This window comes from Sphingomonas pseudosanguinis (assembly GCF_014196255.1).
GTDB classification, from domain to species: domain Bacteria; phylum Pseudomonadota; class Alphaproteobacteria; order Sphingomonadales; family Sphingomonadaceae; genus Sphingomonas; species Sphingomonas pseudosanguinis.
On sequence record NZ_JACIDH010000003.1, the window covers coordinates 1 to 56,145 of the forward strand.

The following is a 56,145-nucleotide window of genomic DNA, read 5'->3' on the forward strand; positions in this document are numbered from 1 at the left end:
ACCGGCAGAGAACGCTTCGCGCTGGTTGCGCCTCCGGTCGGGCTACGCCCGCCCTACGCCGCAACCAGCGCGAACGGTGCACCCGTCATACCCGTCACGCTGCTCGACGAAGGGGGTCCCTTTTGGACGCCGATAGGGGGTCCTTTTTGGACGCCGATTGACACGCGACAGGATGCGCGCCAAGGGCAAGGCGCCAAAGACCATCCTTATCGCCGTCGCACGGCAGCTCCTCGTCATCCTCAACGCCATGATCCGAAAGCGACAGCCTATCGCTCTCGCATGAGCATCACAGTTGCCCCCAGGGGAGGAAAGAGTGCAAAAAGGGCGGGAACGGCATCTGTGCCATTCCCGCCCGTGAAGGGACCCCAAGACCCGTAAGGGATCAGAAGCGGAAGCGGACGCCCACGCCGTAATAGCGGCCCTCGTCGCGCACGTCGCGCGGGTAGGACAGGCCGTTGCCATAGCTGCGGTAATTGTTGAACGGCTTGGCCAGCAGGTTCGCCGCGTCGAACGCGATCGTGATTTCCTTGGTCAGGTTGTAGTTGAACGCGAAGTCCAGACGCTGGACGCGGGTCGTGCCCTCGCCATTGTAGAAGCCGTCGCCGTTGATGAAGTTGCCGTTCAGGAACGCGTCGCGATTGTTGAACGACAAACGGGTCGAAACGTCACCCTTTTCGTAGAACAGCGCGACGTTGTAGGTCCATTTCGACAGACCGGTGATCGGCACGAACGGCGCTTCCGTGGTGCCGCCGGCCGAGGCGAACAGATTGGCGGGGTAACGCTGCTTGCCTTCCAGATAGGTGACGTTCGCCTGGATGCCGAAGCCGCTCCACAGACCCGGCAGGAAGTCGAAGAAGGTCTGGCCGCCGACTTCCACGCCCTTGATCCGACCCTTGCCGGCGTTTTCGGGCCGGCTGATTTCGATCAGGCCATAGACGGGGTCGATCGTACGGTTGACGTAGCGGTCGATGAACCCGTTCAGATCGCGGTAGAATACCGCCGCCGTGATCGAGGCGGTGGGCGAGAAGTAATATTCGACCGTCGCGTCGTAGTTGGTCGAGGTCAGCGGCTCGAGATCCGGGTTGCCGCCGCTGCCAAAGGCGTTGGGCCGGGTGTTGAGGCCAGCGGGGAAGCGTGGATCGAGCGGCTGGTCGGGGATCACCGCCTGCGTATTCTGAGCGATATTGAGCGCGGGGTTGAGCTGGCCGAACTCGGGCTTGGTCCGCGTCTTCGTCACGCCAAAACGCACCTGCAGCTTGTCGTCGGGCCGGATGCGCAGCGAAAAGTTGGGCAGTACGTCGACATAGTTGGCACGGGTCGTACGGAGCTCGCTACGCCGCACGCCATCGAACTCCACGGTCGAGATACCCTGATAGGTGCCCACGGTATTGACGACACGCGTACCGATCAGGCCATCGAAGCGGACCTTGCCCAAATAGAATTCATACTTCGCCTGGCCGTAAAAGGCATAGGTCTGCTCATCGGCGAGGAACGCTTCGAGCGGGTTGAGCTGGACGTTCTGCGTCGCGAACCGGCCCAGCGCCTCGCGATAGCCGGTATCGCCCGGATTGGCCGCGACCAGTCGTGCCAGCGCGTCGTACGAGAATTGGCGAAGCTGCGCGGCATTGCCCGCGATGCCGTCGCGGCTGGGCATCAGCCAGCTGCGGAAGCCCTGGTTGGTACGGAACGCATCCTGCGTCAGCCCCAGATCGCCGGTCGGCGTCTGTGCCAGTCCGATCCCCAACGGCTCGGTATAGGCATAGCGGTTGCCGCGCTTGAGCGAGGCGTCACGATCGGTCCAGCGTACACCCACTTGCAGGCGTGGGAACAGCGACGAGTCGGTTTCCAGGTCCAGATCGGTGCGCCACTGCCACCCCTTGCCCTGCACGCGGTAGGTCGCCTCGAAATAGCCGCGCCAGATGTAATTGGCCGGATTGCTGGCCTCGAAGCCCGGCAGGTCGAACGACACGCCATTGTCGACGAAGAAACGGACATCAGCGGTCGGCGCCCGGGAGAAGGCGGTGTCGAAGCTCCACTCGTCCGAACCGTACATCGAGTTGGTATAGGCCAGATCGGTCGACAGATGCGCGCGGCCGATATCCCATTTGGCGCCGCCGGCGGCCTGATAGGTGTTGGTATAGCCCTTGACCGTGCTGCGATACGCTTCGGGGCGGAAGCCGCCGATCTTGGTCAGGCTGTCGACCTGCTCGGGCTGGCCGGGGCGCAGCACGACGTTGCTGAGCGTCGGATTGTTGTCGAGCAACGGCACGCGGAACCAGTCATTGGCGATCTCGCCGCGATAGCCCTGATAGAGGAAGTCGTAATAAAGTTCGAGGTTGTGGGCCGGGCGCCACTGGACGCTGGCATTGACCGCCGGGCGCCAGCGCTTGCCGCTGTCGTTATAGACGCCGACCGCCGTCGGAATCTGGAAGTTGCGGCCGACCGAGGCGGGCAGGATCGTCGTGCCGGCGGTCGGCGAGGCGGTGTTGCCCTCGCCCCAGCGCACCGCGTTGCGATATTGCGCCTGGGTATAGGCGGCGTTGATCAGCCAGCCGATCTCACCGATCGCGGTGTCAGCACGCTGGCTGACCAGCAGATTGCCGAGCGGGTCGAACTTCTTGCTCTGGTCGTTATAGGTGCCCCGCACGCCGCCCGCGACGGTGAAGCCCTTTTCGAAATCGAAGGGACGGCGCGAGCGCACGTTGATCAGGCCCGCTAGGCCCGGTTCGAGCAGGTCGGCGGTGCCGGACTTGTAGACTTCCAGACCGGCGAGCGCGCCGGCGGGGAAGTCCTGAAGCGCGGCGCGGCGATTCTCGGCGGTGAAGATGTCGCGGCCGTTGAAGGTGGTCGCCACGTCGGGCAGACCGCGCACCAACACCTGGGTCACTTCGTCGCTGTAGCGGTTGACCTGGATACCGGTCACACGGGCCAGCGATTCGGCCGCCGTGTTGTCGGGCAATTTGCCGATGTCCTGCGCCACGATCGCGTCGAGGATCGCGTCCGAATTGCGCTTGATCGCCTGCGCGCTGCCCAGGCTGGCGCGGTAGCCGGTGACGACGATGTCGCGCGGATCGACCTCGCTATCCAGATTTTCGGTCGCCTGGGTGCCGGGGCTGCGACCGGCGGCGCTGGCCGTCGCCTGCTCCTGCGCGACGGGCGCCTGCGCCTCGATCGGCGCATTGGGATCGGCGGCGCGCGCCGCCTCGGCCGGGGTGGCCTGCTGCGCGGCGGCGGGGGCCGCGATCAATGCCAGCGGCGCCGCCGACAGCAACAAGACGTGGTGCTTCATACCCAGATCCCCTCCTATGGCCCGAACTTTCGGTGCCTGTGTCGGGATCATTTGTCTGACTATCTTATACCGCCGTCAAGGCTTTATGAACAATCTATGAAACGACTGTAACAGCGTGGATTTTGGGTCACACCTGCGCAAAACCGGGCAAAACGCATGTTAGCGCAATCAGTGCTGATATTATTCAAGAAAATCGGCCATCCAACAATTGTGTCCGCCATGCCGACATTTCGGGACTTTGTCTGTGTTAATTACGATGGCGTCGGCATGACGGGATTCCTCAGATCAGCGTCGGCCCGTTGGCCAGCGGCTTGCCGAAATCGGGCGTGCCATCGGCACGATAGCCAAAGCGCTGCACCCGCGTATCGCGATTGGGGTCATAGAGCGGATCGCCGGTGATCTTCTCATAATCGCGGGCATGATAGACCAGCACGTCGCGCCCGGCGCGGTCGACCGTGAAGCTGTTATGGCCGGGGCCATAGATGCGACGCTCGGGCGCGCTTTGGAAGACCGGCTCGGGCGACTTGGTCCAGGCGGCCGGGTCCATCAGATCGGCGTCGTCGCGCGCGGTCAGCATGCCCATGCAATAGCGCGCATCGGTGGCGCTGGCCGAATAGGTCATGAAGACGCGCCCGTTGCGGATCAGGGGTGCCGGCCCCTCGGCGACCTTGAACCCCCGAATTTCCCAGGGCAGCGTCGGTACGGTCAATCGGGTGGGCTTGGCGGCCAGCGTCGTCGGGCTGGCAAGCGGTGCAAGATAGAGGTTGGAGTTGGTCTCGATCCCCGGCTCCTGCTGCGCCCAGGCGAGATAGCGGGTGCCGCGATGGACGAAGGTCGTCGAATCGAGCGTGAACGTGTCCCACGGCGTCTCGAGCTGGCCGCGCACCGACCAGCGACCCTTGACCGGATCGGGTCCGTCGCACTCCAGCACATAGGTGCGGATGTGGAACACGTCGCCGCCATCGCCGGCTGCGACATAGACATACCAGCGGCCATCGATCTGATGGATTTCGGGCGCCCAGATATGCCCGGCCATCTTGCCCGATGCCGGCCGCCGCCACAGCACCGTCTCGGGCGCGGTCGCCAGCCCGGCGATGGTCTTCGCCCGGCGCAGCACCACCCGGTCATATTCGGGGACCGAGGCCATGAAGGTATAAAGCCCATCGGCCTGCAGTGCGATCTGCGCATCGGCGCGCTGGCGGATCAGCGGATTGGTCACGCGCTCGCCCCCGGTCGTACGCCCCGCCTTCGCCAGCAGCGGCGCGGCGGCCAGCGCCGCACCCCCCGCGACCCCGCCCGCGATCAGCGCGCGCCGGGTCATCTCGATCTTGGTCATGGATTTTCCTTTCCGACAAAGGGCCAGCCGGCCGCGTCCCAACGCAATCGGACGATGCGCAGCGTCGGCGTGCCACTGGCCGCTGCGTCATAAGCATGGTGGATCAGGTAATCGCGGCCGTCGCGATCCTGCAGGACGCCGGCATGGCCCGGCCCGCGAAACCGGTCGCGCCCCGCCGCATCGGCCTGCAACAGCACCGTGCCGCCACCGTCCAGCATCGGACGGCCCGCGCGATCGACATAAGGCCCCACGATTGATCGCGCCCGCCCGACCGTCAGATGATAGCTGCTCTTCGTGCCCCGACAGCACAGGTCGAACGACACGATCAACCAGTACCAGCCGCCATGGTCGATGATGAAGGGCGCCTCGATCGGGTTCGCGCCGCCATCCCCCTCCCCGGGCCCGCGTCGCGCGATCGGCTGGGGAACCGCACCCGGCGCGGGCTTGCCGGTGCGCGGGTCGAGCCGGACCAGCTGGATACCACCCCAGAAACTGCCGAACGCCAGCCATTCGCCGCCCTGCCGATCACGGGCGAAGGCGGGATCGATCGCATTATAGGGATCGCCCGCCTGGGAGGCGACGACCAACCCCTCGTCGCGCCAGCCATAGGCCGGGCTGGCGGGGTCGAGCGTCGCGGCGGTGGCCAGCCCGATCACCGAGCGCTGCTGCCCGAAGCGCGACACCGAGTAATAGAGGCGATAGCGATCCCCGACCCGGGCAATATCGGGCGCCCACATCTCACGCGCGCCCGGCACCGCCACCAGCGCCCAGTCGGGAATGGCACCCAGCGGCGATGGCAGCGCGGTCCAGTGTCGCAGATCGCGCGACCGCCGCGCGACCAGCGGCACCCGCCCCCGCTGTCCGGTCGAATAGGCGTAATAGTCCTGGCCTTCGCGGATCAGGACCGGATCATGCGCAGGGGCCATATCGCCCGAGAGCGCCAAATGCTGTCCGGCAGCCCCCACCGCGACCGACGACAGGGCCGCCCCGAGGAACAGGGAACATGCGCCGCGCGGGCTCCAAAATCGGCGCAAACCGCGCATGGTCGCTGACGTCCCTCCCCTCACAAGGCCATGATTTGTCTGGCCATTGGGAGCAGCGATATAGTCCGACATATGGCATGGCAAGCGCCATTCGCTTACATGCATGACAAGGTGGTCATCCTCACCCGCATCGCCGTCCGATCGCCCCCCTTGTCGGCGCTCGACGGACACGGCACTAAGCCGCCATGCGGATCGCGATCATCGATACCAGCAGCACGCGCGCGGCGATCATCTCGGATGGCCTGCGCGAGGCGGGGCTGACCGATCTGGTGGTGATCGACCCCGGCGGCCCGCTCGCCGCGCAGGTGGAGCGCGCCGCGCCCGAGGTGGTCCTGATCAATCTCGAAAATCCCAGCCGCGACGTGCTGGAGGATTTCTTCGCCATGTCGCGCGCGCTCGACCGGCCGATTGCGATGTTCGTCGACCAGTCGGAGCCCGAGGCGACGATGGCGGCGGTCGATGCGGGCGTGTCCGCCTATGTCGTCGATGGCCTGGCCAAGCAGCGGATCAAGCCGATCCTCGATCTGGCGGTGCGCCGTTTCCAGGCCTTTTCGCGGCTCCAGACCGAATTGGCCGAGGCGAAGACCGCGCTGGCCGACCGGCAGGTGATCGACCGGGCCAAGGCGATCCTGATGCGGCGGCGCGGGCTGGACGAACCCGCCGCCTATGCCTTGCTGCGCAGCCACGCCATGACCACCAACCGCCGCATCGCCGACGTGGCCGAGGCGATCGTGACCAGCGAGCAGTTGATGGGAGACGTGCCATGAGCGCCGAGATTTTCCGCATCGGCTTCCTCCCGCTGGTCGATGCCGCGCTGCCCATCCTGGCGCACGAACTGGGCTTTGCCGAGGCGGCGGGGGTCGGGATCGAGCTGGTTCGCGACGTGACCTGGGCGGCGGTGCGCGATCGGTTGCTCTATGGCCATACCGATGCCGCGCATCTGGTCGCGCCGCTCGCCATCGCCACCGCTTTGGGCCGCGACCGGCCGGCGGTGCCGATGGCGGTGCCCTTCGTGCTGGGGCTGAACGGCAACGCGATCACCGTCTCGACCGTGCTCGGAGACGCCATCGGTCTCGGCGAAACGCTGGGCGATCCGGTGGCGATCGGGGCTGCCCTGAAGGCAGAAGCGGCGCAGCGGCGTGCGGCGGGCAAACCGCTGCGCTTCGGCGTGGTGCATCGCCATTCCAGCCATAATTACATGCTGCGCTACTGGCTGGCCGGGGTCGGCATCCGCCCCGATCACGATGTCGAGATCGTCGTGACCAGCCCGCCCTTCGCCGCCGACGCGCTGGCGGCGGGCGAAGTCGATGGCATCTGCGTCGGCGAGCCGTGGAACTCGATCGCGGTCGATCGCGGTGTCGGCCGGATCGCGCTGGCCACCGCGCAGATTTGGCGACGCGGGGTCGAGAAGGTGCTGGCGATGCGCGCCGACCGGGCCGAGGAGCGGCGCGACGGCGTGCTGCGCCTGATCCGCGCGCTCCATGCCGCCGCCGCCCATTTCGTCGATCCCGCGACGGTGGAACAGAGCGCCGCCATCTTGGCACGGCCGCATTATCTCGACGCCCCCGTCGATGCGATCCTGCGCGCCATCACCGACCGCATTCGCGTGGTGCCGGGCGGCAACCCCGTCCATTATCCCGACTTCATGTTCCAGTATCGCGAGGCCGCCAACTTCCCATGGCGCAGCCAGGCGGGCTGGCTCTATGCGCAGATGGTCCGCTGGGAGGGCCTGCCCTTCTCGAACGCGGATGCCGCGACCGCGCAAGGCGTGTTCCGCCCCGACCTGTACCGCGCCGCGCTCGCGGGCTCGGGCGCACCGCTGCCCGGCGCCAGTTCCAAGCTGGAAGGCGCGCTGGCCGAGCCGATCGGCGCGGGCTCGACGCAAGGACGACTGGTGCTGGGCAGCGACCGCTTCTTCGACGGGCGGGCCTTCGACCCGGACGATATTCCGGGGTATCTCGCCGGCCTGCCCTGAACCCGAAAATCCGCGCTTGCCGTCGAAGGGCCGGGACTTGCAGGATGCATCCCGGTCATGATCTCCAGCAGGGGCCGGCGATGGACAAGCTCGATCTGAAAAAGCAGCTTCGCGACCTGTTCAATCCTCCGAAGCACGATTTCGTGGAAATCATTGTCCCGACCTTGTCGTTCGTGAAGATCGACGGCGCCGGCGATCCCAATACGGCACCCGCCTATCGGACCGCGGTCGAATGGCTGTACGGCGTCAGCTATGCGATGAAGTTTGCCGCGAAGGACGGATTGGCGCGCGACTATGTCGTGCCGCCGCTGGAGGCGCTATGGTGGGCCGACGATCCGGGCAGTTTCGTGCGGCGCGAAAAGGACCGCTGGCAATGGACCGTCATGATCATGGTCCCCGACTTCGTCACACCCGCCATGTTCGAGGACGCGGTCGCCAAGACATTGGCCAAGAGGGACGACCGCCCCGCCTCGCTGCGCTTCGAACCCTATGCGGAGGGCCGGTCGCTCCAGATTCTGCACATCGGCAGCTATGACGACGAAGGCCCGGTCCTGAAGCGCCTGCACGAAGCGGTGATGCCGGGACGAGGCGTCACCTTCGACGGCCCGCATCACGAGGTGTATCTGAGTGATCCCCGCAAGACGGACGCGGCCAGGCTCAAGACCATTCTGCGTCAGCCGGTCCGCGCTGTCACGTAACGCCGCTGGCAAGAGACAATCGGGCATGGGTTTGCTGCGATTGCGAAAGGGACTTGCGCCCGCATCGCGATTGAGGCAATTTTCGATTCGCCCGGCAATGGCGTCGGGCACGAGATAGCAGCGGATGCCGCTCCAATGACGGGGTAGCGCGCTGGCGGACGCGGGATTATTCCCGCAATCCGTTTGGAGGCAACGAAGCCGCCAGGATGTGACCCACGGGTCCCACGTCCTGGCGGCTTTTTCTGTTTGGGCCTTATGGCCCCCGGAGACGGCACGATGGCGACGGCATTCTGGGACGACACCGAAAAGGCGAAAGCGGCCGATGACGGCGGCTTCTGGTCGAGCGGGCATACGCCGACCCTGATCGCGGCATTCCTCTACTTCGACCTGGCCTTCATGGTCTGGGTGCTGCTCGGCCCGCTGGCGCCGCAGATCTCCGCCAGCCTGGGGCTGACCCCGGCGCAGAAGGGCGTGATGGTCGCGGTGCCGACGCTGGCGGGCGCGGTGCTGCGGGTCGTCAACGGGCTGCTGGTCGACCGGATCGGGCCGAAGCGCGCGGGCGCGATCAGCCAGTTGATCGTCATCGGCGGGCTGTTCGCGGCCTGGGCGCTGGGGGTGAACAGCTTTGGCGGAACGCTGGCACTGGGTGTCATTCTGGGCTTTGCCGGGGCGAGCTTCGCCATCGCACTGCCGCTCGCCAGCCGCTGGTATCCGCCCGAGCATCAGGGCAAGGCGATGGGTCTGGCCGGCATGGGCAATTCGGGCACGGTGCTCGCCGCCCTCTTCGCGCCCGCGCTCGCCAAGCTGTTCGGCTGGAACGCCGTGCTGGGTCTGGCCTGCCTGCCGCTAACCCTCGTCTTCCTCGCCTATATGGTGATGGCCAAGGATGCGCCGGGCGCACCGCCGCCCCGCCGTCTGGTCGAATATCTGTCGCCGCTTCGCCAGGCCGATGCCTGGTGGCTGATGGGCTTCTATGCCGTCACCTTTGGCGGGTTCGTCGGGCTCGCCGCCAGCCTGCCCATCTATTTCACGGACCGGTTCGGGCTGACGCCGGTGCAGGCGGGGTACGCGACGGCGGCCTGCGTCTTCGCCGGGTCGCTGGTGCGGCCGATGGGCGGGGCGCTCGCCGATGCGATCGGCGGCGTGAAGGCGCTGCTCGCCGTGTTCGCCGCCGCCGCCGTCACGCTGACCGGCGTGGCGATGGTCGACGGGTTCGCGGCCTCGCTGGCGCTGTTCGTCCTCTCCATGCTGGCGCTGGGGGTCGGCAACGGCTCGGTGTTCCAGCTGGTGCCGCAGCGTTTCGCCGCCGAGATCGGCGTGATGACCGGGCTCGTCGGCATGGCGGGCGGGATCGGCGGCTTCTACCTCGCCTCGTCGCTGGGGTTCGCCAAGCAGTGGACGGGCAGCTTTTCGGGCGGGTTCCTGATCTTCGCCGCGCTGGCCCTGGTCGCACTGGCGGGCCTGATGCTGGTCAAGACCCGCTGGCGCCGCAGCTGGGGCGCGGCCGAGGGCGTGCGGATCTGATGCTTTTCCTCTTCCACGGATCGAACCGATGAAACACGAAGTCGTCACCCCTGCGAAGGTCGATACCCGCGAGCACCTGATCGTCATCGGCAACGGCATGGCCGGATGCCGCGCGGTCGAGGAATTGCTGGCCCGCGATCCCGCCCGCTATCGCATCACCATCTTCGGCGCCGAGCCGCTGGTGAACTACAACCGGATCATGCTGTCGCCGGTGCTGGCGGGTGAGAAGACCTTCGACGAGATCGTCATCAACGGCCATGACTGGTATGCCGATAATGGCATCACCCTGGTCAGCGGCGATCCCGTCACCGCGATCGACCGGGAAGCGCGGACCGTCACCGCCAAGAGCGGCATGGTGCTCGACTATGACCGGCTGCTGATCGCGACCGGCTCCGATCCGTTCATCATCCCGGTCCCCGGCCACGACCTGCCCGGCGTCATCAGCTTCCGCGACATGAAGGATGTCGAGCATATGCTCGCCGCCGCCGAGCGGGGCGGCAGCGCGGTGGTGATCGGCGGCGGCCTGCTGGGGCTCGAGGCGGCGCATGGGCTGAGCTTGCGGGGCATGACCGTCACCGTGCTCCATCTGATGCCGACGCTGATGGAGCGGCAGCTGGACGAAGCGGCGGGCTGGCTGCTGAAACAGGCGCTGGAGGCGCGCGGCCAGACCGTGCTGACCGGCGCCGACACCGCCGCGATCCTGGGCGACGGCAAGGTGGAGGCGATCCGCCTGAAGGACGGACGCGAAATCCCCGCCGATCTGGTCGTGATGGCGGTCGGCATCCGTCCTTCGGTCGCGCTCGCCCGTGCGGCGGGCCTGGAGGTCGGGCGCGGGATCAAGGTGGACGACCATATGGTCACCTCCGACCCGCGCATCCTGGCGGTCGGCGAGTGTGTCGAGCATGACGGACAAGTCTACGGGCTGGTCGCGCCGCTCTGGGACATGTGCCGCAGCCTCGCCGATGCGCTGACCGGCAGCCCCAGCGGCTATCGCCCCACCGCCACCGCGACCAAGTTGAAGGTCGCCGGGCTCGACGTGTTCTCGGCGGGCGATTTCGGCGGCGGTGACGGCGCGGAGGACATCGTGCTGCGCGACGCGAGCCGTGGCATCTACAAGCGCGTCGTGGTCAAGGACGACCGGATCGTCGGTGCGGTGCTCTACGGCGATACCGCCGACGGCAACTGGTATTTCGACCTGCTCAAAAAGGGCGAGAGCGTCGGCGATATTCGCGACGCGCTGATCTTCGGACAGGCCTTTGCCCAGGGGGGCGCCCTCGCGGACCCTAAGGCGGCCGTTGCGGCGCTTTCCGACGATGCGGAAATCTGCGGCTGCAACGGCGTGACCAAGGGCAAGGTCTTCGCCTGCATCGACGGCGGCGCGCACAGCCTGGATGCGGTGCGGAGCGGCTGCAAGGCGTCGGCAAGCTGCGGCTCGTGCACCAACATCGTCGAGAGCCTGTTGTCGATCCGGTTGGGCGGAGAAGTCGAGGCCGGGCCGAAAACCATGTGCAAATGCACCAGCTTCGGCCATGACGATGTACGTCGCGAGATCGTCGCACAAGGAATGAAGTCGATCCCCGAGGTGATGCAGAAGCTGCACTGGTCGACGCCTGACGGTTGTTCGTCCTGCCGCCCCGCGCTCAATTACTATCTGCTCTGCGCGCTGCCCGGCGAATATCAGGACGACCAGCAGAGCCGTTTCGTCAACGAACGCATGCACGCCAATATCCAGAAGGACGGCACCTATTCGGTCGTGCCGCGCATGTGGGGCGGGATCACGTCCCCGAAGGAACTGCGCGCGATCGCCGATGTGGTCGAGAAGTTCAACGCGCCGATGGTCAAGGTGACGGGCGGCCAGCGGCTCGACATCTTCGGCATCAGGAAGGAGGACCTGCCCGCCGTCTGGGCCGATCTGAACGCGGCGGGGATGGTCTCGGGCCATGCCTATGGCAAGTCGCTTCGCACCGTGAAGACCTGTGTCGGCTCCGAATGGTGCCGCTTCGGCACGCAGGATTCGACCGGGCTGGGCGTCAAGCTGGAGCGCGCGACCTGGGGCTCTTGGATGCCGCACAAGTTCAAGATCGCGGTGTCGGGCTGCCCGCGCAACTGTGCCGAGGCGACGATCAAGGACTTCGGCGTGGTCTGCGTCGACTCAGGCTACGAACTCCATGTCGGCGGCAATGGCGGGATCAAGGTCCGCGCCACCGACCTGCTCTGCAAGGTCGCGACCGAGGCCGAGGCGATGGAGATGTGCGCCGCCTTCGTCCAGCTCTACCGCGAAGAGGCGCGCTATCTGGAGCGGACCGCGCCGTGGATCGAGCGGGTGGGCCTGGCCTACATCCAGTCGCGGCTGTTGCCCGATGAGGAGGCGCGCGCCGAACTCGCCCGCCGCTTCTTCTATTCGCAGAGCTTCTCGCAGGATGATCCCTGGGCCGCGCGCGTCGCGGGCGAGGAACGCGAAATCCATGCGCCGATGGCGCGCTTCACGCCGCAGGAGGAAATGGCATGACCTCTGGTTCTTTGGCAGGCGACTGGCTCGATATCGGCTGGGTCAACGAAATCCCGGTGCGCGGTGCCCGCACCGTGCAGGTCGAGGGCGGCCATGACATCGCCGTCTTCCGCACCGGCGAGAACAAGGTCTTCGCGCTGCTCGACCGATGTCCGCACAAACATGGGCGGTTGAGCCAGGGCATCGTTCATGGCGGCGCGGTGGCCTGTCCGCTGCACAATTGGCGGATCAGCCTGTCGACCGGCGAAGCGCTGGGCGAGGACAAGGGTTGCACGCCGGTGGTGCCGGTGAAGATCAGCGGCGGCCGCGTCCTGATCTGCCGTGCCAGCACCCTGAAGGCGGCGGCGTGAGGGGCTGTCATTCCTCCCCTGTAAGGGGAGGGGGACCATGCGCAGCATGGTGGAGGGGTGTAACCCTATCGAGAGGGCGACACCCCTCCGTCAGCGCTGCGCGCTGCCACCTCCCCTTACAGGGGAGGAATAAGTGACAGCCATCAAAACCACCTGCGCCTATTGCGGCGTCGGCTGCGGCATCCGCGCGACCGTGACCGGCGACCGCCAAGTCCGGATCGAGGGCGATCCCGACCACCCCGCCAATCGCGGCAAGCTCTGTTCCAAGGGCACGCATCTGGGCGAAACGGTCGGCCTCGAAGGCCGTCTGCTCACGCCCATGATCGGCAAGCGCCGCGCGTCGTGGGACAAGGCGCTCGACCTCGTCGCCAAGCGCTTCCGCGACACGATCGCGCAGCACGGCCCCGACAGCGTCGCCTTCTACGTCTCCGGCCAGTTGCTGACCGAGGATTACTACCTCGCCAACAAGCTGATGAAGGGCTTTATCGGCTCGGCGAATATCGACACCAATTCGCGGCTCTGCATGTCGAGCGCGGTGGCGGGCCATACCCGCGCGTTCGGCGAGGACATCGTTCCCGCCACCTATGAGGACATCGACGCCGCCGACCTAATCGTGCTGGTCGGCAGCAATACCGCCTGGTGCCACCCGATCATCTATCAGCGTATCCGCGCCCGGTGCGACGCCGGCGCCAAGCTGGTGGTCATCGATCCCCGCCGGACCGAGACGGCCGAGCAGGCCGACCTGCATCTCGCGCTGCGCCCGGGCAGCGACGTCGCGCTGATGAACGGCGCGCTCGCCTGGGCTCGCGCGGCGGGCGTGGTGGACGCCGATTTCCTTACCGCCTCGGTCACGACGCCGGAGGATTTCTGGACCACGCTGGACGAAGGCAGCGACCTGTGGTCGGTCGCCAAGACCTGCGACGTCGCGCCGGCCGATCTCCGCCGCTTCTACGAACTGTTCGCCGCCACGCCGCGCACCGTCACGCTGTTCAGCCAGGGCATCAACCAGTCGACCACCGGCACCGATCAGGTGAACGCGATCCTCAACCTCCACCTCGCGACCGGGCGAATCGGCAAGCCGGGCGCGGCCCCCTTCTCGATCACCGGACAGCCCAATGCGATGGGCGGCCGCGAGGTCGGCGGGCTGGCCTCGACACTAGCCGCGCATATGGACTTCGCGCCCGAGAACCGCGCGCGCGTCCAGCGCTTCTGGGCCGCCCCCACCATCGCGCCCAAGCCGGGATTGAAGGCGGTCGACCTGTTTCGCGAACTGGGTCAGGGGCGGATCAAGGCGCTGTGGATCATGGCCACCAATCCCGCCGTCTCGATGCCCGATGCGGGCGCGGTGCGCGAGGCGCTGGCCGCCTGCCCCTTCGTCGTGGTCAGCGACGTGATCGCCGAGACCGACAGCTCCGCCCACGCCCATGTCCGCCTGCCCGCCGCCGCCTGGGGCGAGAAGGACGGCACCGTCACCAATTCCGACCGGACGATCAGCCGCCAGCGCGCGCTCTTTCCTCCGCCCGGTGACGCGAAACCCGATTGGTGGATCATCAAGGAGGTCGGTCGCCGCATGGGCTGGAAGACCGCCTTCGCCTATGACCGCCCGGCCGAGATCTGGCGCGAACATTGCCGTCTATCCCATTATGAAAATGACGGTTCGCGCCTGTTCGCGCTGCCCGGCCAGTCGAGCGCCGGCAATGCGGACTATGACGCGATGCAGCCGTTCCGCTGGGGCGGCACGCCCTTTGCCGATGGCCATTTCCCGACGGCCGATGGCCGTGCCCGGCTGGTTACGGTCACGCAGAAGCCGCTTCCCGCACCGCTGCGCGACTGGCCGCTGACGCTCAACACCGGCCGCTATCGCGATCACTGGCATACGATGACCCGCACCGGCCTCGCCCCCAAGCTGGCCCGCCACCGCGAGGAGCCGCTGGTCGAGGTGCATCCCGACGATGCCACGCGCCTGAACCTGACCGATGGCGGGCTGGCACGGGTCGGCACGCCGCAGGGGACCAGCCTCTATCGCGTGTCGGTCAGCACCGGACAGCGGCCGGGCGAGCTGTTCGTACCCATCCACTGGACCGACCGGACCGCGACCGGCGGCCGCACCGGCCTGCTCCCTCGCCCGCTGACCGATCCCTATTCGGGCCAGCCCGGCTTCAAGCGCACCCCCGCCAGCATCGCCGCCGTCGCGACCCGCTGGCGCGGCTTCGTCATCCTGTCGGGCGAGGCGAATGCGACGCCCGATTGCCTGTGGGCAACCCGCGTCGCGGTGCCCGGCGGCTGGCTATGGGAAGTGGCGGGGGATGGCGACCCGGCGGCGCTCGACGCGCTGCTCCCCCGGGGTCAGCGGATCGAGGCGACCGACCCCGCACGCGGGTCGCGGCGCGTCGCGGTGATCGCCGACGACCAGCTCGCCGCCGTGCTGTTCGTGACCGAGCGTGGCGAATTGCCGTCGCGCGACTGGCTGATCGCGCAACTCAGCGCGCCACAGGTCGCGCCCACCATCCTCGCGGGTCGTGCCCCCGGCGCGCAGGTCGATCGGGGCGCGATCGTCTGCGCCTGTTTCGACATCGGCGTCCGCACCATCGTCGCGGCGATCCGCGACCAGCAACTGGCCGATGTCGCCGCGATCGGCGCCGCACTGGGGGCTGGCACCAATTGCGGATCGTGCCGCCCCGCCCTCGCCCGCCTGCTCACCGAAGCCCAGGAGCCTGCCCATGCGCATGGATGATTTTCCCGCCGGTTCGGTCTGGCTGGTCGGTGCCGGGCCCGGCGATCCCGAACTGCTGACGCGCAAGGCCGAACGGCTGATCGCCGCCGCCGACATCGTCTTCTACGACGCGCTGGTCGGACCGGCGATATTGGCGATGGTCCCCGTATCGACCGAGCTGACCAGCGTCGGCAAGCGCTCGGGCCGCCATTCGAAGGACCAGGGCACGATCGACAGCCTGATCGTCGCCGCCGCGCGCAGCGGAAAACGCGTCGTCCGACTGAAGGGCGGCGATCCGTCGATCTTCGGCCGCTCGACGGAGGAGATCGATGCCTGCCGCGCAGCCGGGATCGCGGTCCATATCTGTCCGGGCATCACGGCCGCGAGCGCGGCGGCGGCGTCGGGCCTGATCTCACTGACCCTGCGCGGCCTGTCGCGTCGCCTGACCCTGGTCACCGCGCATCTGCGCGCGGGCGAGCCGCTGTCGCTCGACTGGCCGGCGCTGGCCGCACCCGATGCGACGCTCGCCGTCTATATGGGCCGCGCCGCCGCGCCCGAAATCGCGCGCCAGCTGATCGCGGCGGGGATGCCGGCGGACACGCCGGTGATGATCGCGGTCAACGTCTCGCTGCCGACCGAGCGGCTGATCACCGGCCGCCTCGACGCGCTGGGTTTCCTGACCCGCACCATCGGCGACAAGGACCCTGCGCTCCTGCTGATCGGCGAAGCGGTGGGCGCACGCCGGCTCCCGGCGGAACGCCGATCCTGCGACATGGCGGAGATGGATACCCGGTTGTGACCGGAAGTGGTGCCCCTGGCCGGACTCGAACCAGCATGCCTTGCGGCGTTCGATTTTGAGTCGAATGCGTCTACCAATTTCGCCACAGGGGCAGCGAAGAGGCGCTGCTAGACGAGGGTGACGTACGGTGCAAGCGCCGATTGTCGCCAAGGACGAATCAGCCGCACTCGCCCAGCAGGATACAGCCCGACACACCGAGCGTCGCCACCAGGACGATCGCCATCGCGACGACATAGAGCGGCAGGATCAGCAGCATCGTCCGCCGCCGCAGATCGAGCATGCCCAACCCGATCAGGCCGGGCAGAATCGCCAAGGCCGCCAGACCATAGCCCAGGACCGGCGCCGGCAGGCCGGTCCTGGCCGGCTCCGACCATAGGAAAGCCAGCCACAACAGCGGCGGCGCCAGCAGCATGAGGCCGGCTCCAGCGATCCGGCGCGCGCGTGGCGTTCTTCGCATGGCCATGGCTTAGCGTGTCAGGATCGGGTGCGATCGACAAGCATCGAATCTCCGACCCTAATTGGTCGGCGGCCGCTGGCGATAGCTGAGCGCCTCGGCGACATGAATGCGGCCGATCTGATCGGCCCCCGCCAGATCGGCGATCGTGCGCGCCACCCGTAGCACGCGGGTATAGCCGCGCGCGGTCAGCCGCATCCGCTCCGCCGCCTCGACCAGCAGGGCGCGCCCCGCATCGTCAGGCGTCGCGAACCGTTCGAGCCAGAGGCCGTCCGCCTCGGCATTGGTGCGGATCGTGACCGGCGCATCCCGGTAGCGCGCGGTCTGCAGCGCCCGTGCCGCCGCGACCCGCGCGGCGACGACCGCCGACGATTCGGCGGCGGCGGGGGCGAACAGATCGACCGCGCGGACCGGCTGCACCTCGACCGACAGGTCGATCCGGTCGAGCAAAGGCCCGGAAATCTTCGCCTGATAATCCGCCGCACAGCGTGGTGCCCGCGCGCAGGCCAGTGCTGCGTCGCCCAGATGGCCGCAGCGGCACGGGTTCATCGCGGCGACCAGTTGCACCCGCGCAGGGAAGGTCACATGCGCATTGGCGCGCGCGATGCTGACCGTGCCCGTCTCCAGCGGCTGGCGCAGCGAATCGAGCACCGCGCGCTGGAATTCGGGCAGTTCGTCGAGGAACAGCACGCCCAGATGCGCCAGACTCACCTCGCCCGGCTTGGCCTTCAACCCGCCGCCGGTCAGCGCCGCCATCGACGCGGAGTGATGCGGCGCACGGAAGGGTCGTGTGCGGGTCAGCCGCCCCCCGGCCAAAGTGCCGGCGACGGACTGGACCATCGACACCTCCAGCGCCTCCGCCGCGTCCAGCGGGGGAAGGATACCCGGAAGGCACGCCGCCATCAGCGATTTGCCGGAACCGGGCGGGCCGCTCATCAGCAGGTTATGTCCGCCTGCCGCCGCGATCTCCAGCGCGCGGCGGGCGTTTTCCTGTCCCTTGACCTGCGACAGGTCGGGGCCGGACACGCCCTCCTCGACCAGCCCCGCCTCGGGCAGGGGCAGCGCCGAGTGGCTCTTCAGATGGTTGATCAACGACAACAGGTCGGGCGCGGCGATCACCGAACCGCCACCGGCCCAGCTCGCCTCCGCGCCTTGTGCCGCGGGACAGATCAGCCCCTTGTCGACCGACCCGGCATGGATCGCCGCCAGCAACACGCCCGGCGACGGCCCGATCCGGCCGTCGAGCGCCAATTCGCCGACCACGACATGGTCGGCCAGCAATTCGGCATCGACCACCCCCATCGCGGCCAGCAGGGCGAGCGCGATGGGCAGGTCGAAATGCGATCCCTCCTTGGGCAGGTCGGCGGGCGACAGGTTCACCGCGATCCGCTTGGGGGGCAGGGCGAGGCCCATGGCGGCGATGGCGGCGCGCACGCGTTCGCGGCTTTCGCCCACCGCCTTGTCGGCCAATCCGACCAGATTGAAGGCGGGCAGGCCGGCGATCAGCTGCACCTGCACCTCCACGGCGCGCGCCTCCAGCCCCAGATAGGCCACCGTGGACACGATCGTCGCCATAGAATACCCCCCGCGCGGGCTCTCCCCTGCCCGCCCGCTTTCCCTGCAAAGGAAGCGGCGCGACCGCAAGGGGAAGATGGGTGGGCACCAACCGTGCACAGCCGATTGACTTGAAAGCCCGCTTTGCGTAAGCGGCTTGCCACCAAGGCCGTCCTCGTGGCGGCCGTTTTTATTCAGACGTATCCAAGGAATGAACGATGAAGCGGACCTTTCAGCCGAGCAATCTGGTGCGCGCTCGCCGTCACGGCTTCCGTGCGCGGATGGCGACGCCCGGCGGCCGTGCGGTGATCCGGGCGCGTCGCGCGCGCGGTCGCAAGAAGCTGTCGGCGTAATCACGACGCTGACCCGCCGCCGCGATTTCCTCGCGGCCAATGGCGGGCGACGCGTGGCGATGCCCGGCTTCGTGCTGCAGGTTCGCCCGCGTGATGACGGTGATGCCACCATTCGGGTCGGCTTCACCGTCACCAAGAAGATCGGCAACGCGGTCGTTCGCAACCGGATGAAACGCCGGATGCGGGCGCTCGCGCGCGATCTGTTGCCGACCAAGGGCATCGCCGGCGCGGACCATGTCCTGATCGGCCGACAGGGCGGGATCGAGCGCGATTATCAGGCGCTCACCGCCGAGCTGGCCAAGGCGCTGACCCGTGCCGCCTCGCCCGATACCGGTGGCCATGACCGCCCACGCGAACCGTGCGTGCATCATGGCCGTGGCAAGGGGCGTGGCCCCCGTGGCGGCGCGCATCGCCAGCCCGTGACCCCGGCCGTGACCCAGGCCGCAACATCGACTCAAGAGCCCGCGTGACCCTGTTCGCGCGGGCCTTGATTCTGATCGCGCGGGGCTGGCAACTCGGCCCCTCGCTCATTTTGCCGCCCACGTGCCGCTATCAACCGTCCTGTTCGGCCTATGCAATACAGGCCATTGCCCGCTATGGCGCGGTCAAAGGGGGCTGGTTGGCGCTCAAGCGCATCGCGCGGTGCCATCCCTGGGGCGGGCACGGACCCGACCCGGTCCCCTGACACTAACGGGGTTTCCACGTGAACCAAGACCGCAAGAATTTCGTCGTGTTCGCGGTGATCGCGGCGCTGATCCTGTTCGGATGGCCGCTCATCCAGAACAAGTTCTTCCCGAGCAACCCGCCCGCGACGAAGATCGTCGACGGCAAGCAGGTGCCGCTGCCCAAGCCCGAGGCCGATCCGACCGCCGACACCCCCGCCGCGATTCGCGATCGCCGGGTCGTGCTGGCGGAAACCCCGCGCGTCGCGATCGATACGCCGCGCCTGAAGGGATCGATCAACCTGAAGGGCGCGCGGATCGATGACCTCGTCCTGCTCGACTATAAGGAAACGGTCGCCAAGGATTCGGCTCCGATCCGTCTGTTGTCGCCGGCCGGCGCGACGGGTGCCTATTTCGCGGGCTTCGGCTGGCGCACCAACGGGCTGAACCCGCCCGCCGCCGACACCGTCTGGACCGCGAGCGCGCCCGTGCTGCGCCCCGACCAACCGGTCACGCTGTCGTCGAGCAACGGCCAGGGCCAGCAGTTCCGCATCACCCTGTCGGTCGACAAGGATTACATGTTCACCGTCCAGCAGACGGTGGCCAATGGCGGCACCGCGCCGGTGCCGGTCGCGGCCTATGGCTATATCAATCGCGGCATCTCGGCCGATCCGGACAGCTGGACGATCCATGTCGGCCCGATGTCGGTCAATAACGGCTCGGCCAATTACGGCCCGAACTGGAAGGATCTGGACAAGGCCCCCACCCGCTTCACCACCACCGGCGGCTGGCTGGGCTTCACCGACAAATACTGGCTGGCCACGATGATCCCCGATCAGGCCAAGACGTTCGACGGCCAGTTCCGCGCCGGCGCGGGCCAGACCTATCAGGCGGACTATACGCTCCAGCCGCAGACGCTGGCGCCGGGCCGTCAGGTGACCCAGACCACCCGCTTCTTCGCGGGCGCCAAGGAAGTCGCGCTGCTCGACCGCTATACCGACAAGGAAGGCGCGACGAAGCTGGATTACGCGCTCGACTGGGGGTATCTGCGCGTCCTGGAAAAGCCGATCTTCTACTATCTCGACTGGCTGTTCCGCCTGATCGGCAATTTCGGCGTCGCGATCATCCTGCTGACCGTCACCATCCGAGCGCTGATGTTCCCGATCGCGCAGCGCCAGTTCGCCTCGATGGCGGCGATGCGCGCGGTGCAGCCCAAGATGAAGGCGCTGCAGGAACGGTACAAGGACGACAAGGTCCGCATGCAGCAGGAGGTCATGGCCCTCTACAAGCAGGAGAAGGTCAATCCCCTGGCGGGCTGTCTGCCGACGCTGATCCAAATTCCGATCTTCTATGCGCTCTACAAGGTGCTGATGCTGACGATCGAAATGCGCCACCAGCATTTCGTCCTGTGGATCAAGGACCTGTCCGCGCCCGACCCGCTGACCCCGGTCAACCTGTTCGGCCTGCTGCCCTTCGTGCCGCCGCACTTCATCGCGATCGGCGTCGTGCCGATCCTGCTGGGCATCTCGATGTACTTCCAGTTCAAGATGAACCCGCAGCCGATGGATGACGCGCAGAAGCAGGTCTTCGCGATCCTGCCCTGGGTGCTGATGTTCGTGATGGCGCCGTTCGCGGTCGGCCTGCAGGTCTACTGGATCACGACCAACTGCATCTCGATCCTGCAGCAGCGCCTGCTCTACGCCCGCCATCCGGGCCTGAAGCAGCCTGTCGCCAAGTGAGCGAGCTTCCCACCCCTGCCCCCTCCGAAGAGCCCGCCGGCTTCTCGGAGGAGCTGGTCGAGCAGGCGCGCAAGCTGTTCGCCGGGCCGGTCACCTTCCTGAAGTCCGCGCCCGCGCTGAAATTCCTGCCCGATCCGATCGTGCCGGAAGTCGCGGTCGCGGGCCGGTCCAATGTCGGCAAGTCGTCGCTGCTCAACGCGCTGACCAACCGCAACGGTCTGGCCCGCACGTCGAACACGCCGGGGCGGACGCAGGAGTTGAACTTCTTCGACGTCGGGACCCCGCCCACGCTGCGGCTGGTCGACATGCCGGGCTATGGCTTTGCCAAGGCGCCCAAGGACATGGTCAAGCAGTGGCGTTTCCTGGTGAACGACTTCCTGCGCGGGCGGCAGGCGCTCAAGCGCGCGCTGGTGCTGATCGACTCGCGCCACGGCATCAAGGAGGTCGATCGCGAGATCCTGGAGATGCTCGACCGCGCGGCGGTCAGCTACCGCATCGTCCTGACCAAGGCGGACAAGGTGAAGGCGACCGAACTCGCCGACGTCGTCGCCCGCACCGAGGTGGAAGCGCGCAAGCGTGCCGCCGCGCACCCCGACATTCTTGCCACCTCCAGCGAAGGCGGCATGGGCATCGCCGAACTGCGCGCGGCGGTGCTGGAAGCCATCGGCTGATTCGTGGACACTCATCGCTGACAGACGAAACCCATCCGGTTCCCGCCGGATGGGTTTTTCTTTACCCGGTTGCCGGGCAGGCATGGGCCGGTTACCCCTGTCGCCATGAAGCTGATCATCGGTAACAAGGCCTATTCCTCTTGGTCCCTGCGCGGCTGGCTTGCGTGCCGCCAGTCGGGGATCGCGTTCGAGGAGGTCGTCGTGCCGCTTTACGACGAGGATTGGGACAAGCGCCGTGAGGGGGCCGAGTTCGCGCCGTCGTCCGGCAAGGTGCCGATCCTGTGGGACGGCGAGGCGGTGGTGTGGGACAGCCTGGCCATCATCGACTATCTCGCCGACAAGGTGGGCCGCGACCTGTTTTGGCCGGCCGACGACACCGCGCGTGCCATGGCGCGGTCGATGGCGGCCGAGATGCATTCCAGCTTCGTCGCGCTGCGCCGCAAGCACAGCATGAATATCCGGCAAATCTATCCGGCGCAGATGCCCGACGATGACGTCATCGTCGATCTGAAGCGCATCATGGAGCTATGGGCGCAGGCACGGGCGCGGTTCGGTGGTGAGGGCGACTTCCTATTCGGCGAATTCGGCGCGGTCGACATCATGTTCGCGCCGGTGGTGACGCGCATCATCACCTATCAGCTGCCAGTCGCGCGCTTCGCCGTCCGCTATATGGACGCGGTCCTGCGCCACCCCTTCATGCAGGACTGGATCGCCGGGGCACAGGAGGAGGAATGGGTGATCGAGCGGTTCGAGCAGCCGGTGGGGTGAGTGTTTGCCCTTGGCCTTCGACTTCGCTCAGGCTGAGCGGCGGGTGGGGTTTCGCACCAATAGCGATACGCTCCGTTCAGCCTGAGCGAAATCGAAGGCCACGCCCCCCGCTCACCGTGCCGCCGGCGGCGTCTCGTTGAGCGGCGCCCGCTGCTCGCCCGCCGGTTCGGCGACGCGCGACGTGAAGGCCCAGAGCAAGCCAAAGGCGATCAACAGCGCCACGCCCAGCCATGCCATCAGGGCGACGCTGGTCTTGCGCCCCTTGTGATCCACACCACGATCGCGATCGTTCATCGCCTTACTCCCATCATGAGCGCTCACAACGATGCGCGCGCCATTGGGGTCCCGCCATCCTCTAACCTGGATTAGAAAGATTAGCGCGATCGGGCCGGGTGATTGCCTGTGCCGTCGCGGCTGCCTATGCCCCGCCGCATGACCGATGCCCTTTCCCTGACACAGGCCCTGATCCGCGCCGACAGCGTCACCCCCGCAATCGGCGGCGTGTTCGACGTACTGGAGGCCGCGCTCGTCCCGCTGGGCTTCGTGGTGGATCGCTTCGTCATCGGGGAAGCACCCGATGGTCCGGTCGAGAATTTGCTCGCGACGCGCGCCGGCGACGGCTCGCACCTCGCTTTTGCCGGTCATGTCGATGTCGTGCCCGCCGGCGAAGGCTGGCAGGGATCGCCCTTTTCCGGCGATGTGCGCGATGGCCTGTTATACGGACGCGGCGCGGTCGACATGAAGGGCGCGGTCGCGGCCTTCGTCGCGGCGATCCCGGCCGATCCGACCATCCCCCTCTCGCTGATCATCACCGGCGATGAGGAAGGCCCCGCCGTTTATGGCACCCGCGCGCTGATCGATCGCATGGCCGAGCGCGGGGTCGCCCCCGATCTATGCCTGGTGGGCGAGCCGACCTCCGCACACCGGCTGGGCGACATGATGAAGATCGGGCGGCGTGGCTCGGTCAATATCTGGATCACGGTGCCCGGGCGGCAGGGGCATGTCGCCTATCCACACCTCGCCGACAATCCGATCACCCCGCTGGTCGCGATCCTGGTCGAGATCGAGGGGATCACGCTCGATACCGGCAATGCCTGGTTCCAGCCCTCGAACATTGAGATCACCGACCTGCATGTCGGCAACCCCGCGCACAACGTCATCCCCGGATCGGCGCAGGCGAGATTGTCGATCCGCTTCAACGACGAACAACAGGGTCAGGCGCTGATCGACCGGATCGCCGACGTGGCGCAGCGCCATGCACCCGCCGCCCAGGTCACAGGCCGCATCTCGGGCGAGGCGTTCCTGACCCAGCCCGGCCCCTTCTCCGCGATGATCGCCGACGCCATCCGTGCCGAGACCGGGATCGAGGCCGAATTGTCGACCACCGGCGGCACGTCGGACGCGCGTTTCCTGTCGAAGCTGTGCCCCACGGTCGAGTTCGGCCTGCTCAACGCGACGATGCACAAGGTGGACGAGGCCGTGGCGGTCGACGACCTGTACGCGCTGGCCCGCATCTATGCGGGGGTCATCGCTCGCGCGGGCGCCTGAACACGATGTAGAGCGCGCCCTGCCCGCCATGGCGGGGATGGGCACCCCGGATCGCCGCGATCGCATCGGCATGGCGCGACGCGCCCAGCCAGTCGCTGATCGCCGCACGGATCGCGCCGCGCGCATGCGGGCGCTCGCTTTCGGGGCGCGGCGGCTTGCCCGTCACCAGCAGCAGCACACGGTCGCCCCGTGCGATGGCGCGGCCCAACCCCTGATCGAGCAGCGCGTGCGCCGACGACAGGGTATGTCCGTGCAGGTCGAGCGAGCTGTCGGGTATCACGGCGCCGCGCGACAGCCGCTTGTCCCAGCCACCGTCGAGGGTCTCGCCCGGCCCCTTTTTGGGCGCGGCCGGTGCGGGGGCAGGTTGACGCAGCGGAGGCACGCGCCCCTTGACCCGCACCTTCGGGGCACCCGGCGTTTCGTGGAACACCGCCTCCATCGTCGGAGGCGGTGGTGCGGGCCTGGCGGGCACGATCGCGGCACGCAAGGGGCGCACGGTGTTCATTACCCGCGCCCAAAGCTGCGCTTCGTCAGGGTTGAGGGATCGCACCGGCCGTCCCGTTCGCACCGACAATGCCGGCGCGCGCCAATGTACCGACCGGCAGCAGCAGGAACGCCGTGCCGCGCGCCGACATGCCGCCCGCCACGGTACGCGCAGTCTCACCCGCACCCCAGAAGGTGTCGAAGCGGTTGGCGCCCTTGATCGCGCCGCCCGTGTCCTGCGCGACCCACAGGCCGGTTGCATCCTGCCGATCCATCGACAGGAAGACGGGCGCGCCCAGCGGCACGAATTTGGGATCGGCGGCCGCGCTCACCTGTCCCGTTACCGCATAGCCCATCGCGCCCTGCGGCGCGCCGTCCAGTTCGCGGAAGAACACGAAGCTCTTATTCTCGCGCATGATCGCGCGACCTTCCTCGGGATGCGCATGCAACCAGGCGACGATCCCCTGCATCGAGGTCTGCCCCGGCGCCAGCAGCCCGCGCGACTTCATCAGCGCGCCGATGCCGGTATAATCCCGGCCATTTTGCGTATCATAGCCGACCCGCATGATGTCACCGCCGGGCAGCCGCAGCCGCCCCGAACCCTGGATTTGCAGGAAGAACACCTCGACCGGGTCCGCGCCCCAGGCGAGGACGGGCGCACGTCCCTCGAGCGAGCCTTCCTCGATCGCGGTCCGGTCGTCATAGGGGACCAGATTGGTGCCCTGTACCTTCCCGCGAACCTTCTTGCCCTTCAACGCGGTGGAAAAGGCGCCGAGGTCGACATCGATCAGATCGCGGGGGCGGGCGTAAATCGGCACCTCATAGCCCGATCGACGATCGCGCGAGCCGGCGATCTCCGGTTCATAATAGCCGGTCGCCAGCGAGCGGCCGTCGCCGACCTGCACCGCCTCGAAATACCGGACGAAGAAGTCGCGCGCGCCGCCACGCTGGACATTGGCGGCCGCCTGACAAGCCGGCTGCCAGTCCGCCCCCTGGGTCAGGCCGCTGCTGTCGGTCCGCCGCATCAGGCCGGGGCAGGACAGGAGGAAGGCTGCGCGCGCCGCTTCGGCCTGTGGTTCGGTGATCGGCAGGGCGGCAACCGGCGGGCCGGCCAGCACGCCCGCCTGCGCGGCGGTGGCCGCACCAGCGGGCGCGATCACCGGCGTGGCGGGCAAGGGCGTCGCGGGGATGATCTGGACCGGACCGGGGCCGACGCGCGAGACGCTGGGGCCATTCGGCTGGACCGAAGGCCCGGCGGGACGCGGCCGATCGGGACGGAACTCAGGCCGCTGCGATGGCGCGGGGCGGGACGCGCCGCCCGTATAATCGCCCGACGCGCCCGGCGGAACGATATGCCCGGCGCAGGCCGCCAGGCTCAACGAAAGCGCGACCGTCGCCGCGGTGCGAAGCCCCCTCACCGTTCGCATTCCCCCGGCCTGTCGTCAGGCTTCGTCGGTGTCGACGAGCTTCCAGTTCGGATCGCCGCTCTTCAGCGTCCGGGCGAAGGTCCAGATGTCATGCGTCTCGACCGCATCGCTCAGCGAGCCGGCAACGACCTGGCCCTCGGCATCGCGCGTGACGGCGACGATGTCGGCATCGAAGCGCACCGTGATCCGCGCGTCGCGACCGGCAAGCTGCGCATCGACGATCTTGGCGGTTTCCACCCGGATCAGACGATTGTCGAGCGTCTCGCCCGCCGCCTCACGCTGCGCGATCGCTTCGGAGAAGGCAGCAAGCACATCGGTATCGACCAGATCGGCCAGCGCCTGCTCGTCGCCCTTCCAGAACGCCTCCAGCGTCATGCGATAGGCCGATTGCGCGCCGGCCAGGAACTGGTTGACGTCGAAGCCCGGCTCGCCGGCGATGATCCCGCGCAGGCCCTGTTCGGCGCGCGGGTCGATGTTGCGGTTGACGACCGGGGCCGGGGTCTGCGTCGCCTCGGTCGTGCGCGGCATCGCCACGGGGCGGGCGCGATCGTCCGCGCTGCGCGGCAACGGCTGCTGTTCATGGCCAGTACGCTTGCCCAGCACGCTGTACAGCCTCAGCGCCAGGAACAGCGCAACCATCGCGAGAAGAACGACGTAGAATAACAACGCGACAAGCCTTTCGATAACCCGACCGATATAGGCACAGCGACCGACAATGAAAACCCGGCCACCCGAGAGAGTTGGGCAAGGTTGAATCCGCGTCGACCCGCTGCTACGCGCAACGGCCATTAGGCCGAACGCGCGGACCCGCCCTTTCGGTTCCCTAGCCCCCTTGATACTATACGAGAAGGTATTGACGATGGACGAACAGGGTTTGCCGCAGGGCTTCGAAGCGCCGGCTGGTGACGATACCGGCCCCGCCGCCGGCATGATCTCGCAATATGTGAAGGACCTGTCGTTCGAGAACCCGAACGCCCCGGCCATCTATCAGGCGCAGACCGCACCGGGCATCGACGTGCAGTTCAACATCTCGGCCGCCCAGGTCGGCGAGGAAGTCCACGAACTGACCCTGAAGATCGAGGTTCGCGCCGAGTCCGAAGGCAAGACCGCCTTCATCGTCGACCTCAGCTATGCGGGGCTCTTCGGTTTCCGCAACGTGCCCGCCGACCAGATCCAGCCCTTCATGCTGGGCGAAGCGCCGCGCCTGCTCTTCCCCTTCGCCCGCCGGGTGCTGGCCGATGCGGTGCGCGACGGCGGCTTCCCGCCGCTGATGCTCGAGCCGATCGACTTCGCGCAGCTGTACCTGCAGCAGGCCGATGCCCAGGCGGGCGCGCAGCCGAACACCCCGGAAACCGGCCACGCCTGATCCGGACTGATCCATGAACCTGCACAAGGCGCTGGGCTCGGTCGGCGGGCTGACTCTGGCCAGCCGCGTGCTTGGTCTGGTTCGCGACTCGCTGTTCTTCCGCTTCGTGGGCGCGAACTTCGCCTCCGATGCGTTCCAGATCGCGTTTCGCCTGCCCAACATGTTCCGCGCCCTCTTCGCCGAGGGCGCCTTTTCCGCCGCCTTCATCCCGATGTTCAACCGCAAGGTGGCCGAAGGGGACAAGGCGGCGGACGGGTCGGGGCTGGCGCATGGCCTGGCCTTTGCCGAGAATGCGCTATCCGTCCTGCTGCCCATCCTGATCGTCATGACCGTGCTGGTCGAGCTGGCCGCCTGGCCCGTCACCTGGGTTCAGACCTTCGGCTATGGCAAGGGCAGCTCGGCGCAGTTCGACTATATCGTGCTGCTCAACCGGCTGACCTTTCCCTATCTGCTGTTCATCAGCCTGGTGTCGCTGCTCGGCGGCATCCTCAATTCGCTGCACCGCTTCTGGGTGAATGCGGCCGCGCCGATCCTGCTCAACCTGACGCTGATCGTAGCCCTGCTGTTCTTCCACACGCACGACCCGATGACGACCGCACGTAACCAGGCGATTGCGGTCACGGTCGCGGGTATCCTGCAATTCGTCTGGCTCTGGTGGGCGTGCCGACAGGCGGGCGTCCGGCTCAAGCTGAAGCGGCCGGTCATCAACGACGACGTGAAGCGCCTGATGAAGCTGATCCTGCCCGCCGCCGCCGGCGCGGGGGCGGTGCAGATCAACCTCGTCATCTCGACCGCGCTCGCCGCACGCTTCCTGCCCGAGGGCTCGGTCTCCTATATCTATGCCGCCGACCGGCTGAACCAGTTGCCGCTGGGGCTGATCGGCATTGGCCTGGGCACCGTCCTCCTCCCCACCGTCTCGCGCCTGCTGGGGGCGGGCAAGGAGGTGGAGGCAATGGAGACGCAAAACCGGGGCATGGAGCTGGCGCTGCTGCTCACCCTGCCCGCCACCGTCGCGCTGATCGTCTGCGGCCAGCCGATCGTCGCCGCGTTGTTCGAGCATGGCAAGTTCACCGCGACCAACAGCTATTATACCGCACAGGCGCTCGCCGCCTTTTCGATCGGGCTGCCCAGCTACATCCTCGTGAAGGTGCTGACGCCCGGCTATTACGCGCGCGCCGACACTCGGACGCCGGTGCGTTTCGCGACCTGGTCGATGCTGGTCAATCTGGTGCTGAACCTGATCTTCATCTGGTGGCTGGGCCATATGGGGCCGCCGCTGGCCACCGCCATCGCCTCTACCGTCAATGTCGTGCTCCTTTATCGCACGCTGGCGAGGCGCGGGCATTTCGTGGCGGACGCGCAGTTGCGGCGGCGCAGCTGGCGGATGCTGGTCGCCGCGATCCTGATGGGCGGGGCGATGGCGCTGCTCAACGCACGGTTCCAGCCCTATGTCACCGGCACCAACCTCGAACGCTGGGGCGCGCTCATCGTGCTGGTCGCGACGGGGATGCTGGTCTATGCGGTCGCCACCTTCGCGACGGGTGCCTTCCGTCTCGGAGACATCAAGCGGCTCGTTCGCCGCAACAGTTGAGGACCATCATGCGCGTCGTTTCCGGCATCAAGCCCACGGGCAATCTCCATCTCGGCAATTATCTGGGCGCCGTGAAGCAGTGGGTCGCGATGCAGGACGACATCCAGGCCAAGGGCGGCGAGACGATGTACTTCATCGCCGACCTGCACGGCCTGACCGAATGGATCGCGCCCGCCGACATGGCGGCCAACACCATCGAGATGACCGCGACCCTGATCGCGGCCGGGATCGACCCCGAACGCTCGATCCTGTTCAACCAGACCCGCGTGCCGCAGCATAGCGAGCTGAGCTGGCTGCTGAACAATGTCGCGCGCGTCGGCTGGCTGAACCGCATGACCCAGTTCAAGGACAAGGCGGGCAAGAACCGCGAGGGTGCCAGCGTCGGGCTGTACGATTACCCGGTACTGATGGCGGCCGACGTGCTGCTCTACAACGCCACCCATGTGCCCGTGGGCGAGGACCAGAAGCAGCATCTGGAACTGGCGCGCGACATCGCGACCAAGTTCAATAACGACTATGAGCGCGAGGTCTTCACCCTGCCCGAACCGCTGATCAGCAAGGCCGCGCCCCGCATCATGTCGCTGCGCGACGGCACCTCGAAGATGTCCAAGTCGAACCCATCGGAAATGTCGCTGGTCAAGCTGATCGACAGTGATGACCAGATCGCCGAGAAGTTCCGCAAGGCCAAGACCGACCCCGACGTGCTTCCCGATACGATGGACGGGCTGGAAGGCCGGGCCGAGGCGCGCAACCTGATCACCATCTATGCCGCCATGGCCGACCGGGCGCCGGCGGACGTGCTGACGCAGTTCGCGGGCAAGGGCTTCGGCGCGTTCAAGCCCGAGCTGGCCGATCTGGCGGTCGCGACATTGGGTCCGATCCGCGAGCGGCTGACGCGGTTGCTCGACGATCGCGGCGAAGTGGGCCGCATCCTGGAGCGGGGTGCGGAGAAGGCGCGGGACCTCGCCGCGCCGATGCTGCTCGACGTGCAGCGGACCATGGGGTTGCAGATCTGATGACATCTGGCCCCGCTGCCCGGTGCGGGTGACGGGGTTCTGGCTTGCCGGCTTGCGGGGCCTTCGATGTCGCTCAGGCGGAACGGAGGCTATGTCGGATCGACATTCAAGCAGCTTGCCCTTCGGTTCTCCCCCGTAAGGTGAGACATGCTCCCGGTCATGGATGCGGCCCAATCTCTCAGACCGGGACACCCCTCCGTCAGGCCTTTCGGCCTGCCACCTCCCCTTCCAGGGGAGGAATGAGATGAATGTCGATTAGACGTAGGCGAATAGGCTCCGATAAGCGCTCTACCCCTACCCCGTTCAGCCTGAGCGTAGTCGAAGGCCACGCCATGCGCTCACCGCCAGCGCATCAAGCTGAACTTACACCATGATTGATCGAGAGGTCGCGCAAGCCATAAGTTGCGCCAATCGAGCGGCCGTTGATCCGCGGCAAAACTTTTCACCTTGCTACGTCGACCCGTGGCCTTCGACTTCGCTCAGGCTGAACGGGTGTAGGGAATGAGGCTTACCTCAACGGCCGTTCAGCCTGAGCGAAGTCGAAGGCCACGCCCCGAACCCCACCCAAACGGACCTCAGCCCTCCAATTCCTTCATCAACACCCGCACCGCATTATCAATATCGCGGTCGGTATCACGCAATTCCTCGATCTTGCGCACCGCATAGATCACGGTCGAGTGATCACGCCCGCCGAACTTGCGACCTATCTCGGGCAGCGAGCGGGTGGTCAGGCGCTTGGCGAGGTACATGGCGATCTGGCGCGGACGGGCGATTGCGCGGGCGCGGCGGGCCGAGACCAGATCGAGCGGCTTCAGCTCGAAATGACGGCTCACCAGCTTCTGGATCTCGTCGATGGTGATTCGCCGCTGCGCACCGCGCAGCACTTCACCCAAGGTGGCGACCGCGAATTCCAGGTCGATCTTGTCGCCGGTCAGCTGCGCATAGGCGACGACGCGGTTCAGTGCGCCCTCCAGTTCGCGGATATTGCCGCGAATCCGCGACGCCAGCAGGTCGAGCACGTCGTTCGGTACCGCCTCGGGCAGGTCGGCGACCTTGCGGTTCAGGATCGTGCGGCGCAGCGTCAGGTCGGGTGCCTTGATGTCGGCGACCAGCCCCGCGCCCAGGCGACCGATGATGCGCGGCTCCACCCCGTCGAGCGACTGGGGCGAGCGGTCGGCGGAGATGACCAGCCGCTTGCCCGCGCTGACCAGCTCGTTGACCGTGTGGAAAAATTCTTCCTGGGTCGAATCCTTGCCGGCGATGAATTGCAGATCGTCGATCAGCAGCAGATCGGCCGAGCGCAGCCGCGACTTGAAGCTGTGCGTGTCGCGGGCGCGCATCGCCGCGACGAAATCGAACATGAACCGCTCGGCCGACATGCACAGCACGACCGCCTCGGGATGCGATTCGAGGAAGGCATGCGCGATGGCGTGCATCAGATGGGTCTTGCCCTGCCCCGTGCCGCCATGGAGGAACAGCGGACTGAAGCGCGGCGGGCCCGGCTCGGCGAGCGAGAGGGCGGCGTTGAACGCGACGCGGTTCGACGAATCGACGACGAATCGGTCGAAGGTCAGTCGGGGATCGAGCGGCGGCCGGTCGCTGGGAGTGCGCGGCGCGGCGGGGGCAGCGGCGTCCGCCTTGGCCGCCCGCGACGCCGTGGTCGCGCGCGCCGGCTTGGCGGGCGCGGGTGCGGCGGGCGCGCCGAACAGCGAGGGCTGCTCGTCCGATTCGACCAGGCTGGGGGCCGCTTCGGCGCGCAGCGCGGCCGGGCGGGGCGCCGGGGCGGGCTCCACGGCTTCGACACTGGTCAGCTTGGCCGCGCGCGACGGCGCACGGGTCTCGAGCATCACGGCGCGTAGTTCGGGCAGCACCGCCTTGAATTCGAGGTGCAGGCGGTCGGCATAATGGCTGCGCACCCAATTGGTCGCAAAGGCCGACGGAAGCGCGAGGCGGACCGTATCCGGCTCATCGCCCTCGATCAGCTCCATCGGCTTCAGCCACTGGTCGAACAGGCGGGCGCCGGCCGATTCGCGCAGGTTCGCGCGGACGCGCGCCCAGGCACGGGCCTGGTCCGACGTCGGTCGCGTTGCCTGCCAATTGGTCACCCGCACACTCCATCCTACTCGGCCGCCGCATCAGCGACCGACCCCAATTCCACTCGGCGACAAGAGCCCCATGGGCGAATCCGACCTGGACTCGGCCCGGTTATGTCAATTCGCCATTTCCATGACGCGGCGACGAAGCACCGCTGCTGGGAAACCGATTATGAGCCATGAGGGGGTCTGATCAAGACCATGTCCGGCCATAAATCTGAAATAAACCGGATTGACAGCCAAAAGCCCGCAGAAACCCGTCCGACAATCTTACAAGTCACTGTTATTGCGGGATATTAAGGATAATGGCGCACGGGCGCGCAAAGACCCCCACACTCGAATCGCGGGGAATCCTAGCGTTGCACGAAAGGCGCAATTGTTCCTTGGCCTCGCCCGATCGGCGAAGCTTAACCTATGCCGCAGAGGCACGAAAAAACCCGCCGGGGCCGCCCCCGGCGGGTTTCATTCGTCGCTGATAGAGGCGTTTAGGCCAGCGCGGCGATGCGCTTAGTCAGGCGCGAGAACTTGCGCGCCACGGTGTTCTTGTGAAGCACGCCCTTGGCGACGCCGCGCGCCATTTCGGGCTGCGCCGCGGCCAGAGCGACCGTCGCGGTTTCCTTGTCGCCAGCGGCCAGCGCGGCTTCGACCTTCTTCACGAAGGTGCGGATGCGGCTGACGCGGTTGCCGTTGATGACGGCGCGACGCTCGTTACGACGGATACGCTTTTTGGCCTGCGGCGTGTTCGCCATGTAAACCTCTAAATTTCGATCAAAAGGGATAGCGGCGCGACGCACCAGCTTTGAAGCCGCGCCCCTTACCGGTTGGCGGAGCCGCCGTCAACTGCGCTGGCAACTCGCACAGTAGAAGGTGGAGCGCCCCGAATCACTCCGACGCCGGACGATGGCCCCGCATTCGCAAGGATCGCCCTCACGCCCATAGACCCGCCACTCCTTGGAGAAATAGCCCAATTCGCCGTCGGGCCGGACATAATCGCGCAAGGACGAACCGCCCGCCAGGATCGCGGCGTTCAGCACGGCGCGGATCGCATCGACCAGTCGCGCCAGCCGCGCCCTGGAAATCTGTCCGCCCGCCCGGCCCGGCGAGATGCCCGCCATGTGCAGCGCCTCACACACATAGATATTGCCGAGGCCCGCCACGACTCGCTGGTCGAGGAGCATCGCCTTGATCGGCGCGATGCGGCCCGCCAGCCGCTCGGCCAGATAGGCGGCGTTGAAATCCGCGCTGAGCGGTTCGGGCCCCATGGCGAGGAAGGGCGGATAGGCGACCAGCTCGGCGGTCGACCACAGATCGACGAAGCCGAATCGGCGCGGATCGTTCAGCGCAAGCCGCCGCCCCGCCTCGGTCTCCAAGAGCAGATGGTCATGCGTCTGCGGCTCGCCCGGATCGATCCGCCAGCGGCCCGACATGCCCAGATGGAAGATCATCGTGTCGCCGCGATCGGTATCGATCAGGCCATATTTGGCGCGCCGGCCCAGCCCCGTGACACGCGCGCCCGTCATCCGCTGGCGCAGATCGGCGGGAAAGGGATGGCGCAGATCGGCGCGGCGCGGCTCGACCAGCGTCAGCCGCGCATCGGCCAGCACGGGGGTCAGGCCGCGCACGGTGGTTTCGACCTCGGGCAGTTCGGGCATCGTCTCTCGGGCCATCTCACGAAAGCCCGGCATGTCGGCGCTTTCCTCAGCCAAACAGCTAGGTAGCGTTTGCCCCGCCAGCAAGGCCGGGCTAGGGCATCTTGCATGAGCGATACCGTGTCCTTCGGCTATGAAGATGTACCCCGCGACGAAAAGGCCGCCCGCGTCGGCGGCGTGTTCACCAACGTCGCCTCCAAATACGACCTGATGAACGATGCCATGTCGGGCGGCATGCACCGGCTGTGGAAGGATCGCTTCGTCCGCCGGGTGAAGCCCCGCGCCAGCGACCAGATCCTCGACATGGCGGGCGGCACCGGCGACATCGCCTTTCGCCTGGCCGAGTCGGGGGCCAGCATCACGGTCGCCGACATCAATCCGGCGATGCTGGAGGTCGGCATGAAGCGCGCGGCGGAACGCGGGTTCGACGAACTGGTCTGGACCGAGGCCAATGCCGAGGTGCTGACCTTCCCCGACCGCTTCTTCGACGCCTATACGATCGCGTTCGGCATCCGCAACGTCACCGACATTCCGGCGGCCCTCAAGGAAGCGCACCGCGTCCTGCGGCGCGGCGGGCGCTTCTTCTGCCTGGAATTCTCGACCACCGTCTGGCCGGGCTTCTCCGAGGTGTACGACGCCTATTCGCACAAGCTGGTGCCCAAGCTGGGGCAGATGCTGGCGGGTGACGCCGACAGCTATCGTTATCTGATCGAATCGATCCGCCGCTTCCCCGACATGCCGACCTTCGAGAAGATGATCCGCGAGGCCGGCTTCGTGGAGACCAAGGTCGAGCCGATCATGGGCGGCCTGGTCGCGATCCATTCGGGTTGGAAGATTTGATGCGAGGAAGTCCGGGCGGATTCGCCCTGTGAGGTTCGCGCTGTGACCCAGCCGGTGGTGCATCTCTGGCGTCTGCTCAAATGGGGGCGGACGCTGGCGCGGCATGGCGCGCTGCGGGGGATCGAACGCGATCCCAATACGCCGGCGCCCGTGCGCCGGCTGGCGCGCGTCGCCCGTTTCGGCGCGCGCGTGCCCGCCAAGCCGGCCTATGCCGATGCGTTCCAGGCGATCGGCCCGGCGGCGATCAAGCTCGGTCAGACGCTGGCGACACGCCCCGATCTGGTCGGCGAGGAAGCCGCGCACGATCTGCTGCGCCTGCAGGACCAGCTGCCCCCCGTCCCCTTCGCGACGATCTGCGCCGCGATGGAGGCGAGCATGGGCCGGCCGCCCTCGCATTTCTTCGCATCGATCGAGGAGACGCCGGTCGGTGCCGCCTCGATCGCGCAGGTCCACCGCGCGGTGACCACCGATGGCCGCACCGTCGCGGTCAAGGTGTTGCGCCCCGGCGTCGAGGACGACTTCACCCGCGCCATCGACACCTATCAATGGGCCGCCGCGCAGGTCGAGGGTATGAGCGGCGAGGCCGCCCGTCTGCGCCCGCGCCTGACCGTCGAGAATTTCCGCCGTTGGACGCTGCGCGAACTGAACTTCCGGCGCGAGGCGGCCTCGGCCTCCGAACTCGCCGAGTCGATGACCGCCGAGCCCGATTTCGTCGTGCCGCAGATCGACTGGGCGCGCTCGACCGCCAAGGTGCTGACGGTCGAGTGGATCGACGGGATCAAGCTGTCCAACCGACAGGCCCTGGTCGAGGCGGGTTACGACCTGCCGCATCTGGCCCAGACGCTAGTGCGCGCCTTCCTGCGTCAGGCGATCGCGGAAGGGTTCTTTCACGCCGACATGCACCAGGGCAATCTGTTCGCCCTGCCCGGCAACAAGATCGCGGCGATCGACTTCGGCATCATGGGCCGGATCGACCGGCGCGCGCGGGTCTGGCTGGCCGAGATCCTCTATGGCCTGATCACCGGCAATTATAAGCGCGTCGCCGAGATTCATTTCGAGGCGGGCTATGTGCCCCCGCACCACAATGTCGCCGAGTTCGCCACCGCCCTGCGGGCCGTGGGCGAGCCGATGCGTGGGCTTCCCGTCAAGGACATGTCGATCGGCATGATGCTGGACGGTCTGTTCTCGATCACCCGCGATTTCGACATGGTGACGCAGCCGCATCTGCTGCTCCTCCAAAAGACCATGGTGATGGTCGAGGGCGTGGCGACCAGCCTCGACCCCGACATCAATCTGTGGGACTCGGCAGCACCGTTCGTGCGTGAGTGGATTCGCACTGAGCTCGGCCCCGAGGCGAAGATCGCCGACCGTTTGATCGAGGATGTGCGCACCATCGCACGCCTGCCCGAACTGGTCCGCCGGATTGAGGCACGCTATCCGGCACCGGGCGGCGAGCCGCCCGCCCCGCCGCTCAAGCAGATCGAAGTCGTCCGGATCGGCGGCGGCTGGCGCTATGCGCTGTTGTCGATGGCCTCGGCGGCAGCCGGGGTCGCGGCGACGCTGGCCCTGCTTCGGTAACGATGGCGGGCAGCACGCCCCCCACCCGTCCGCGTCCGCTCTGGCTGGCCCAAGCCGGCCGGCTGACGGGCCTGTCGCCGATGGTGGCGGGCGGCGTGCTGGGGTTCGTGCTGCTGCTGATCCTGCTGGCATGGGCGACGCAAGCCCCGATCCTCCCACTGGTCGATCGGCTCGCGCCGGTGTCGGTCACGATCATCGACCATGTCCGTCACGGCCAGCCCTTCTATGCGGCGGCGATCGATACGCTGCGCGAGAATGAGCAGCCGCTCCGCCCCGCGCTGATCGCGGTGCCCCTGCCCGCGCTTCCCGTGGCGCTCGCCGCACTGCCCCCGGCGCTGGGCGACGGCCTGCTGGTCCTGTTGGGGCTGGGGGTCGTGATCGCCTGGGCGCGGCGCTGGCGCCCCCTGCTCGACCAGCCGATCGCATGGGGCCTGGCACTGATACTGGCGGTCGCGGGGCTGTATCCGCTGGTCGCCTGGCCGATGAGCGTGGTGCCGGAAAGCTGGGCCGCGCTGCTGATCGCGCTGTCGCTGGTTCTGCGGCGGCCGCAGGCGATGCCGACCGCGATCGCGCTGGGTTTGGCCGCGATGATCCTGACCCCGGTGGCGCTGCTCCATGCGCTGGTCATGCTGATCCTCGCCTGGCAGGCGCGCGCGCGGCAGGAGGTAATCGGGTGGATCATCGCCATCGCTCTGTTCCTGCTGGTGCTGGCGGCGCATGCCCATGCCCTGAATGCCGCGGTGACCGCCATCGATCCCGCCATGGGGGATATTCTGTCGATCCTGTCACCCGGGACACTGATCGCCGCTATCGCCTCGGCCGGGGCGGTCGGCTTCCTGCCGCTGTGGCTCGTCCTGCCACTGGGTGTGCTGGCGGCCTTGGGCTGGGTGCATTGGCGGCAGCCGGTCACGCGCAGGGCCGGTGTCACGCTGGCGGCCTATGCGCTGGCGGCCGCGCTGACCGGGGGTGCGGGGTTTCTGCTGATGCTGTCGCCGCTGCTGTTCCTGGGGCTGGTCTTCGCCCCCGATGCCCTGCGTGACCTGTTCGGCGCGGTGCGCGCGCGCCGCCGCATCACCGTGAAGCGAGTGGTACGATGAGCCATATCCTGTTGATCGTCGGCGGCGGCATCGCGGCCTATAAGAGTTGCGAGTTGATCCGCCTCATCCGCAAGGCCGGGCATAGCGTTCGCTGCGTGCTGACCGAGGGGGGCAGCCATTTCGTCACACCGATGACTCTGGCCGCCTTGTCCGAGAACCAGGTCTTCACCACCCTGTGGGACCTGAAGGACGAGGCGGAGATGGGACATATCCAGCTCAGCCGCGAGGCCGATCTGGTCGTGGTCGCGCCCGGCACCGCCGACCTGATGGCGCGGATGGCGAACGGCCATGCCGATGATCTGGCGACGACCCTGCTGCTGGCGACCGACACGCCGGTGCTGGTCGCGCCGGCGATGAACGTCCGCATGTGGCTCCACCCCGCGACGCAACGCAACGTCGCGCAATTGCGCGCGGACGGGGTGACGGTCATGGCCCCCGACGAAGGCGCGATGGCCTGCGGCGAATTCGGTCCCGGTCGCCTGCCCGAACCGCCCGCGATCCTGGCGGCGATCGAGGAGATGCTAAGCCCCGCCCCCGGAGCGCAACCGCTGGCCGGGCGTCACATCCTGGTCACCGCCGGCCCCACGCATGAACCGATCGACCCGGTGCGCTATATCGCCAACCGCTCCTCGGGGCGGCAGGGCTTCGCGGTGGCGGGGGCGCTCGCACGGCTGGGCGCGCGGGTGACGCTGGTCGCAGGCCCTGTGACCTTGCCGACCCCCGTCGGCGTCACCCGCATTGATGTCGAGACCGCGCGCCAGATGGCCGAGGCGGTGGAAGCCGCCCTCCCCGTCGACGCCGCCGTCATGGTCGCCGCCGTCGCCGACTGGCGCGTCGAGGCCGCCGGGCAGAAGGTCAAGAAGGATGGCGGCGCGGCGCCGTCGCTGACACTGGTCGAGAACCCCGACATATTGGCACGCGTCGCCGCCGGCCCCGATCGCCCCCGGCTGGTCGTCGGCTTCGCGGCGGAGACCGAGCATGTCGTCGACCACGCCATCGCCAAGCGCGCGCGCAAGCGTGCCGACTGGATCGTCGCCAACGACGTCTCCACAGATGTATTCGGTGGCGAGGCCAACGCGGTCCACCTCATCACCGCCGACGGCGTCGAGAGCTGGACGCGCATGACCAAGGACGCGGTGGCGGGGGGACTCGCGCAACGTATCGCCGATGCGCTACAAGCGCCGGCATGACGCTTTCCCCAATCGCGATTGCTCTCAAGCGCTTGCCCCATGGCGAAGGGCTGCCCCTGCCCGCTTATGCGACCCCCGGCGCGGCCGGCATGGACGTGGTCGCCGCCGAAAGCCTGACGCTGGCACCGGGGGCGCGCGCCGCCGTGGCGACCGGCTTCGCCATCGCCATTCCGCCGGGTTATGAGGTGCAGGTCCGGCCGCGCTCTGGACTGGCGTTGAAGCATGGCATCACCTGCCTCAACACGCCAGGCACGATCGACGAGGATTATCGCGGCGAGGTGAAGGTGATCCTGGCCAATCTGGGGCAGGAGCCGTTCGCGGTCGTGCGCGGCGAGCGCATCGCGCAGCTCGTCCCCGCCCCCGTCCAGCGCGCCACCCTGACCGAGGTCGAGACGCTCGACGACACGCAAAGAGGCACGGGCGGTTTCGGATCGACCGGGCAATGAGCCTGTTGCTCGCCCTGACCGTGCAGGCCGCGGTGGCACCCCAGACGGTCACGCCGCCCCCCGCCGCCCCCGCCCCGTCGGACCCGCCGCGCGAATGGTCGACCCTGCCCGCCATCCCGCTGCCCCCGGCCAGCGACGACATGGTCCGCTTCGTCCGTGACGAGGTGAACGCCGGTCGCTGTGTCCGGCATCAGACGACGCAGAGCGGCCAGGTGACGGTCGTCGCCCCGCTGGCGCTGCGCTTCAACGCGGAACATGGCGTCGAGACGATCGTGCCGGTCGCGATCGGCTGTCCGACGGTCGAACAGTTCAGCGCGGGCGCGGCGCAGCGCATGGTGCGCCGCCTGCCCTACCGCGCCACGCTGACCGGCGATCGCTGGTATCGGACCGTCATCACCTATACATGGCCGGGATGATCCTGTCCGATGACGAACTTGCCCGTTACGCCCGTCACATCGTCCTGCGGGAATTCGGCGGCGGCGGCCAGCTTCGGCTGAAGCAGGCGCGGGTCGCGGTCATCGGGGCGGGCGGCATCGGCTCTCCCGCCATCCAGTATCTCGCCGCCGCCGGCGTCGGCGCGCTGACCCTGATCGACGATGACGTCGTCGAGCCGTCCAATCTGCAACGCCAGACGATCTTTTCGACCGAGGATCGCGGCACCCCCAAGGTGGAGGCCGCCGCCGCCTTCGTCCGGCGGCTCAATCCGCATGTCGCGGTGACCACCCACCGCACGCGTGTGACACAGGACAATGTCGCGGCCCTGCTTGCCGGCGCGGATGTCGTGCTCGACGGATGCGATAATTTCGCAACCCGGCTGAGCGTCGCCGATGCCGCGCTCGGCTTACGCATCCCGCTCGTGTCGGCGGCGGTCGGCCAGTTCGAGGGGCAGCTCGCAACCTATCGCGGCTGGGAGGCGGACAAGCCCTGTTACCGCTGTTTCGTCGGCGATGCGATCGATCAGGCCGGCATGACCTGCGCCGATGACGGCGTGCTGGGCCCCGTCACCGGCGTGATGGGCAGCCTGGCCGCGCTGGAGACGCTGCGCGCGGTCGCGCCCTTCGGTCGGGACAGCGCCGGCTCGGTGCTGATCGCCGACCTGCTCTCGATGCGGTTCCGGACGCTGGCGCTGCCCAAGGACCCGGGTTGCCGTTGCTCGGGCGTGACGGCGTGAAGACGCCCCCCGCCCCGCCGACGGGCTGGCTCGACTGGACGGGTGACAAATCCTGGATCGGCGAGATCACCGGTTTACCCGACAGCGCGCTCCACGCGCATTTCGGCATGGCGATCCTGGTGCTCGCGGCCCTGATCCTGCGGCGCGCACCGTGGGACTGGCGATGCTGGCTGACCGTCCTGGCGATCGAGACCGCTAACGAGGCCTATGATCTGCTCCAGCCCTTCTATCCGACCGACGAGGGCAATCTGGCGGCATCCTGGTTCGACATGTGGTCGACGATGCTGTGGCCGACCGTCATCCTGCTGACCTTCCGATGGCTCGCCCGGCGCGGGGACCGGTAGGGACAGCATATTCCTCCCCTGCAAGGGGAGGTGGCAGGCCGAAGGCCTGACGGAGGGGTGTCACCGCTGGTTGATGCGGTACTTTACAGAGGGATGACATGAGATGGGTCCGTCATTGCGAGGGCAGCGAAGCAATCCAATGTCCGGGCAAGACGCTCTGGATTGCTTCGCTGCACTCGCAATGACGGATTGGATTAAGCTGACGCCATCCCGCTCTATCGCCCCCGGGGGCACCCCTCCACCATGCTCCGCATGATCCCCCTCCCTTGCAGGGGAGGAATAGAAAAGGGGCGGCGACCTTTCGGCTCCGCCCCCTTCTTCAAACGCTATAGCTTGATCAGGCGAACAGCGTCTTGGCGAACTCCCGAACCGCCGGACCGATGTCGTCGCGCGCCACACCCAGCGCCAGATTCGCGGTCAGCCAGCCCGCCTTGTCGCCGCAGTCGTAACGCTGCCCATCGAAGGTGAAGCCATGGAAGGGCTGCTTGCCGATCAGCTTGGCCATCGCATCGGTCAGCTGGATCTCGCCGCCCGCGCCCGGCTCCTGCGCGTCGAGGATGTCCATCACCTCGGGCTGGAGGATATAGCGGCCCGGGATCATCAGGTTCGACGGCGCCTTGCCCTTGGGCTTCTCGACCAGCGCGGTCACCTCGGTCAGGCGGCCGTCCTGCTTGCCGGGCGAGATGATGCCATATTTGTCGGTCTCGCTGTCGGGCACTTCCAGCGCACCGATGACGTTGCCGCCAACCTGATCATAGGCCTCGACCATCTGCTTCATGAAGCCGCCGACCATCAGTTCGTCGGGCAGCAGCACCGCGAACGGCTCGTCGCCGACGATCTCGCGCGCGCACCACACCGCATGGCCCAGACCCAGCGGCTCCTGCTGGCGGACATAGACCGGGCTGCCCGGCTTCTGGCGGATGCCGTCGAGGACCGCGAGGCTCTTGCCCCGCGCCTTCATCGTGGCTTCCAGCTCGTAGGAAATGTCGAAATGATCCTCGAGCGCGCCCTTGCCGCGCCCGGTGACGAAGATGATCTGCTCGATCCCGGCTTCGAGTGCCTCCTCGACCGCGTACTGGATCAGCGGCTTGTCGACGACGGTCAGCATTTCCTTCGGCATCGCCTTCGTCGCCGGCAGGAATCGCGTCCCCAGACCCGCCACCGGGAACACGGCCTTGCGCACTTTCTTGATCGTCATGAAACCTCCCTGGACGAAACGGCCTCTAGCGGGATCGTTCGTCGCAACATAGTCCTTGCACCCTTGGATGCGGTTAGCGTGTCCTTAAAAGCGACAGGCTACGAATCGCCCGATGACGCGTGCACCGATCCTCATCGTCTTCGGCACAAGACCGGAAGCGATCAAACTGTTCCCTGTTATCCGCAACTTGGCGGCATCGGGCGTGGCGCCGGTGCGGGTCTGCGTGACCGCGCAGCATCGCGGGATGCTCGATCAGGTGCTGTCGATCGCCGGGCTGACGCCCGATCACGATCTGGACCTGATGGAGCCGGGCCAGTCGCTCGACCGGCTGACGGCGCGCCTGTTGACCGGGCTGGGCGCGGTGATGGATGCCGAGCGGCCTGCGATGGTCGTCGTCCAGGGCGATACCGCCACCGCCATGGCCGGCGCGCTGGCGGCCTATTATCGCAAGGTGCCCGTCGCGCATGTCGAGGCGGGGTTGCGGTCGGGCGATATCTATCATCCCTGGCCCGAAGAGGTGAACCGGCGGATGATCGCGCCGATCGCCGCGCTCCACTTCGCCCCCACCGACACCGCCGCTGCGGCCCTGCGCGCCGAGGGGATCGCTGCCGACCGGGTCCATGTCACCGGCAACAGCGTGATCGACGCGCTGCACTGGACCCGCGCACGCATCGCCGCCGATCCCGCGCTCGCGGCCGATCTCGCCCCCATATTCGAGCGGATGGCGGGCAAGCGCATCGTGCTGGTCACCACCCATCGCCGCGAGAATTTCGGCGATGCCATGGCGCATATCGCCCGCGCGCTCGCCCGGATCGCCGCGCGCGACGATGTCGGCATTCTCTTCCCGATGCACCCCAACCCCAATGTCGCCAGCGTCATGGACGAGGTACTGGGCGACCATCCCGCGATCGCGCGCATCGCGCCGCTCGACTATCCGCACTTCGTCGCCGCGCTCGACGCCGCGCATATCGTCCTGACCGATTCCGGCGGGGTGCAGGAGGAAGCCCCCGCGCTCGGCAAGCCGGTGCTGGTGATGCGCGAGACGACCGAACGCCCCGAAGGGGTCGCGGCCGGCACCGCTCGGCTGGTCGGCACCGATGAGGATCGGATCGTCACGGAGGTCTTCGCGCTTCTCGACGAGCCTGCCCGCTATGCCGCGATGGCGCGGGCGCATAACCCCTTTGGCGATGGTGACACCGCCGAGCGTATCAGCAGGATCATTTCCCATGCCCTTGGACACTGAATTTTCCGTCACGGTCATGGGGCTCGGCTATATCGGCCTGCCGACCGCCGCCGTGATCGCGCGCACCGGCGCAATGGTGACCGGCGTCGATGTGACTCCCGCGGTGGTCGAGACGATCAATTCGGGTCGCGTCCATATCGAGGAGGTCGATCTCGACGGCCTCGTCTCGGGCGTGGTCGCGCGCGGCAATCTCAAGGCGTCGCTGACGGTCGCGGCCGCCGACGTCTTCGTCATCGCGGTGCCGACCCCGTTTACCGACGCGCACCAGCCCGACATCACCTTCGTCCTCGACGCCGCGCGCGCGGTGGCCCGCGTGTTGAAGACCGGCGACACGGTGATCCTCGAATCCACCTCGCCGGTCGGCACCACCGAGAAGGTGCGCGACCTGATCGCCGAGCTTCGCCCCGATCTGACCATGCCCGGGCGCAACCGACCGGGGGAACAGGCCGATATCGCCATCGCCTATTGCCCCGAACGGGTGCTGCCCGGCCGCATTCTGGTCGAGCTGATCGACAATGACCGGGTGATCGGCGGCATCACGCCGCGCTGCGCGCGCAAGGCGCTAGCCTTTTACCGGCGTTTCGTGCGTGGTGCCTGCGTCACCACGACCGCACGGGCGGCGGAGATGACGAAGCTGACCGAGAACGCGTTTCGCGACGTCAATATCGCCTTCGCCAATGAACTCAGCCTGGTCGCCGACACGCTGGGCGTCGATGTGTGGGAGGTGATCCGGCTGGCCAACCGCCATCCGCGCGTCAACATCCTGTCACCCGGCCCCGGCGTCGGCGGCCATTGCATCGCGGTCGACCCCTGGTTCCTGGTCGCCGCCGACCCCGCCAACACGCCGCTGATCCGCACCGCGCGCGAGGTCAATGACGGCAAGACCGACCATGTCATCGCCCGCGCGACCGCGATGGTCGAGGCGCAGCCGCCGGGCCAGCCGGTCGCCTGCCTGGGCCTGGCGTTCAAAGCCAATATCGACGATTTCCGCGAGAGCCCCGCGCTCAAGGTCGCGCAAGCCCTCGCCGAACGCTTCGGGCCGCGTATCCATATCGTCGAGCCCTATGCGACCACCCTCCCCCCGGCGATCGCCGCGACCGGCGCCGTGCTGACCGACATCGACACCGCGCTGGAAACTTGTGCGGCGATGGTCGTTCTGGTCGATCACGACATCTTCCGTTCGGTTCCGCTGGACGAGCGCAGGGGCAAGACGGTGCTGGATACGCGCGGGCTGTGGCCCGACCAGGCGTGACGCCCCCCTGACGGCTCGCATTGCGTGGACGGGACGGGAGGACTAAGGACAACCGCCTGTTGCGGATCGACCATCACCCATGCTTGCCAAGCTTTTGAATCTGCGCAAACGCGCGCCCGAATTCGTGCCCGTCATGGAGGAAGGCCTGCGGGTCTATGCCATTGGTGACATCCATGGCCGGCTCGACCTGCTCGACCGGCTTCTCCTCAAGCTCGAGGCGGATCATGCCGCGCGCGGGCCGGCCGAGCGGCACATCATCTTCCTGGGCGATCTGGTCGATCGCGGCCCCGATTCGGCGGGCGTGATCGAGCGCGTTCGTGCCCTGTGTGCCGCCGATCCCAATGTGCATTGCCTGATGGGCAATCACGAGGAGATCATGCTGCGATCGCTGGACGGCGAGGACAAGGCGCTGCGCCTGTTCTGCCGGGTCGGCGGGCGCGAGACGATGATCAGTTACGGCGTGACGCCCGAGGAATATGAACGCCTCGATTATGCCGAAGTGACCGAGCGGCTGAACGCGGTGGTCCCGGCGTCGCACCGCGCGTTCCTGGCGGCGTTGAAGGAGATCATGGTGCTGGGCGATTATGCGTTCGTCCATGCCGGCGTCCGCCCCGGTGTCTCTATCGCCGATCAGAAGCTGTCCGAAACCCGCTGGATTCGCGATGCCTTTCTCGAACATCGCGGTCTGCTAGAGAAAGTTGTCGTGCATGGTCATACGGTTGCGGACGAGGCCGAACTCTTGCCGCACCGCATTGGAATCGACACCGGCGCCTATCAGACCGATCGCCTGACCGCGTTGATGCTGGAGGGAAGCCAGCAGGAGATATTTTCCACCTGAAGCCTCTTTACCGAGGCGAAACGTTTGTGGGGGCATTCCCTCCCCCGGCAAAGCACAGTATAGCCGCAAAGCGGTGAAGCGATGTTGCGTTGCCGCATCAGTATGGGAGCATAAGGGCTCCATACTCGTTGGTGGGGTTGCCATGGTACGGCTAACGTGCCATGGCCCCGCTGACATTTTTAAGGGAGTTCGACATGCGTCTTGGGAAGTATCTCGTCGCCGCTGCCGCCGTTTCGATGACCGTTGCTCCGGCGATGGCTGCGAACCCGGCTGCCAGCCTTTCGGTTTCGAAGTCGGTTCGCGCTTCGGCTCCGGCCGCCAAGAAGAACGGCCTGGCCGGTGGTGGCATCCTCGTCGCCGTTCTGGCGGCTGCTGCCGTCGTCGCCGGCATCGTTGTCGTCGCCGACTCGGACGATTCGGCCGACAGCAACTAAGTTGCTTCAGCCTCACGGCTGAAAGGAATAGCGGCCTTCGGGCCGCTATTTTTTTGCCTGTCGTCCGTGGCTTGGGCGGTCTTGGCTGTGGTTGCGGCGGGAAGGGTGACCTCGGGCAGGATTGCTATTGCGCCCTTCCCTCTTTCTAAGCCATCTGAACAATGGTTGAGGGGCGTCTGCCGCCTCGGGGAAGGGAACGCTCGTTAGCGGTGACACCCCTCCGTCAGGTCTGCGGCCTGCCACCTCCCCTCGCAGGGGAGGAATAAGATTCAGTTCAGTTCAGCTGTCGTGCTTCTATTGATGCATTCCATCTCAGATGCACCTGCCCCCTGTTCAGCGCCTCAGCCATCTACCAGCATGGCACCGATCGATCACGTATCCTTACGGACCCTGCCGAATAGAGCCTACGCATTGACCCACTACATGCCCTGAGTACGGGTTTGTACGCCGTCCAGCAGCTATCCTGCCGCCCCATTTGCCTGACGCAGCCTATGCTCATGCGGGAGAATCGACAGGTCTCCACCCTCGAATGAGCGAATCGCAACCCCCATGGTGGCGAAGGTCCGTCACGAGGCGATTCGAAATGACAGGATTGCTGTCATCTCAACTTTGAGACGATCGCCAACCAAACCGCCTACAAACGAAAATCGCCAAAGCCTTGTGAGGCTCCGGCGACATTCATTCTTCGGCGATAGGGCCGTCTACCGGCCCACCCGGGTCAGCGCGGCGATGGCACGCCGGGGGCACCACCGGGGATCGCGCCGGGAGCGCCGCCGCCCATCATCGACTGCTGCGCCTGCATCTGGCGGAGAACCGCTTCGGGGATGAAGTCGATCAGCTCGACATCGAACACCAGGTCCGAGTTCGGCGGGATCGCGCCGGCGGCCTTGTCGCCATAGCCGATCTTCGCCGGCAGCCAGAAACGGTACTTGGCGCCCTTGGGCATCAGCTTGAGCGCTTCGGCGAAGCCGGGCAGCACGCCCGACAGCGGCATCGGCGCCGGCTGCTGCGACTTGTCGAAGACGGTGCCGTCGATCAGGCGACCGGTATAGTTGATCAGCGCCACATCGGTCGCGGTCGGATGCGGACCACCCTGACCCGGCTCGATCACCTTGTACTGAAGGCCCGATGCGGTCGTCACGACGCCCGGCCCACGCGCTTCGCGCACCAGTGCGGCATCGCCCTGACGCGCCAGTAGCGCGGCAACGACGATCGCGGCGGCCACCGCCACCCATATCCAGATCAGATAGGAACGCCGAACGGGACGAAGGGGAACAGCGGTTACGGACATGCCTGGCTCTCGCTCTGTACGGTGGCGTTCGGGAATGGGCGTTCAAAGCCCTGGCCGATTCGGCTAGGCGAATCGGTGGCCATAACGATCGCGATCCCGCGCCGGCCCGCCGGAGGCGAGCCAGTCACGGGACCAGGCGACCGTCAGGCGATTACCGTGCGCCGTCGCGCTCGGCGCGCTTGCGCTCCAGCTTGCGGGCACGACGGACAGCCGCCGCACGCTCGCGAGCGCGCTTTTCCGAAGGCTTCTCATAGTGGCGGCGAAGCTTCATCTCGCGATACACGCCCTCACGCTGCAGCTTCTTCTTGAGCGCGCGAAGGGCCTGGTCCACATTGTTGTCGCGAACGATGATCTGCATAAAAACGAATTGCTCCGGCAAAACAGGATAAAGCGGCCGCAGAACACTGTGGCCGCATCGTGGGGCGCTCCTAGCAGGCGCATGGCCACAACACAAGTCACGGCGTGGCCATTCGGGCCGCCCCCTCACCCGCCACCTGCCCGCCAAGCGATTGATGACGCGAAATGTCATGGCCACGCCATGCCCCTGTGATGTCAGGGTCGATAGGACGGATGCGTCCACGGGGGTTTCCCGTCCCCCCTGGACCGGACCACGGTTCCTCCCCGTCGCCGCGTCCGGCCCCGGTCCGCGCTCCCACCGGACCGGGGCCTCTTTCCAGAAGACACCCGACATGGCTAAGGCACGCGCCATGACCGCGCCCGTATCCTCGCCGAGCCTGCCGCTGACGCTGTACAACAGCCTGACTCGCAGCGCCGAGACGTTCCAGCCGATCGATCCGGCCAATGTCCGCGTCTATTCCTGCGGGCCGACCGTCTATAACTATGCGCATATCGGCAATTTGCGCGCCTATGTCTTCACCGACACGCTGTCGCGCGTACTGCGGTGGAAGGGCTGGCCGCTCACCCATATCATCAACATCACCGATGTCGGTCACCTGACGTCCGACGCCGATGCCGGCGACGACAAGATGGAGGCCGCCGCCAAGAAGAGCGGCAAGGATATCTGGGCGATCGCCGCGCATTACACGACCGCCTTCAAGCAGAATCTGAAGGACCTGGGCATCGCCGAGCCGACCCGCTTCCCGCTGGCGACCGAGCATGTCCCGCAGATGATCGACTTCGCCAAGGCGATCGAGGCGAAGCATTGCTACAGCCTGCCCGACGGCCTGTATTTCGACGTGACCAGCGTGCCCGATTACGGCCGCCTCGCGCGCCACCAGGACGATGAGGGCGAGAGCCGGATCGATCCGGTCGCGGGCAAGCGGCACCCGGCCGACTTCGCGATCTGGCGCGCCTCGGCACCCGGCGAGAATCGGCAGATGGAATGGGACAGCCCCTGGGGGCCCGGCGCCCCCGGCTGGCACCTCGAATGCTCGGTGATGAGCAAGCAGTATCTGGGCGCGCAGTTTGACATCCATACCGGCGGCATCGACCACCGCGAAATCCATCACCCCAACGAGATCGCGCAGAACCAGGCGCATGGCTGCACCGCCGAGACGGGCGCCAATATCTGGATGCACAACAACTTCCTGGTCGACCGGACGGGCAAGATGTCGAAATCGTCGGGCGAGTTCCTGACGCTGCAGGCGCTGATCGATCGCGGCTTTCACCCGCTGGCCTACCGCCTGATGTGCCTGCAGGCGCATTACCGGTCAGAGATGGAGTTCGGCTGGGACGGCCTGGCCGCCGCGCAGGTGCGGCTGAAGCGGCTGGTCCAGACGGTCGAGGGGCTGCGCACCCGCGCCGATGCGCCGGCCAAGGGCGACGCCGCGACCTATCGCGAGCGGCTGGACGCGGCGGTGTCCGACGATCTTGCGACCCCGCGCGCGCTGCCGGTGCTGGACGAGATGCTGGCCGACAAGAAGCTGTCGCCGGGTGTCCGGCTGGCCGCGCTGGACGATTTCGATTCGGTGCTGGGGCTGCAACTGGCGACGCTGACCCGCGCCGATCTGCGCACCCGTCCCAAGACCGCGACACTCGACGACGCCACGATCGAGGCGCAACTGGCCGAGCGCCGGGCGGCACGCGCGGACAAGGATTTCGCGACCTCCGACCGGCTCCGCGATTCGCTGCTGGCCGCCGGGGTCGAGGTGATGGACGGCGATCCGCTGGGCTGGGACTGGAAGCCGGTGCTGCCGGAGGGATAGGCCGAATCGGGATTCACCCCTTTCCTCCCCTGCAAGGGGGAGGAAGGCGTGAACGTCGCCCTGGCCTAGTCCCGCCCCCGCCCGATCAGCGGCGTGCGCGCGGGGACCGCATGCGCAGGCCGATGAACAGCACGGTCGGCCAGAACAGCGTGTTGGCGGTGTCGCCCAGCGTGTCGGGCCAGCGCCACGACCCGTAATGCAGCCGGTCGAGGATCTCGTTACCCGCCTGCGCCAGCGCGACACAGGCGAGCGGGATCGGCGTGGCCAGCGACTTGCGCGTCAGGATGCGCGCCAGGAACAGCACCGCCATGCCGGCATGGACGTGCAGCAGGCTGTCCGCCATGCCGGTTCCATCGCCGATCCACTGGATGAATTGGGCATAGCGCGCGGGAATATCCATTCCCGACCCTTGCCGTGACCAAAACGGACATACAATCCCAAAGCGGGCGCAAAGCCGATCGCCACCGCTTTTCCGCCCCGCCCGGACGCCCCGATACGAAACCCCCGTGGAAACCGGGGTTCCCACGGGGGCTTTCTCATCAACGACGGCGCAACGTCACGCGTCAGAAGCTGCTCCAGTCGTCATCATCCTGCTTCAGCGCCAGATTGCCCTGCGAGACGGGCGCGGCACGCCGCATCGGCGCCGATGGCGGCGAAGCCGCACGGCGCGGCGCGGGGGCGAAGGTTGGGGCCGATGCCGCCGGGGCCTCCGCCGCGCCATCGATGCGGAAACGTGCGATCTGTTCGTCCAGCGAGCGGGTCTCGCCCGACAGCGCACGCACCGCCGCGGTCACCTCCTCGACCATCGCGGCATTGGCCTGGGTCACGCCGTCCATGTCGTTGATCGCCAGATTGACCTGATGGATGCCGGTCGCCTGTTCCGAGGCGTCGCCCGCGATCGCGCTGACCAGCCCTGAGATTTCCTGCATGCCGGTGGCGATCAGGCGCAGCGACTCGTCGGTCTGGTTGGCGAGGTCGACGCCGCTGCGCACCCGCTCGACCGTGGTCGTGATCCGCGCGCTGATGTCGCGCGCCGCCTCGGCCGAGCGTTCGGCGAGCGCACGCACTTCGGAGGCGACCACGGCAAAGCCCTTGCCCGCATCGCCCGCACGCGCCGCCTCGACCCCGGCGTTCAGCGCCAGCAAATTGGTCTGGAAGGACAGGCCGTCGATCACCGCGATGATCTCGGCAATCTCGTTCGAGGATCGCTCGATGTCGCCGATCGCCGAGACGGTGCGGCGCACGACATCTTCGCTCTTGGCGACGTCGCTGGTGGCCTTGCGCACGATCGACTCGGCCGATTGCGCCTTGCTCGCGGCGGCGGTGACCGACTGGGCGATCTCGTTCATCGCCGCCGAGGTCTCCTCGATGCTCGCCGCCTGCTGCTCGGCGCGGCGGGCCAGATCGTCGGCCGCCTGGTTCATCTCGACCGTGCCGCTCGCAATGCCGGTGGCGTTGATCCGCACCGCCGCCAGCGCCGCCGACAGACGCGACACCGCGCTGTTGAAGTCGCGCTCGATCGCCACATAGGATGGGGGGAAGCCCGACAATTTGGGGGTCAGATCCGAGTCGGCCAGCTGGCGCAACGCGTCGCCGATGCTGTCCACGACCTGCTGCTGCTCGGCATCGGCACGCTGCTTGGCGACCGCCGCATCACGGAACACCGCGACCGCGCGCGACATGCTGCCCAATTCGTCGCCGCGCTCGGCATCGGGCACCGTCACGTCGTTCCGTCCGCGCGCCAGCTGATCCATCACGCCGGTCAGCGCGACGATCGGCCGCCCCAGGACACGCGACAGCAGCATCGACATGGCCAGCGCCACACCGATGAGGACGACGCCGCCGATGCCCAGGCTCCATTTGCCCGTGCTCACCGCGACCTGCCGCGTTGCGCGGCTGGCCTTCATCGCCTCGACCGTCTTCGCGCGCAGATCGCGAACCGGCTTCAGGATCGCGGTCACCCGAACCGCTTCGGAATTGGCGCGAATCCAGGCTTGCGCGCCCTGCGGATCGGTACGCGCGCGCTCGATCATCGGGTCGCCGACATTGCGACGCCAGGCGTTCATGCGCGCATGCGAGGTCGCGACCGCAACCTTGGCCTGCGGATCGTCGGCCAACAACGTGTCGAGATTGGCCGCCGCCTGGGTCTCGGCTTCGCGCGAATCGAAATACTGCTTCAGGTAATTCTCGTCCTGCGTGATGAGAAAGCCGCGCATCTGGCTGTTCTCACGCTGGATGCCGCCCTCCATCTCCAGCGAGGCGGCATAGATTTCCTGGGCATGGCCGTTGGCGACCGTCGTGGCCTCGATCCGCGCCAGCGCCCACCACAGCGCCGCCATCATCACCAGCACGGATATCAGGACGAGTGCGAACGAGAGACCGATCTTCTTGGGTATCGGCAAGGATGACAGCATGAAGCCCCCGGACAGCGCGGAAGCCCAATGCCTCCGGTTTGTCCGCTTCAATAATCAGGGAACCGCCAACAGAAGGTTAAAGAGCGCTATTTGAGAATCTTAGCTTGTATCAATCCGCTCAAAGCGGCCTGTCGGCGGCGGCGATCAGTGCCGGCTTGTCGGGAATCGGCGCGTTTTTGGGAATGGTAGCGATCTCGGCTGCGACCGCATCGGCGCGCGCGGACGAGGAGGGATGGGTGCGGCTGCGGAATATCCCGCCATCGACCTCGCCGCCATGCTCGCGCCAGAAGCGCACGGCGTCCTGCGGATCATAGCCGGCATTGCGAATCAGATGGACGCCCAGCAGATCGGCCTCGGTCTCGGTCTGGCGGAACAGCCGGCCATTGCGCCCGAATTCGGACAATATCCCCCGCTTGACCCCGGCTGCGTCGAGCCGTTCGCGGTGGCGCAGGATGTTGTGCGAGAATTCATGGCCCACCACGACCGCGATCATCCGGTCGTCGAACCGTTCGAAGAAGCGCGAGCCGATCTGGACGATGTCGCCGTCCGCCGACGCGGTCAGGCCCGGCCCCATCAGCATCTCGAACCGCGACCGGCATCCGGGTTGGGCGGCTACCGTCACCTCGCGGCGCTCGCCCTTGCGCAGGATCGTCAGGCGCAGCGGCGCATCCGCTGGCTCGGCCGCGATCTGGCGCTGCGCCGTGTCGCGGGTGGCGGTGTCGGCGCGCTCGCGTCCCGCCGCCTGCACGACCAGCGGGCGGCCGTTCACCGCCGCGATGCCGTCATTGGCGATGATCCCCGCCTTGGCCGCCGCGCTGCCCGGCACGACCGCCTCGACCGCGATCGGCGCCTCGAACCCGAAGATCGCGGGCAGCGTCTTGCGCACGGCCGGGTCATATTGGTCGATCGCATGGATCACCAGGCCGGGCGTCGGTGCGCGGTCCCTGCACAAGGGGGCGTTCGCGGTCGCCAGCCGCCAGGCGATCGTTCCCAGCCGAAGGTCGGCGTCACGCATCGCGCCGAACAGCGCGGCGTCATCGGTATCGGCGGCCGCCACCGGGGTCGCGGCGACGGGGGCCGCCGCCGGCGCCTCGGGCGGCATGACGAGGAGGAAGGCGGACAGGGCGATCACCGCCGACGACAGGATGAAGGGACGCGACATCGCCGCGTTGCTACCCGTTCCGCGCGACGTCCGCAAAGCCGGTCGCCGCAACCGCCAACGGCTCGGCGCAAAATCGTATCATGCGCAACAAAGCACGCGACTTCAGGGGGTCAAACGCCAACTTCATTGCGTATGGCCCCAAATCGGCGCATGGCACTATTTTCACATGCAGTAGACAAAGAGAGCAGGACGATCATGGCCGCGAACTGGGCCCCCGACAGCTGGACGAGCGCCGAAGCCCGGCAGCTCCCCGAATATCCCGACGCCCAGGCGCTCGACGCCGCGACGCGTACGCTGTCGAGCTATCCCCCGCTGGTCTTTGCGGGCGAGGCGCGCAGCCTGACCGCCGAGCTGGCCGAAGTGGCCGCCGGTCGCGGCTTCCTGCTCCAGGGTGGCGACTGCGCCGAGAGCTTTGCCGAGCATAGCGCCAACAATATCCGCGACACCTTCCGTGTCATCCTGCAGATGGCGGTGGTCCTGACCTTCGCCTCCAAGCTGCCGGTGGTGAAGCTGGGCCGCATGGCCGGCCAGTTCGCCAAGCCGCGCTCGGCCAATACCGAGGTCGTCGATGGCGTCGAGCTGCCCAGCTATCGCGGCGACAATGTCAACGACATCGCCTTCACGCCCGAGGCACGCGTGCCCGATCCCCAGCGGATGCTGCGCTCCTATGCGCAGTCGGCGGCGACGCTGAACCTGCTGCGCGCCTTCGCCCAGGGCGGCTATGCCAATCTGCATCAGGTACATCGCTGGACGCATGACTTCATGGGCCGCAGCCCCTGGGCGCAGAAATATAGCGAGATGGCCGACCGCATCGGCGAGGCGCTGGACTTCATGGCGGCCTGCGGCATCGACCCCGCGTCGGTCCCGCAGCTGGCGCAGACCAGCTTCTACACCAGCCACGAGGCGCTGCTGCTGCCCTATGAGCAGGCGCTGACCCGTCAGGATTCGCTGACCGGCGACTGGTACGACACCTCGGCGCACTTCCTGTGGATCGGCGACCGCACCCGGTTCGAGGGCTCGTCGCATGTCGAGTTCCTGCGCGGCATCGGCAACCCGATCGGCGTGAAGTGCGGGCCGAGCCTGGAGCCCGAGGCGCTGCTGCGGATGCTCGACACGCTGAACCCCGGTCGTGTCCCGGGCCGCATGACGCTCATCACCCGCTATGGCCATGACAAGATCGAGGCGCATCTGCCCAAGCTCGTCCGCGCCGTCACGCGCGAGGGGCATCCGGTCGTCTGGTCCTGCGACCCGATGCACGGCAACACGATCAAGGCGGCGACCGGCTACAAGACGCGTCCCTTCGACCGCATCCTGGCCGAAGTACGCGGCTTCTTCGCTGTCCACCGTGCCGAGGGTACGCATGCCGGCGGCATCCATGCCGAGATGACCGGCCAGAATGTGACCGAGTGCACCGGCGGCGCGATCGACGTGACCGAGCAGTCGCTGGCCGATCGCTACCACACCCACTGCGACCCGCGCCTGAATGCGGGACAGAGCCTGGAGCTGGCCTTCCTGCTAGCCGAGATGCTGAACGAGGAAATGGCCGAACGCCGCAAGGCCGCCGCCTGATTCGCCTTGGTCGGGGCGGGGAAGCCATGACGCTCCCCCGCCCCGATCTTATCCACAGCTTCCGCATGCAACCCGCTTGACGCCCGCCCCCACCCCGGCTAATAGCGCGCCTCCACTGCAAACGGCCCCTTCGTCTAGCGGTTAGGACGTCGCCCTCTCACGGCGAAAACACGAGTTCGATTCTCGTAGGGGTCACCAGCCTTTTTGAATGGCTTGGGTGGAGCGATCTCCAAAATTGAAATTTGCACGCTCGCCCGAGGACGTCTGTCAGGCGTTTCGGTACTCGACGCCCGCATTGAATCCTCGACGGATTCGGCGTTTGACGATCGCCATGAACATGATCGGCAAGCTGGCCCAGCACGACACCCCCAACCCAAGACCATGATGACATTGGATGAAACCAACGCGAGCCCCTCCCCTTCAGGGGAGGGGTGAGTCCGTCTTATATCATCACGCTTTAGACCAGCGACATCTTGCGCGTCGCATCCGGTACGATCAGCGCGCCGAGCAGGCGCAGGCCGCGTTCCAGTCGGTCACGGGGCACGAGGCCGCCGATCGATACCCGCAGCGCTGGCCCGACGGTCGACCGATCGACGGCAAAGGCGTCGCCGGGAATGGCCGACATGCCCTGCGACCGCAGCGCCTGCGCGATCAGGGCCGCATCGGCGTCGGGCGGCAGGGGTATCCAGAGGTGATAGCCGTCCGGGTGCCGGTGATAGCGCCCCTCGGCCAGACATTGGCGGACCAGCGCGCCCCGCCCCCTCGCCTCGGCCCGCACCTCGCCGATCAAGCGGTGCAGCATGTCACCATTCGCCCAATCCGCGACCACGGCGGCATTGAGTGGCGGGGCCATGATCGCGGTTTCGTGCAGGTCCGCCGCCAGCCGCCAGGCCCGGCCGATGTCAGGCGCGCGCAGCCAGGCCACGCGCAGGCCGGGCGACAGGATCTTCGATACGCTGGCGATGTGCCAGGTCCGCTCGGGCGCCAGCGCCGCGATGGGCGTGATCGGCCGTTCTGGCAACTGGCCATAGGCGTCGTCCTCGATCACCATCAGGCCATGCCGCCGCGCCACCTCGGCAATCGCGGTGCGGCGGCCCGGCGACATGGTCGCGGTGGTCGGATTGTCGTTGGTCGGCACCAGATAGACGGCCTGCACCAACGCACTTGTGCACAGCGCATCCAGTGCGTCGGGATCGATGCCCTCCCCGTCCATGCGAACCGGACACAGTATCACGCCGTAGCGCCGTGCGAGCGCCAGCAGGCCGGGATAGGCGAAGGGCGCGACGGCCAGCCGGTCCCCCGCCTTCAGCTCGGCGCTGAAGATGGCGTGCAGCGCCTGTTGGCCGCCGGCCGACACCAGCACCATGTCCTCGCTCGCCTCGACACCGCGCGCCCGGAGCAGCGCCGCCCCCGCCTCGCGCACCGATGGCTGGCCGCCGGCCGGCTGATATTGCAACAGCCCCATGCCGTCCCCGTTGGCGAGCAGCCGGGCGGCCGTGTCGCGAAACGCCCCGGCAAGCGACATGCCGGGAATGTCCGGGGGCGCGTTCATGCCGGGATCGATGCGCTCGACGATCGGTGCCCTGGCCTGTGCTGTGTCACGCCGCTCGCGGACGAAGCTGCCGCGCCGGCCGTCGCCTTCGATCAGGCCCTGCCGCTGCGCCTCGCCATAGGCGCGCGTCACCGTGGTAAGATCGACGCCTAGCGCCTCGGCCAGCGCGCGCTGGGGCGGCAAGCGGTCGCCCGGCACCAGCGTCCCGGCATCGACGTCGCGCGCCAGCGCCCGGGCGATGGCGAGGTATTTGGGACCAGTCAGGGTGGTCAGATCAGGCTTCCAGCTTTGCACGGCCGCCTCCTACACCCATCTCCATACAATTGCCCATCCCCGGCACCGCGTCAGTCACGGTGATGGAAGAGCGCGCGGCCCGCCAGGGCGGCGCGGGCCATGTCGCCGGCGTCGTGCAGCGCCAGACAGGCATTATGCCCATCGCCCTCCCAGAAGCTGGCATCGGCATAGCATCGCAGCGCCTGTTCCCAGTGCCGCAACCGGGTCGCCACGGTCGACAGTGCCGCCAGCGCGGCGCGCACCTCGACGAAATCGTCGCCACCCCCGGCGCGGACGATCGCGGCATCCTGTGGCCGGTCCATCCGGTCGAGCAGGTCGGCCGCCACCCGGCGGGCATCGCCCAGCTGGTTCGCCATGCCGCGCTCAATCACCGAAGATATTGCCGCCATCCTGACCGTCGAGCCGGTTCTTGAGCGTCTCCGTCCCCGCCTCGATCGCGCGGTTCACATATTGCGAC

General features: G+C 67.3%; 53 protein-coding genes and 2 tRNA genes (1 of these 55 only partly in view). 33 read left to right on the top strand and 22 right to left on the bottom strand.

Translation table 11 applies throughout. The annotated features are described in order from the left end of the window. Positions 1-382: 382 nt before the first annotated feature. The 3 genes from GGR48_RS05990 to GGR48_RS06000 all read right to left on the bottom strand — a co-directional run bounded on the left by GGR48_RS05990 (position 383) and on the right by GGR48_RS06000 (position 5,551). Entirely contained in the window at positions 383-3,289 is a 2,907-nt protein-coding gene (locus GGR48_RS05990) for a TonB-dependent receptor (RefSeq protein ID WP_183950995.1), read from the bottom strand. Positions 3,290-3,569: 280 nt separating this feature from the next. After that, complete coding sequence (locus tag GGR48_RS05995; RefSeq protein WP_183950996.1) at positions 3,570-4,625, bottom strand: family 43 glycosylhydrolase; 1,056 nt, start codon at positions 4,623-4,625, stop codon at positions 3,570-3,572. Next, on the bottom strand, positions 4,622-5,551 hold the full coding sequence (locus GGR48_RS06000; RefSeq protein WP_240456032.1) for an arabinan endo-1,5-alpha-L-arabinosidase: 930 nt from the start codon (positions 5,549-5,551) through the stop codon (positions 4,622-4,624). Before GGR48_RS06000 ends, GGR48_RS05995 begins: the two co-directional genes overlap by 4 nt. A 302-nt stretch (positions 5,552-5,853) precedes the next feature. On the opposite strand from GGR48_RS06000, the gene GGR48_RS06005 reads away from it, so the two are divergent. The 8 genes from GGR48_RS06005 to cobA all read left to right on the top strand — a co-directional run bounded on the left by GGR48_RS06005 (position 5,854) and on the right by cobA (position 16,236). Continuing rightward, complete coding sequence (locus tag GGR48_RS06005) at positions 5,854-6,435, top strand: ANTAR domain-containing response regulator (protein WP_183950998.1); 582 nt, start codon at positions 5,854-5,856, stop codon at positions 6,433-6,435. Further along, positions 6,432-7,643 carry a CmpA/NrtA family ABC transporter substrate-binding protein gene (locus GGR48_RS06010; RefSeq protein WP_183950999.1) on the top strand — a complete coding sequence of 404 codons (1,212 nt, stop codon included), beginning with the start codon at positions 6,432-6,434 and terminating at the stop codon, positions 7,641-7,643. The genes GGR48_RS06005 and GGR48_RS06010 overlap by 4 nt, the downstream gene beginning before the upstream one ends. A gap of 44 nt (positions 7,644-7,687) precedes the next feature. Beyond that, positions 7,688-8,341, top strand: coding sequence for a GyrI-like domain-containing protein (locus tag GGR48_RS06015; protein WP_206362479.1), 654 nt, complete (start codon positions 7,688-7,690; stop codon positions 8,339-8,341). 276 nt (positions 8,342-8,617) lie between these two features. Next, positions 8,618-9,865 (top strand): nitrate/nitrite transporter, encoded by a 1,248-nt coding sequence (locus GGR48_RS06020; protein WP_183951000.1) that lies wholly within the window; start codon positions 8,618-8,620, stop codon positions 9,863-9,865. Positions 9,866-9,893: 28 nt separating this feature from the next. Next, complete coding sequence (gene nirB, locus GGR48_RS06025) at positions 9,894-12,374, top strand: nitrite reductase large subunit NirB (RefSeq protein ID WP_183951001.1); 2,481 nt, start codon at positions 9,894-9,896, stop codon at positions 12,372-12,374. Then, the gene (nirD, locus tag GGR48_RS06030) at positions 12,371-12,724 is read left to right on the top strand and encodes a nitrite reductase small subunit NirD (RefSeq protein ID WP_183951002.1); all 354 of its coding nucleotides are present in this window, start codon (positions 12,371-12,373) and stop codon (positions 12,722-12,724) included. The genes nirB and nirD overlap by 4 nt, the downstream gene beginning before the upstream one ends. Positions 12,725-12,857: 133 nt before the next feature. After that, the gene (locus GGR48_RS06035; protein ID WP_183951003.1) at positions 12,858-15,458 is read left to right on the top strand and encodes a molybdopterin-dependent oxidoreductase; all 2,601 of its coding nucleotides are present in this window, start codon (positions 12,858-12,860) and stop codon (positions 15,456-15,458) included. Continuing rightward, a complete protein-coding gene (gene cobA, locus GGR48_RS06040) occupies positions 15,451-16,236 on the top strand; it encodes a uroporphyrinogen-III C-methyltransferase (RefSeq protein ID WP_420854064.1) in 786 nt (261 codons plus the stop codon). Before GGR48_RS06035 ends, cobA begins: the two co-directional genes overlap by 8 nt. A 7-nt stretch (positions 16,237-16,243) precedes the next feature. On the opposite strand, the gene GGR48_RS06045 is transcribed toward cobA, so the two are convergent. From GGR48_RS06045 to GGR48_RS06055, 3 genes are all read right to left on the bottom strand, one after another. After that, positions 16,244-16,328 (bottom strand) — tRNA-Leu (locus GGR48_RS06045). A 65-nt stretch (positions 16,329-16,393) separates the two neighbouring features. Beyond that, positions 16,394-16,648, bottom strand: a complete 255-nt coding sequence (locus GGR48_RS06050; protein ID WP_183951005.1) for a hypothetical protein — start codon at positions 16,646-16,648, stop codon at positions 16,394-16,396. 102 nt (positions 16,649-16,750) lie between these two features. Continuing rightward, on the bottom strand, positions 16,751-18,265 hold the full coding sequence (locus tag GGR48_RS06055; RefSeq protein ID WP_183951006.1) for a YifB family Mg chelatase-like AAA ATPase: 1,515 nt from the start codon (positions 18,263-18,265) through the stop codon (positions 16,751-16,753). Positions 18,266-18,462: 197 nt separating this feature from the next. On the opposite strand from GGR48_RS06055, the gene rpmH reads away from it, so the two are divergent. The 6 genes from rpmH (at position 18,463) to GGR48_RS06085 (ending at position 22,437) form a co-directional block, all read left to right on the top strand. Further along, positions 18,463-18,597 (top strand): 50S ribosomal protein L34, encoded by a 135-nt coding sequence (gene rpmH / locus GGR48_RS06060; protein ID WP_007404632.1) that lies wholly within the window; start codon positions 18,463-18,465, stop codon positions 18,595-18,597. A gap of 59 nt (positions 18,598-18,656) precedes the next feature. After that, the gene (rnpA, locus tag GGR48_RS06065) at positions 18,657-19,067 is read left to right on the top strand and encodes a ribonuclease P protein component (protein ID WP_420854065.1); all 411 of its coding nucleotides are present in this window, start codon (positions 18,657-18,659) and stop codon (positions 19,065-19,067) included. Between the two features lie 2 nt (positions 19,068-19,069). After that, the gene (yidD, locus tag GGR48_RS06070; protein WP_206362490.1) at positions 19,070-19,282 is read left to right on the top strand and encodes a membrane protein insertion efficiency factor YidD; all 213 of its coding nucleotides are present in this window, start codon (positions 19,070-19,072) and stop codon (positions 19,280-19,282) included. 18 nt (positions 19,283-19,300) lie between these two features. Further along, positions 19,301-20,998: a membrane protein insertase YidC gene (yidC, locus tag GGR48_RS06075; protein ID WP_183951007.1), complete on the top strand. Its 1,698-nt coding sequence runs from the start codon at positions 19,301-19,303 to the stop codon at positions 20,996-20,998. Beyond that, positions 20,995-21,669: a ribosome biogenesis GTP-binding protein YihA/YsxC gene (gene yihA, locus GGR48_RS06080; protein WP_338110508.1), complete on the top strand. Its 675-nt coding sequence runs from the start codon at positions 20,995-20,997 to the stop codon at positions 21,667-21,669. The genes yidC and yihA overlap by 4 nt, the downstream gene beginning before the upstream one ends. Positions 21,670-21,774: 105 nt before the next feature. After that, complete coding sequence (locus GGR48_RS06085) at positions 21,775-22,437, top strand: glutathione S-transferase family protein (RefSeq protein ID WP_183951008.1); 663 nt, start codon at positions 21,775-21,777, stop codon at positions 22,435-22,437. A 111-nt stretch (positions 22,438-22,548) separates the two neighbouring features. On the opposite strand, the gene GGR48_RS06090 is transcribed toward GGR48_RS06085, so the two are convergent. Next, complete coding sequence (locus GGR48_RS06090; RefSeq protein WP_183951009.1) at positions 22,549-22,731, bottom strand: hypothetical protein; 183 nt, start codon at positions 22,729-22,731, stop codon at positions 22,549-22,551. Positions 22,732-22,869: 138 nt separating this feature from the next. Between GGR48_RS06090 and dapE the strand changes: the two genes are divergently transcribed. Beyond that, on the top strand, positions 22,870-23,985 hold the full coding sequence (gene dapE, locus GGR48_RS06095) for a succinyl-diaminopimelate desuccinylase (RefSeq protein WP_183951010.1): 1,116 nt from the start codon (positions 22,870-22,872) through the stop codon (positions 23,983-23,985). Here the strand turns inward: dapE and GGR48_RS06100 are convergent. Genes GGR48_RS06100 through GGR48_RS06110 form a run of 3 tightly spaced genes read right to left on the bottom strand, consistent with a single transcriptional unit; the run spans position 23,963 to position 26,534 of the window. Beyond that, positions 23,963-24,490, bottom strand: coding sequence for a Smr/MutS family protein (locus GGR48_RS06100; protein WP_183951011.1), 528 nt, complete (start codon positions 24,488-24,490; stop codon positions 23,963-23,965). The genes dapE and GGR48_RS06100 overlap by 23 nt on opposite strands. A gap of 25 nt (positions 24,491-24,515) precedes the next feature. Then, entirely contained in the window at positions 24,516-25,886 is a 1,371-nt protein-coding gene (mltA, locus tag GGR48_RS06105; RefSeq protein WP_420854061.1) for a murein transglycosylase A, read from the bottom strand. 24 nt (positions 25,887-25,910) lie between these two features. Further along, complete coding sequence (locus GGR48_RS06110; protein ID WP_240456034.1) at positions 25,911-26,534, bottom strand: Tim44/TimA family putative adaptor protein; 624 nt, start codon at positions 26,532-26,534, stop codon at positions 25,911-25,913. Positions 26,535-26,754: 220 nt separating this feature from the next. On the opposite strand from GGR48_RS06110, the gene secB reads away from it, so the two are divergent. From secB to trpS, 3 genes are read left to right on the top strand one after another with little or no spacing between them, the layout of a single operon-like run. Next, positions 26,755-27,261 carry a protein-export chaperone SecB gene (secB, locus tag GGR48_RS06115; protein ID WP_183951013.1) on the top strand — a complete coding sequence of 169 codons (507 nt, stop codon included), beginning with the start codon at positions 26,755-26,757 and terminating at the stop codon, positions 27,259-27,261. A gap of 13 nt (positions 27,262-27,274) precedes the next feature. After that, positions 27,275-28,852, top strand: coding sequence for a murein biosynthesis integral membrane protein MurJ (gene murJ / locus GGR48_RS06120; RefSeq protein WP_183951014.1), 1,578 nt, complete (start codon positions 27,275-27,277; stop codon positions 28,850-28,852). An 8-nt stretch (positions 28,853-28,860) separates the two neighbouring features. Continuing rightward, positions 28,861-29,868 carry a tryptophan--tRNA ligase gene (gene trpS / locus GGR48_RS06125; RefSeq protein WP_183951015.1) on the top strand — a complete coding sequence of 336 codons (1,008 nt, stop codon included), beginning with the start codon at positions 28,861-28,863 and terminating at the stop codon, positions 29,866-29,868. A gap of 575 nt (positions 29,869-30,443) precedes the next feature. Here the strand turns inward: trpS and dnaA are convergent. The 3 genes from dnaA to mutM all read right to left on the bottom strand — a co-directional run bounded on the left by dnaA (position 30,444) and on the right by mutM (position 33,613). Next, positions 30,444-31,973, bottom strand: a complete 1,530-nt coding sequence (dnaA, locus tag GGR48_RS06130; protein ID WP_183951016.1) for a chromosomal replication initiator protein DnaA — start codon at positions 31,971-31,973, stop codon at positions 30,444-30,446. 473 nt (positions 31,974-32,446) lie between these two features. Continuing rightward, the gene (gene rpsT / locus GGR48_RS06135) at positions 32,447-32,710 is read right to left on the bottom strand and encodes a 30S ribosomal protein S20 (RefSeq protein ID WP_007404699.1); all 264 of its coding nucleotides are present in this window, start codon (positions 32,708-32,710) and stop codon (positions 32,447-32,449) included. Between the two features lie 87 nt (positions 32,711-32,797). Next, complete coding sequence (gene mutM, locus GGR48_RS06140; RefSeq protein ID WP_183951167.1) at positions 32,798-33,613, bottom strand: bifunctional DNA-formamidopyrimidine glycosylase/DNA-(apurinic or apyrimidinic site) lyase; 816 nt, start codon at positions 33,611-33,613, stop codon at positions 32,798-32,800. 105 nt (positions 33,614-33,718) lie between these two features. Here mutM and GGR48_RS06145 point away from each other — a divergent pair, with 105 nt between their 5' ends. Genes GGR48_RS06145 through GGR48_RS06180 form a run of 8 tightly spaced genes read left to right on the top strand, consistent with a single transcriptional unit; the run spans position 33,719 to position 40,276 of the window. Continuing rightward, on the top strand, positions 33,719-34,450 hold the full coding sequence (locus tag GGR48_RS06145) for a class I SAM-dependent methyltransferase (protein WP_183951017.1): 732 nt from the start codon (positions 33,719-33,721) through the stop codon (positions 34,448-34,450). Positions 34,451-34,492: 42 nt separating this feature from the next. Beyond that, positions 34,493-36,028 (top strand): 2-polyprenylphenol 6-hydroxylase, encoded by a 1,536-nt coding sequence (gene ubiB / locus GGR48_RS06150; RefSeq protein ID WP_183951018.1) that lies wholly within the window; start codon positions 34,493-34,495, stop codon positions 36,026-36,028. Between the two features lie 2 nt (positions 36,029-36,030). Next, positions 36,031-37,125, top strand: coding sequence for a hypothetical protein (locus GGR48_RS06155; RefSeq protein ID WP_183951019.1), 1,095 nt, complete (start codon positions 36,031-36,033; stop codon positions 37,123-37,125). Further along, positions 37,122-38,315, top strand: coding sequence for a bifunctional phosphopantothenoylcysteine decarboxylase/phosphopantothenate--cysteine ligase CoaBC (gene coaBC / locus GGR48_RS06160; protein WP_183951020.1), 1,194 nt, complete (start codon positions 37,122-37,124; stop codon positions 38,313-38,315). Before GGR48_RS06155 ends, coaBC begins: the two co-directional genes overlap by 4 nt. Further along, positions 38,312-38,761: a dUTP diphosphatase gene (gene dut / locus GGR48_RS06165; protein WP_183951021.1), complete on the top strand. Its 450-nt coding sequence runs from the start codon at positions 38,312-38,314 to the stop codon at positions 38,759-38,761. Before coaBC ends, dut begins: the two co-directional genes overlap by 4 nt. Continuing rightward, on the top strand, positions 38,758-39,177 hold the full coding sequence (locus GGR48_RS06170) for a hypothetical protein (RefSeq protein WP_183951022.1): 420 nt from the start codon (positions 38,758-38,760) through the stop codon (positions 39,175-39,177). Before dut ends, GGR48_RS06170 begins: the two co-directional genes overlap by 4 nt. Next, the gene (locus GGR48_RS06175; RefSeq protein WP_183951023.1) at positions 39,174-39,932 is read left to right on the top strand and encodes a HesA/MoeB/ThiF family protein; all 759 of its coding nucleotides are present in this window, start codon (positions 39,174-39,176) and stop codon (positions 39,930-39,932) included. The genes GGR48_RS06170 and GGR48_RS06175 overlap by 4 nt, the downstream gene beginning before the upstream one ends. Beyond that, entirely contained in the window at positions 39,929-40,276 is a 348-nt protein-coding gene (locus tag GGR48_RS06180) for a hypothetical protein (RefSeq protein ID WP_183951024.1), read from the top strand. Before GGR48_RS06175 ends, GGR48_RS06180 begins: the two co-directional genes overlap by 4 nt. A 337-nt stretch (positions 40,277-40,613) precedes the next feature. On the opposite strand, the gene galU is transcribed toward GGR48_RS06180, so the two are convergent. After that, positions 40,614-41,474 carry a UTP--glucose-1-phosphate uridylyltransferase GalU gene (galU, locus tag GGR48_RS06185; RefSeq protein WP_183951025.1) on the bottom strand — a complete coding sequence of 287 codons (861 nt, stop codon included), beginning with the start codon at positions 41,472-41,474 and terminating at the stop codon, positions 40,614-40,616. Positions 41,475-41,586: 112 nt separating this feature from the next. Between galU and wecB the strand changes: the two genes are divergently transcribed. The 4 genes from wecB (at position 41,587) to GGR48_RS06205 (ending at position 45,241) form a co-directional block, all read left to right on the top strand. Continuing rightward, a complete protein-coding gene (gene wecB / locus GGR48_RS06190; protein WP_183951026.1) occupies positions 41,587-42,717 on the top strand; it encodes a non-hydrolyzing UDP-N-acetylglucosamine 2-epimerase in 1,131 nt (376 codons plus the stop codon). Next, the gene (gene wecC / locus GGR48_RS06195; protein ID WP_183951027.1) at positions 42,701-43,969 is read left to right on the top strand and encodes a UDP-N-acetyl-D-mannosamine dehydrogenase; all 1,269 of its coding nucleotides are present in this window, start codon (positions 42,701-42,703) and stop codon (positions 43,967-43,969) included. The genes wecB and wecC overlap by 17 nt, the downstream gene beginning before the upstream one ends. 79 nt (positions 43,970-44,048) lie before the next feature. Continuing rightward, on the top strand, positions 44,049-44,807 hold the full coding sequence (locus GGR48_RS06200) for a metallophosphoesterase family protein (protein WP_183951028.1): 759 nt from the start codon (positions 44,049-44,051) through the stop codon (positions 44,805-44,807). A gap of 161 nt (positions 44,808-44,968) precedes the next feature. Then, positions 44,969-45,241, top strand: coding sequence for a hypothetical protein (locus GGR48_RS06205; RefSeq protein WP_240456035.1), 273 nt, complete (start codon positions 44,969-44,971; stop codon positions 45,239-45,241). Between the two features lie 718 nt (positions 45,242-45,959). Here the strand turns inward: GGR48_RS06205 and GGR48_RS06210 are convergent. Then, on the bottom strand, positions 45,960-46,532 hold the full coding sequence (locus GGR48_RS06210; protein ID WP_183951029.1) for an FKBP-type peptidyl-prolyl cis-trans isomerase: 573 nt from the start codon (positions 46,530-46,532) through the stop codon (positions 45,960-45,962). A gap of 151 nt (positions 46,533-46,683) precedes the next feature. Next, positions 46,684-46,890: a 30S ribosomal protein S21 gene (gene rpsU / locus GGR48_RS06215; protein ID WP_007404630.1), complete on the bottom strand. Its 207-nt coding sequence runs from the start codon at positions 46,888-46,890 to the stop codon at positions 46,684-46,686. A gap of 349 nt (positions 46,891-47,239) precedes the next feature. Here rpsU and cysS point away from each other — a divergent pair, with 349 nt between their 5' ends. Further along, the gene (gene cysS / locus GGR48_RS06220) at positions 47,240-48,697 is read left to right on the top strand and encodes a cysteine--tRNA ligase (protein WP_183951030.1); all 1,458 of its coding nucleotides are present in this window, start codon (positions 47,240-47,242) and stop codon (positions 48,695-48,697) included. An 85-nt stretch (positions 48,698-48,782) separates the two neighbouring features. Here the strand turns inward: cysS and GGR48_RS06225 are convergent, their stop codons facing one another. From GGR48_RS06225 to GGR48_RS06235, 3 genes are all read right to left on the bottom strand, one after another. After that, positions 48,783-49,097, bottom strand: coding sequence for a hypothetical protein (locus GGR48_RS06225; RefSeq protein WP_183951031.1), 315 nt, complete (start codon positions 49,095-49,097; stop codon positions 48,783-48,785). 163 nt (positions 49,098-49,260) lie between these two features. Then, a complete protein-coding gene (locus tag GGR48_RS06230; RefSeq protein ID WP_183951032.1) occupies positions 49,261-51,111 on the bottom strand; it encodes a methyl-accepting chemotaxis protein in 1,851 nt (616 codons plus the stop codon). A 118-nt stretch (positions 51,112-51,229) separates the two neighbouring features. Beyond that, positions 51,230-52,273 (bottom strand): M48 family metallopeptidase, encoded by a 1,044-nt coding sequence (locus GGR48_RS06235; protein ID WP_183951033.1) that lies wholly within the window; start codon positions 52,271-52,273, stop codon positions 51,230-51,232. Between the two features lie 195 nt (positions 52,274-52,468). On the opposite strand from GGR48_RS06235, the gene GGR48_RS06240 reads away from it, so the two are divergent. Further along, positions 52,469-53,842, top strand: a complete 1,374-nt coding sequence (locus GGR48_RS06240) for a class II 3-deoxy-7-phosphoheptulonate synthase (protein WP_183951034.1) — start codon at positions 52,469-52,471, stop codon at positions 53,840-53,842. Positions 53,843-53,965: 123 nt separating this feature from the next. Beyond that, positions 53,966-54,040, top strand: a tRNA-Glu gene (locus tag GGR48_RS06245). Between the two features lie 259 nt (positions 54,041-54,299). On the opposite strand, the gene GGR48_RS06250 is transcribed toward GGR48_RS06245, so the two are convergent. The 3 genes in view from GGR48_RS06250 to GGR48_RS06260 are tightly spaced (at most 50 nt apart) and all read right to left on the bottom strand, a layout consistent with a single transcriptional unit that may run on beyond the window. Continuing rightward, positions 54,300-55,688 (bottom strand): aminotransferase class I/II-fold pyridoxal phosphate-dependent enzyme, encoded by a 1,389-nt coding sequence (locus GGR48_RS06250; protein WP_183951035.1) that lies wholly within the window; start codon positions 55,686-55,688, stop codon positions 54,300-54,302. 50 nt (positions 55,689-55,738) lie between these two features. Beyond that, positions 55,739-56,044 (bottom strand): hypothetical protein, encoded by a 306-nt coding sequence (locus tag GGR48_RS06255; protein ID WP_183951036.1) that lies wholly within the window; start codon positions 56,042-56,044, stop codon positions 55,739-55,741. 7 nt (positions 56,045-56,051) lie between these two features. Further along, positions 56,052-56,145: the 3' portion of a DUF983 domain-containing protein gene (locus GGR48_RS06260; protein ID WP_183951037.1), read on the bottom strand. It continues 335 nt past the right edge of the window; only the last 94 of its 429 coding nucleotides appear in the window; its start codon lies off the right edge, out of view; its stop codon occupies positions 56,052-56,054.

What these genes read in the sequence shown, in the direction of transcription:
- secB (WP_183951013.1), top strand. Translation starts at nt 26,755, where the DNA reads ATGGACGAACAGGGTTTGCCGCAGGGCTTCGAAGCGCCGGCTGGTGAC.
- GGR48_RS06055 (WP_183951006.1), bottom strand. Translation starts at nt 18,265, where the DNA reads ATGGCGACGATCGTGTCCACGGTGGCCTATCTGGGGCTGGAGGCGCGC.
- GGR48_RS06050 (WP_183951005.1), bottom strand. Translation starts at nt 16,648, where the DNA reads ATGCTGCTGGCGCCGCCGCTGTTGTGGCTGGCTTTCCTATGGTCGGAG.
- GGR48_RS06145 (WP_183951017.1), top strand. Translation starts at nt 33,719, where the DNA reads ATGAGCGATACCGTGTCCTTCGGCTATGAAGATGTACCCCGCGACGAA.
- murJ (WP_183951014.1), top strand. Translation starts at nt 27,275, where the DNA reads ATGAACCTGCACAAGGCGCTGGGCTCGGTCGGCGGGCTGACTCTGGCC.
- cysS (WP_183951030.1), top strand. Translation starts at nt 47,240, where the DNA reads ATGACCGCGCCCGTATCCTCGCCGAGCCTGCCGCTGACGCTGTACAAC.
- dut (WP_183951021.1), top strand. Translation starts at nt 38,312, where the DNA reads ATGACGCTTTCCCCAATCGCGATTGCTCTCAAGCGCTTGCCCCATGGC.
- GGR48_RS05990 (WP_183950995.1), bottom strand. Translation starts at nt 3,289, where the DNA reads ATGAAGCACCACGTCTTGTTGCTGTCGGCGGCGCCGCTGGCATTGATC.
- GGR48_RS06090 (WP_183951009.1), bottom strand. Translation starts at nt 22,731, where the DNA reads ATGAACGATCGCGATCGTGGTGTGGATCACAAGGGGCGCAAGACCAGC.
- GGR48_RS06155 (WP_183951019.1), top strand. Translation starts at nt 36,031, where the DNA reads ATGGCGGGCAGCACGCCCCCCACCCGTCCGCGTCCGCTCTGGCTGGCC.
- wecC (WP_183951027.1), top strand. Translation starts at nt 42,701, where the DNA reads ATGCCCTTGGACACTGAATTTTCCGTCACGGTCATGGGGCTCGGCTAT.
- dapE (WP_183951010.1), top strand. Translation starts at nt 22,870, where the DNA reads ATGACCGATGCCCTTTCCCTGACACAGGCCCTGATCCGCGCCGACAGC.
- trpS (WP_183951015.1), top strand. Translation starts at nt 28,861, where the DNA reads ATGCGCGTCGTTTCCGGCATCAAGCCCACGGGCAATCTCCATCTCGGC.
- nirB (WP_183951001.1), top strand. Translation starts at nt 9,894, where the DNA reads ATGAAACACGAAGTCGTCACCCCTGCGAAGGTCGATACCCGCGAGCAC.
- rpsU (WP_007404630.1), bottom strand. Translation starts at nt 46,890, where the DNA reads ATGCAGATCATCGTTCGCGACAACAATGTGGACCAGGCCCTTCGCGCG.
- GGR48_RS06110 (WP_240456034.1), bottom strand. Translation starts at nt 26,534, where the DNA reads ATGGTTGCGCTGTTCCTGGCGCTGAGGCTGTACAGCGTGCTGGGCAAG.
- GGR48_RS06170 (WP_183951022.1), top strand. Translation starts at nt 38,758, where the DNA reads ATGAGCCTGTTGCTCGCCCTGACCGTGCAGGCCGCGGTGGCACCCCAG.
- galU (WP_183951025.1), bottom strand. Translation starts at nt 41,474, where the DNA reads ATGACGATCAAGAAAGTGCGCAAGGCCGTGTTCCCGGTGGCGGGTCTG.
- cobA (WP_420854064.1), top strand. Translation starts at nt 15,451, where the DNA reads ATGGATGATTTTCCCGCCGGTTCGGTCTGGCTGGTCGGTGCCGGGCCC.
- GGR48_RS06225 (WP_183951031.1), bottom strand. Translation starts at nt 49,097, where the DNA reads ATGGATATTCCCGCGCGCTATGCCCAATTCATCCAGTGGATCGGCGAT.
- wecB (WP_183951026.1), top strand. Translation starts at nt 41,587, where the DNA reads ATGACGCGTGCACCGATCCTCATCGTCTTCGGCACAAGACCGGAAGCG.
- GGR48_RS05995 (WP_183950996.1), bottom strand. Translation starts at nt 4,625, where the DNA reads ATGACCAAGATCGAGATGACCCGGCGCGCGCTGATCGCGGGCGGGGTC.
- rpsT (WP_007404699.1), bottom strand. Translation starts at nt 32,710, where the DNA reads ATGGCGAACACGCCGCAGGCCAAAAAGCGTATCCGTCGTAACGAGCGT.
- GGR48_RS06010 (WP_183950999.1), top strand. Translation starts at nt 6,432, where the DNA reads ATGAGCGCCGAGATTTTCCGCATCGGCTTCCTCCCGCTGGTCGATGCC.
- GGR48_RS06020 (WP_183951000.1), top strand. Translation starts at nt 8,618, where the DNA reads ATGGCGACGGCATTCTGGGACGACACCGAAAAGGCGAAAGCGGCCGAT.
- rnpA (WP_420854065.1), top strand. Translation starts at nt 18,657, where the DNA reads ATGCCCGGCTTCGTGCTGCAGGTTCGCCCGCGTGATGACGGTGATGCC.
- GGR48_RS06210 (WP_183951029.1), bottom strand. Translation starts at nt 46,532, where the DNA reads ATGTCCGTAACCGCTGTTCCCCTTCGTCCCGTTCGGCGTTCCTATCTG.
- GGR48_RS06100 (WP_183951011.1), bottom strand. Translation starts at nt 24,490, where the DNA reads ATGAACACCGTGCGCCCCTTGCGTGCCGCGATCGTGCCCGCCAGGCCC.
- GGR48_RS06005 (WP_183950998.1), top strand. Translation starts at nt 5,854, where the DNA reads ATGCGGATCGCGATCATCGATACCAGCAGCACGCGCGCGGCGATCATC.
- GGR48_RS06015 (WP_206362479.1), top strand. Translation starts at nt 7,688, where the DNA reads ATGCATCCCGGTCATGATCTCCAGCAGGGGCCGGCGATGGACAAGCTC.
- rpmH (WP_007404632.1), top strand. Translation starts at nt 18,463, where the DNA reads ATGAAGCGGACCTTTCAGCCGAGCAATCTGGTGCGCGCTCGCCGTCAC.
- GGR48_RS06235 (WP_183951033.1), bottom strand. Translation starts at nt 52,273, where the DNA reads ATGTCGCGTCCCTTCATCCTGTCGTCGGCGGTGATCGCCCTGTCCGCC.
- GGR48_RS06175 (WP_183951023.1), top strand. Translation starts at nt 39,174, where the DNA reads ATGATCCTGTCCGATGACGAACTTGCCCGTTACGCCCGTCACATCGTC.
- GGR48_RS06200 (WP_183951028.1), top strand. Translation starts at nt 44,049, where the DNA reads ATGCTTGCCAAGCTTTTGAATCTGCGCAAACGCGCGCCCGAATTCGTG.
- GGR48_RS06000 (WP_240456032.1), bottom strand. Translation starts at nt 5,551, where the DNA reads ATGGCCCCTGCGCATGATCCGGTCCTGATCCGCGAAGGCCAGGACTAT.
- mutM (WP_183951167.1), bottom strand. Translation starts at nt 33,613, where the DNA reads ATGCCCGAACTGCCCGAGGTCGAAACCACCGTGCGCGGCCTGACCCCC.
- coaBC (WP_183951020.1), top strand. Translation starts at nt 37,122, where the DNA reads ATGAGCCATATCCTGTTGATCGTCGGCGGCGGCATCGCGGCCTATAAG.
- GGR48_RS06255 (WP_183951036.1), bottom strand. Translation starts at nt 56,044, where the DNA reads ATGGCGAACCAGCTGGGCGATGCCCGCCGGGTGGCGGCCGACCTGCTC.
- GGR48_RS06240 (WP_183951034.1), top strand. Translation starts at nt 52,469, where the DNA reads ATGGCCGCGAACTGGGCCCCCGACAGCTGGACGAGCGCCGAAGCCCGG.
- GGR48_RS06205 (WP_240456035.1), top strand. Translation starts at nt 44,969, where the DNA reads ATGGCCCCGCTGACATTTTTAAGGGAGTTCGACATGCGTCTTGGGAAG.
- GGR48_RS06085 (WP_183951008.1), top strand. Translation starts at nt 21,775, where the DNA reads ATGAAGCTGATCATCGGTAACAAGGCCTATTCCTCTTGGTCCCTGCGC.
- nirD (WP_183951002.1), top strand. Translation starts at nt 12,371, where the DNA reads ATGACCTCTGGTTCTTTGGCAGGCGACTGGCTCGATATCGGCTGGGTC.
- GGR48_RS06230 (WP_183951032.1), bottom strand. Translation starts at nt 51,111, where the DNA reads ATGCTGTCATCCTTGCCGATACCCAAGAAGATCGGTCTCTCGTTCGCA.